A 57,336-nucleotide genomic window follows, 5' to 3' on the forward strand; every position below is an offset into this window, starting at 1 on the left:
GATTTCGCGTACCGCTGCGTTCATGCCGTCCGGCTGCGCGCACAGCGCCTGCCATTGGCCGGGATGCGACAGCAGCGTGAACAAGCCATTGCCGAGCAGGTTGCGAGTCGTTTCGTGGCCGGCGAACAGCAGCATCGCGCATTGCGCGAGCAGTTCGCCATCAGCCCGCACCAGGCCCTGCTGCTCGGCCTGCACCAGACGGCTGACGAGATCGATGCCGGGCTTGCGGCGGCGGGTTTCGATCAGGGCGTCGAAATAGCGCACCAGTTGCATCAGGCTGCGCTGGGCGTGCTGCAGTTGTTCCATGTCGGGCCGGACGGCGCCGATGAAGACCGCCAATTCTTCCGACCAGGCGATGAATTGCGCTTCGTCGGCACGGCTGATGCCGAGCATCAGGCCGATGACACGCGAAGGCAGCGGCCTGGCGACCATTTCGATGAAGTCGAAGCCCTGCTCGCCGTCCAGGCCATCGAGGATCTCGTCGGCCAGGCGCTCGATCTCGGGTGCAAGGTCGCGGATCGTCGCCGGATGAAATCCACCCAGCATGGCCCTGCGCAGCCGGGTGTGATCGGGGGCGTCGAGGAACACCATTGCCCGCGAGAACAGGCGCTGGAAGCGATCCAGGCCGCCTTTGCTCCGGGCCGCCGCATAGCCTCCGCCATGCGCCGCGTCCAGCCCTTCCGTGCGCTTCACCCAGCCGCCGGTGCGCTGCGACGAGAAACGCTGGTCGCGCAGCACGCGCTCGACGTCCTCGTGCCGCGTCACCAGCCACGCACCCTGGAAGAAATCCTCGCACCAGTGCAGCGGCCCGGCCTCACGCAGGGCGCGGTAAGCAGGATAGGGGTCGCGCAGGAAGCCGGCATCGAAGGCCGGCAGGCCGGCGTTGGCCGCCGTGTTCATGCGGCGCCCTGCCCCTCGATGCGCATGTCGAGCCGGTCGAGCAGGCTGCGGTCGCGGCCTGTGCCGGGGTTGGGCGTGGTCAGCAGGTGGTCACCGTAGAAGATGGAGTTGGCGCCCGCCATCAGGCACAGCGCCTGCAGGGCTTCGTCCATTTCCTGGCGCCCGGCCGACAGGCGGACGTAGCTGGCCGGCATCGTGATGCGCGCCACCGCGATGGTGCGCACGAACTCGAAGGGGTCGATCGGATCGACGTCGGCCAGCGGCGTGCCGGGGATCGGCACGAGGTTGTTGATCGGCACCGATTCGGGCGGCGGCTCGAGGTTGGCGAGCTGGGCGATCAGCCCGGCTCGGTGGGCGCGGGTCTCGCCCATGCCGACGATGCCGCCGCTGCAGACGTTGATGCCGGCGGCGCGCACGTTGCCGAGAGTGTCGAGACGGTCCTGGTAGGTACGGGTGCCGATGACCTTGCCGTAGTACTCCGGCGCGGTGTCGAGGTTGTGGTTGTAGTAGTCGAGGCCGGCATCCTTCAGCGAATGGGCCTGGCCTTCGTCCAGCATGCCGAGCGTCATGCAGGTCTCGAGGCCGAGCGCCTTCACTTCGCGCACCATCGTCGTCACCCGCTCCATATCGCGCGGCTTGGGCGAGCGCCAGGCCGCGCCCATGCAGAAGCGGCTGGCGCCCTGGGCCTTGGCGGCGCGGGCGGCTTCCAGCACCTCATCGACCGGCATCAGCTTCTCGGCCTTCAGGCCGGTGTCGAAGTGGGCGGACTGCGAGCAGTAGCCGCAGTCCTCGGCGCAGCCGCCGGTCTTGATCGACAGCAGCGTCGACAGCTGGATCTCGCTCGGGTCGAAATGCTGGCGATGGACCTGCTGGGCACGGAACACCAGTTCCATGAAAGGCAGTGCGAACAGGGCTTCGACCTCTTCGACGCGCCAGGCGCCTGTGGCCGCCGGGGCGGGCTGGGGTGCGGTACGGCGCAGGGCGTCGGGCGACACGGTGGCGACAGTGGTCATGGGTTCTCCTTGAGAGCGGAATCGGAATCGAACAATCGGTGCAGCGCAGGCACGTTCAGATAAGGGGCGATGGCTTCGGGCGTCGCTGCCGGCAGGCGCGGCACCAGGCCCAGGCAAGGCGCGCTGCCCAGGCCGACGGCCAGCGCATCGAGCGTCGCGGATACCTGGGCCATCGCCGGGTTGACGGTGTTGGCCACCCAGCCGCACAGCCGCAGCCCGCGCGCGCGAATGGCTTCGGCAGTGAGCAAAGCATGGTTGATGACACCCAGACGCAGGCCAACCACCATCAGCACCGGCAGATCGAGGTCACGCGCCAGGTCGGCGCTGTCCCAGCCGCCGACGGCATCAAAAGGCACGCGGAAACCGCCCACGCCTTCCACCACCACCCGGTCGCAGCGCGCAGCCGCAGCCTGGATGGCCGCCAGTATACGGCCGCGATCGATGTTGCGGTCTTCGAGTGCGGCAGCGACGTGCGGCGCGCAGGCGGCGTCGAACTGGTAGGGCGCGATCTCATCGGCGCTCAGCGCCACGCTGCTCACGGCACGCAGCGCATGGACGTCCTCGTTGATGGACTCGCCGTCGATCTGGCTGGTGCCGGCGGCGACCGGCTTCAGCCCGGCGACACGCAGCCCGGTTCTGCCGAGCAGGCCGACGATGGCGGCGGCGATGGTGGTCTTGCCGATCTCGGTGTCGGTGCCGGTGATGAAGATGCCTTGCACGGGCGGGTTCATGGGGTGGCTCCTTGGGCGACAGGGCACATTGCCAGCGCGCTTGCAAGGGCCTCGCACAGCCGCTCGACGTCGTCCGGCGTATGCGCCGCGCTCAGCGTGATGCGCAGCCGCGCGGTATTGGCCGGCACCGTGGGCGGGCGGATGGCCGGCACCCACAGCCCGGCGGCGTCGAGCGCCGAAGCCAGTGCCAGTGCGGCGGCGTTGTCACCGACGATCAGCGGCTGGATCGGCGTGGCGGAATCGGCCAGTAACCAGCCGCGACCGGGATGGCGGGCGATCAGGGCGGACAGGCGCTCGCGCAGCGTGGTCGTCAGCGTGGCGAGCCGTTGCCGCCGCGCGGCGCCCTCCTCACCCGCGATCAGCTTCAGGCTGGCGCTCAGCGCGTGGGCCAGCGCAGGCGGCATCGCGGTGGTGTAGATGTAGCTGCGGCCGCCCTGCACCAGCGCATCGACGACCGCCGGATGGGCGGCGACGAAAGCGCCCGCCACGCCGGCGGCCTTGCCGAGCGTGCCCATGTAGATCAGGCGCTCGCTGCGCAGGCCGAAATGCGCCAGCGCGCCCTCGCCGTTCGGACCGAGCACGCCGAAACCGTGGGCGTCGTCGATGATCAGCCAGGCGTCGTGGCATTCGGCCAATGCCAGCAGTTCGGGCAGCGGCGCGACGTCGCCGTCCATGCTGAACACCGCGTCGGTGACGATCAGCCGGATCGGCTGCTCGCAGTCGCACAGCATGGCATCGAGCAGATCGAGGCGGCCATGCGGATAACGCCGCATCCTTGCCGCCGCGAGCAGGCCGCCATCGACCAGCGATGCGTGATTGAGCTTGTCGGCGAAGATCGCCGCCTGCTCGGCGCCGAGCGTAGTCAACAGCGCCAGGTTGGCCATGAAGCCGCTGCAGAACAGCAGCGCCGCCGCATCCGGCACCCAGGGCGACAGCAGTTGCGCCAGTTCGCCTTCGAGCCGGGCGTGGGCCTGGCTGTGGCCGGTGACCAGGTGCGAAGCGCCGCTGCCCGCGCCCCAGCGTTGCGCGCCTTCGGCCAGCGCGGCGGAGATGTCCGGGTGGCTGGCGAGGCCGAGGTAGTCGTTGCTGCCGAAGTTCAGCAACCGGCGTACACCGCCCTCGCCGCTGTCGACGGTCTGCAAGGGCGCGCAGGGCGAGGCAGCGATTCGGCGGCGGCGCAGCAGCGCCGCGGCCTCGCGCTCAAGCCGTCGCCGGGTCAGATGCGCCAGCAGCATCGCTACTCCGGGTGGGGGTGCCGTCTGCCAGCACGTCGTCGAGCGTCGCCCGCACCCGTGCCGCCAGCCAGGCGGACAGATCGTCGTCGAGCACGTAGGGCGGCATCAGGTACACCGTGCGGCCGATCGGCCGGATCAGCAGTTCGTGGCGGCGCCCGGCGAGATGGAAACGTTCAGCGAAGCGCTCGCCGGCCCATTCTTCACCCACGTCGAAAGCCCAGATCATGCCGCGCCGGCGCAGGTGCTCGATGCGCGGATCCTCGGCCAGCGGCGCCAGCGCAGCCGTCAGCGCCTCGGCGCTGGCCCGGTTGCGGACCAGCACGTCTTCCTGCGCGAAGCGGTCGAGCACCGCCAGCGCCGCGCGGCAGGCGAGCGCGTTGCCGGTGTAGGAATGCGAGTGCAGGAAGCCGCGCGCGACCTCGTCGTCGAGGAAGGCTTCGTAGACCTCGTTCCGGCTCAGCACCAGCGACAGCGGCAGGTAGCCGCCGCTGATGCCTTTCGACAGGCAGATGAAGTCCGGCCACAACGGCGTCTGCCCCTCGCCCGCCGCCTGCTCGAAGGCGAAGAAGCTGCCGCTGCGGCCGCAGCCGACGGCGATCTCGTCGGCGATCAGATGGACGTCGTAGCGCTCGCACAGCGCACGCAGGCCGCGCAGGTAGGCCGGGTCGTACATCGCCATGCCGGCGGCGCACTGCACCAGCGGCTCGACGATGAAGGCGGCGATGTGTTCGTGGCGGGCTTCGAACAAGGCACGCACCTCGTCCAGCGCACGTTCGGCGACGTCGGCGGCGGTCTCGCCTGGGCCGGCCTGGCGGGCATCAGGCGAGGCAACGATGTGGGACCGCAGCAGCAGCGGCGCATAGGCGTCGCGGAACACCGTGACGTCGGTCACCGCCAGCGCGCCCAGGGTCTCGCCGTGGTAGCCGTGACGTACGCAGACGAATTCGCGCTTGCTGTCGCGGCCGCGGTTGCGCCAGCAGTGAAAGCTCATCTTCAGCGCGATCTCGACCGCCGAGGCGCCGTCGCTGGCAAAGAAGACGTGGCCGAGCACGCCGCCGGTCAGCGCCGACAGGCGCTCGGCCAGCTCCACCGCCGGCGCATGGGTGCAGCCGGCCAGCATCACGTGCGGCAAGGTTTCGAGCTGGTCGCGCAGCGCGGCGTTGATGCCCGCATCGGCGTGACCGAAGAGGTTCACCCACCACGAGCTGTTGGCGTCGAAATAGCGCCCGCCGGCGTAGTCGTACAGCCACGGCCCCTGACCGCGCGCGATCGGCAGCGGCGGCACCGCCTGCAGGCGCTGCATCTGGGTGCAGGGATGCCACACCTGGGCGATGCTGCGCCGCTGCCAGGCGGCCTGCTCGTCACGCACGGGGCCGCTACCGGAAGCAGTGCTGCCACGGGCCGGGAAATCGGGGTCGGGGGAACGGGACGCCATGCCCTCTTCGTCCATAATTATGAATCACAGGCCGTGATTGTTTCAGTTGCAGGCCAAAATGAAAAGCCTTCAGCCCTGTTCGCCCAGCTCGAAAAGCGCAATCGATTCGACATGCGAGGTCTGCGGGAACATGTTGGCGATGCCGGCACCGCGCAGCACATAGCCCTTTTCATGTACCAGCACCGCCGCGTCGCGCGCCAGCGTGGCCGGGCTGCATGACACGTACACGATGCGCGGCGGGCGCTGCAGCGGGCTGACCGCCTTGACCACCGCGATCGCGCCTTCGCGCGGCGGGTCGATCAGCAGTTTGTCGAGCGGCCCGAGCGCCGCGAGGCTGTCCTCGGTGGCCTCGAACAGGTTGGCGGCATGGAATTCGCAGCGTTCCGCCAGGCCGTTGGCCGCGGCATTGGCCCGGGCGCGCTCGACCAGCGCCTCGCTGCCCTCCACCCCCACCATCGTCGCGCCGCGGCGCGCGATCGGCAGGCTGAAGTTGCCCAGGCCGCAGAACAGATCGGCGATGCGCTCGCCCCGCTGCGGATCGAGCAGTTGCATCGCGCGCCGGATCAGCAGGCGGTTGATGTGTACATTGACCTGGGTGAAATCGGTGGGGCGGAAATCCATCCGCACGTCGAACTCGGGCAGGGTATAGGCCAAGCCGGCGCCGCCCTGCGGGTGCAGCGGCGCGGCGGTGTCCGGGCCGCCGGGCTGCGCCCAGGCCTGGATGCCGTGGGCATCGGCGAACGCGGCCAGCGCACGCCGGTCGCCCTCGCTGAAGGGCAGCAGGTGGCGGAACACGAAGGCAGTCGCGGTATCGCTGACGGCGATCTCGATCTGCGGCACACGGTCGGCGATCGACAGTCTGGCGATCAGGCGGTGTAGTTCCGGCACCAGCGCGGAAATCGCCGGTGGCAGCACCGGACAGGACTGCATGTCGGCGATGTGGCTCGAACGCTTCTGGTGGAAGCCGACCAGCACCCCGCCCTTGCTCGGCACCACGCGCACGGTCAGCCGCGCACGATAGCGGTAGCCCCAGGCCGGACCGTGGATGGCCGGGTAAATGACCTCGGGCTCGACCTTGCCGATGTGCCACAGCGCGTCTTCCAGGATGCGCTGCTTAGCCGCGGCCTGCGCCACCGGATCGAGATGCTGCATCGAACAGCCGCCGCAGGTGCCGAAATGTATACAGCGCGGCTCGACCCGCTGCGCGCTCGCCTTCAACACCCGCGCCGTTTCGGCCTGGGCATAGCGCGGCCGCTCGCGCAATACCGTGTATTCCACCTGCTCGCCGGGCAGCGCGCCTTCGATGAAGACGGCCTTGCCGTCGACATGCGCGATGCCACGGCCTTCGTGATCCAGCGATTCGATGACTGCTGCCGACATGGGGATTCCGCCAAGAAAAGTGGCGCGATTCTACCGCGTCCGGCCCCCCGCTTCCTGCGCCTCCTGCCACCTCTGTCGCGGCCACCTCCGCAGCAGCGCCAGTACCCGGCGGCGCCCGGGCCTATAATCCGCGCCATGAATCTGCCTACTCATTTGCCAACTCATTTGCCAACCCTCGAAACCCTGCTCGGCGGCCTGTCGGCGCGCGAGTTCCTTGCCGAATACTGGCAAAAGAAACCCCTGCTGATCCGCCAGGCCGTGCCCGGCTTCCAGGGCGTGCTGGAGCGCGACGAACTGTTCGAGCTTGCCTGCGACCCCGACGTCGAATCGCGCTACATCCGCCTGCCCGCCGACGGCCTCGAAGGTGAATGGACGCTGGAGCACGGCCCGCAGAGCCGCGGCCGCCTGCGCGGCAAGAAGCAGCCCTGGACGGTGCTGGTGCAAGGCCTGAACCTGTGGGTGCCCGAAGGCGACCGCCTGCTGCACTGCTTCGACTTCATCCCGCAGGCACGGCTGGACGACCTGATGGTGAGCTACGCCGTCGATGGCGGCGGCGTCGGCCCGCACTTCGACAACTATGACGTGTTCCTGCTGCAAGGCACGGGCAAGCGCCGCTGGCAGATCGCCGACCAGGCCGACCGCACGCTGATCGAAGGCGCGCCGCTGCGCATCCTGAAGAACTTCCAGCCAACCGAAGACTGGGTGCTGGAGCCCGGCGACATGCTCTACCTGCCGCCGCACTGGGCGCACAACGGCATCGCCATCGGCGAATGCACCACCTACTCCATCGGCTTCCGCTCGCCCACCGCGCAGGAACTCGGCACCGAATTCCTCGGCTGGCTGCAGGAGCGCATCCAGCTCGACGGCATCTATGCTGACCCGGGTCTGGAACTGCAGCAGAACTCGGCAGAGATCGGCAGCCGCATGGTCGACCAGATCGAACACATGCTGTCCGGCATCCGCTGGACGCGCGCGGACATCGAGGAATTCGTCGGAACCTATCTCACCGAGCCGAAAGCCCACGTCTTCTTCGATCCGCCCGAGGAAAGCCTGAGCCGCAAGGCCTTCGAGCGCGCAGTGCGCAAGCACGGCTTCGAACTGGATGCCCGCAGCCTGCTACTGTTCTCGGCCGCGGGTTTCTACCTGAACGGCGAGTTGGTTGAATTAGGGACGGAATTCGGGGGGGAATCCGCCCCCGCGCTTGGCGACATCATCGCCCGCCTCGCCCATCGCCGCGCACTGCCGGCGGATGATTTCGCCGGCAGCCCGACCAAGTTGCTGGACTTGCTGTACGAATGGTACGAAAACGGTTTCGGCAACCCTGGCGCCTGATCCAAAGCACCGTCGTGCCATCGGTTGCCAACGACATCCCAAGCGGCGCGATACCGCAGCCAAAACGCCAGTCTCGCGGCCACCGACACGGACAGATGAACCGCGTGCTTCGCCTTGCCAAGGCAATCTGCGACGCCATGCAGTCGGGCATCCGGAACCGATCGCGGCCATGCGTGACGGAAAAATACGCTCACATTTTGCGACGCAACATCCGACACGGATTTTCCTTGGCTGCGTGCTAGACTTGCCGCGCTTCAAGCCGTGACCGCTACACCCATGCCACTGGCTGCCCTGCAGCCGGCGGCACTCAACTCGAAAAAGGAAAAAAGCAATGAAACAATCCCTTCTCGTCGCCGCCCTCGTTGCCATCGCCGTTTCCGCTTGCGGCAAGCAGGAAGCGCCCGCCCCTGTTTCGACGCCCGCTCCGAGCGTGCAGGAACAAGCCAAGGAAGCTGCCGAGCACGCAGTGGAAGCGGCGAAGGAAGGCGCCGAAGCCGCGAAGGAAAGCGCTGGCGAAGCCGTCGATGCCGCAAAGGAAAGTGCCGCTGAAGCGGTCGATGCGGCCAAGGAGACCGCTGCTGACGCGGTTGACGCCACCAAGGAAGGTGCGGCCAATCTTGTTGACGCTGCCAAGGAACACACTGCCGCCGCCGTCGATGCAGCCAAGGAAGGTGCGGCTGCAACCAAGGAAGCCGCGGGCGAGGCTGTCGATGCGGCCAAGGCTGCCGCCGAAGCTGCCGTCGAAAAGGCCAAGGAAGCCACCAAGTGATTTTCACAGTGGCATGATGCAAAAAAGCCGGCTGATGCCGGCTTTTTTGTGCCCGATCGTGCCATGGCATGGCCACGGCACGATGGCCGGTCAGCGAAGCTCGTTGTGCAACAGGCCAAGAATGCGCTTGGCCGTCTCGGAGGTGTCGGCGCCGCCCTCGCGGGTGAGCACCGTGACCAGCGAGTCGCTGCCCTGGCCCTGCACGTGCAGGCGGTATTCGCTGCCGCCCTGCGCCGGCTTGTCGTCGCTGCGCCAGAAGGCCAGCTTGGACAGGAAGCCCTTGTCATCGGTCTTGTTGTCGGCCTCGGGATCGACATAGCGCACGAAGTACAGGCCCTGGGCGCGGTCGCGGTCTTCGACGGTGAAGCCGATGCGGTCCAGCGCCAGGCCGACACGGCGCCAGGCGCGATCGAAGGACTCTTCCATGACCAGACGGGCCTGGCCATCTGTACCGGAGGCAATGCGGGCGCGTTCTTCGCTCGGTGCGCTGGTCAGTGCAGCTTCGGCGCGCGCTTCTTCTGCGCCGAGGTGCACCATCAGGCGACGCAGCATTTCAGCCTCGAGCTCGGGGTCGGCCGGGCGCGGTTGCCAGATCGTCGAGTCCTTGGCTTCGTTCGGATAGATTTCCATCATGCCGCGGTGGCTGACGTAAATCTCGACCGTGCCGTCATCCTTGCCCTGCTCCAGGCGGGTGCGGAACTTGTCGCGCTCGGGCGTGGAGAACAGGCCGTCGAACACCTTGCCGATCGTCGAACGCAGGAAGTCCTGCGGGATCTTGGCGCGGTCTTCGGCCCAATCGGTTTCCATGACGCCGATGTCCGGGCTGTCGATGTTCAGGATGAAACCGAGTTCGAGCCAGAAATCCTTGATCTGCGGCCACAGCTCGTCCGCCTTGCCGGCAACGACCAGCCAGCGCTGGCTGCCGGCACGCTCGATGCGCATGGTGTCGGGCGCGGCAAGCACTTCCGGCCCGGTGGATGCGGCCGGCTGGTCGGCACGGTCCGCAGTGTAGGCGGAATAGGTCGCCACGCCTCGCGGCGTGACGTCGGGCACGGCGAAGCGGTCGTCGCGCGTGGGCGCGGTCAGGTCCGGCGGAATCTCGAGCGGCCGCTGCATCTGCTTCGCACCCTTGTAGTCGATGCGTTTGGATTCGAACAGCGTGGTCGAGCAACCGGCAAGCGCCACGGACAGCGCGATCAGGGAAACGGGAGTGCGCATGGAGCGATTCATGAAGTTCCTGCGGAAAAAGGTTCGGATCAGACCCGGATGCCAGCCTTGCGCATCGCCTTCAGCACGCGCTCGTGGCAGGGCTCGGTCAGTTGCGTCAGCGGCAGGCGGATGCCGTCACCGATCAGTCCCATGCGGGCGACCGCCCACTTGACCGGAATCGGATTGGCTTCGCAGAACAGGTCACGGTGCAGCCCCGTCAGCGCAGCATTGGTTTCGCGCAACTTGCGCATGTCGCCCGCGGCAGCGGCGGCGCACAGTTCGTGCATCGCCCGCGGCGCGACGTTGGCCGTCACCGAGATGACGCCGTGGCCGCCGAGCATCAGGAAGGCGGCCGAAGACATGTCGTCGCCGCTGTACAGGGCGAAGCCTTCGGGCGCGCGTTCGACCAGGTCGCAGGCACGGTCCAGATTGCCGGTGGCGTCCTTGATGCCGACGATGTTCGGCACTTCGGCCAGGCGCAGGGTGGTGTCGTTGGCGAGGTCGGCAACGGTGCGGCCCGGCACGTTGTACAGGATCAGCGGCAGGTTCAACCGATTCCGCGATGGTGCGGAAATGGCGATAGAGGCCTTCCTGGGTCGGGCGGTTGTAATAAGGCACGACCGACAGATGGGCAGCGGCGCCGGCCTGCTTGGCGAACTGCGCCAGTTCGACCGCCTCGACGGTTGAATTGGCGCCCGTGCCGGCAATGACAGGCACTCGTCCTGCCGCATGCTCGACCGTGACACGAATGAGTTCGCAGTGTTCTTCGACATCGACGGTGGGCGATTCACCGGTGGTGCCGACGATGACGATGCCGTCGGTGCCCTCGTTGATGTGCCAGTCGATGAGGTTGCGCAGACGGGGATAATCGAGGCTCCCGTCGTCGAGCATGGGCGTGACGATTGCGACAAGCGATCCGGTAATCATGGCGTTGGCCAGAGCGTTAAAAAGTTGATTCTAACCGATCGCCGGCCCGCGGCCAGTGCAGCGCGCATTTTTGCGCGCACGCACCGGGGACGGGAATGTTTGTGAATATTGCCGGCTCACAGATCGGCGAGCGCCTTGACGTGCGCCACGACCGAACGTGCCAGCGAGGACAGCGAATAGCCGCCTTCGAGCAGGGACACGATGCGCGTGTGGCCGCAGGCCTTGGCAACGTCCTTGATCTGCTGGGTGGCCCAGATGTAGTCCGCCTCGAGCAGCCCCATCGAACCCATGTCGTCCTCGTAGTGGGCATCGAAGCCGGCGGAGATGAAGATCATCTGCGGATTGTGGGCTTTCAGTGCGGGGACGACCTTCTCGCCGAAGGCCTCGCGGAAGGCATCGCCGCGGGTGCCGGCCGGCAGCGGCACGTTGCACATGTGGGCCGGCGGGTTGTCGGCGCCCGAATAGGGATAGAAGGGGTGCTGGAAGATGCCGCCCATCATCACGCGCGGGTCGTCGCGGAAGATGTCCTCGGTGCCGTTGCCGTGGTGTACGTCGAAATCGACGATGGCGACCCGCTCCAGTCCGTGCGCCTCGAGCGCATGGCGGGCGGCGATGGCAACGTTGTTCATGAAGCAGAAGCCCATCGCCTTGGCACGTTCGGCGTGGTGGCCGGGCGGGCGCACGGCACAGAAGGCGTTCTCGATCTCGCCGGCCATCACCATGTCGGTGGCCATCACCCCGGCGCCGGCCGAGCGCAGCGCAGCCTTCATGGTGCCCGGGCTCATCGCGGTGTCGGGATCGAGGTGGCGGATGCCATGCTCGGGAACACTGCCGAGCAGATCGTCCAGGTAGTTCTCGGGATGGACCCGGATGATCTGCTCACGCGTGGCGACGGGCGCATCGAAGAAGGAGACGTACATGTCCAGCCCCGACGCGATCAGGCGGTCGTTGATCGCACCGAGTCGATCAGGACATTCGGGGTGCATCGCCCCCATGTCGTGCAGCCAGCAGTCGCGATGCGTGATGAACGCCGTTGTCGTCATACTCTCCCCTTCTCCAGCATTGAACGTCGTGTCCGCCCCTCGATCGGAGGCGGCTCGGTTTGTCACCCGGCCTTGCGTCCGGCCCAACTCGGCGTGAACCGTGAAGCGGCTCCGCCGGTCAATGTGCTTTTGTCACCTATTATCACCGCTTCGCGGTCAATTTCACAGTGCTCCCGAAATGCCCAATCCCCATGTAGAACGCCTGCTGGAGGCGGCGAACCAGATCATTCTCGGCAAGGAGCACGAGCTTCGCCTCGCCTTCGCCTGCCTGATCGCACGCGGGCATCTGCTGATCGAGGATGTGCCCGGGGTGGGGAAAACCACGCTCGCCCACACGCTCGCCCAGTTGATGGGTTTGCAGCTTCAGCGCATCCAGTTCACCAGCGACCTGCTGCCGGCCGACATCATCGGCGCCTCGATCTTCGACCGCGACACCAGTTCGTTTCGCTTCCACCCTGGCCCGGTGTTCGCCCAGGTGGTGCTGGCCGACGAGATCAACCGCGCCACGCCCAAGACCCAGAGTGCGCTGCTCGAAGCGATGGAAGAACGCCAGATCACCGCCGACGGCCACACTTTCGAGCTGCCGGAACCCTTCTTCGTCATCGCCACGCAGAACCCGGCGCATCAGGTCGGCACCTTTCCGCTGCCGGAAAGCCAGCTCGACCGCTTCCTGCTTCGCATCCGCCTCGGCTACCCCGACCCGATGGCCGAACGCGCCCTGCTGACGGGTGAGGACCGGCGCAGCGTGCTCGAACGGCGCACCCCGGTCATCGGCCCGTCGGAGCTTGCAGGGCTGCAGCACACGGCCCAGACCCTCCACGTCGCCGACCGGCTGATCGATTATGTGCAGGCCCTGCTCGGTGCAACCCGGCACGATACGGAACTGGCGACGGGGCTCAGCCCGCGCGCCGGACTCGGCCTGCTGTCGGTCGCCCGCGCCTGGGCCTTGATCGACGGCCGCGACCATGTGCTGCCTGAGGACGTGCAGACGCTGTTCCCGCATGTGGCCGCCCACCGCCTGCATCTGACCGGCGATGCCCGCCCCATTCCTGCGGCCACCCTCACACGCCTGGTCCGGTCGGTGGCGCTGCCCTGAACCACATGTCGGCAGCCGGCACACCAACACCTTCTCCACCTGCACTGATCCGCCGCTGGCTGCCGCGCCGGCCCGGTGGGCCCGAAACCAGCCCGCTCGAACTGGACAGCCGCCGCATCTATGTCCTGCCCACCGCCGGCGGCCTGACCTTTGCAGTCGCCTTGCTGGCGATGCTGGTGGCATCGATCAACTACAGCCTGAGCCTCGGCTACGGCTTGGTCTTCGCACTGGCAGGCGCAGGACTGGCCAGCATCGTGCACGCCTGGCGCAACCTCGTCGGGCTGCGCATCCAGCCCGGACGCAGCGATCCGGTGTTCGCCGGGGAAACCGCCACGCTCCGTTTCATCATCGACAACCCGCGCAAGGCGCGCCGCCCCGCTTTGCGCCTGAAGCTGCATGACGCGGAAGCCGCTTTCGATCTCGGCCCGGCGCAGACACTGGTGGTCGGAGCCACCTGCGCAGCCGGGCACCGCGGCCGGCTGCAGGCCGGACGTACCGTCATCGAGACCCGCTGGCCGCTGGGGCTGATTCGTGCCTGGAGCGTTTTCGACGTCGGCGCCGGCTGCATCGTCCATCCGGCACCTGAGGCGGATGCACCACCCCTGCCCGCAAGCCCGATGGAACAGGGCGGCGGCAAGCCCTCACCCAGGGCCGGTGACGACGACTTCGCCGGCTTGCGCCCACACCAGCGTGCGGACTCTCCCCGGCACGTTGCCTGGAAAGTGCTCGCGCGCGGCGGCCCGCTGATGACCAAGCAGTTCGCCGCCGAGCAAGGCGAGGAACTGGCACTGGACTGGGCCGAACTACCGTCCGAACTCGGCGTCGAGCAACGCCTGTCGCGCCTCTGCGCCTGGCAGCTGGAAGCCGAACGCAGCGGCCGCCCCTGGTCGCTGAGCTTGCCGGCGACGAGCGTGCCGCGCGGCAGCGGCGGCGGCCATCTGTTCCGCTGCCTGGATGAGCTGGCTCTGTACGAAGGGCAGGACGGGGCGGACGCAACATGATTGCCGGCTGGCTGAAACAGCGTGCAGCTGCACGCCGATCGGCGAGTAGCGGCAGCGCGCTCGACCGCCGCCAGGGCACCTGGCTGCTCGGTGCCGCCGCATTGACGATGGCTCCGCACGCAAGCTGGCTGCCGCTCTGGATCACGGGACTGTGTGCCATGCTGCTGGCCTGGCGGGGCCTGTTGCTGTGGCATGGCCGCCAGGCGCCGTCGCAATGGCTTCTGTTGCCACTGACCGTGGCCGCGGCAGTCGGCGTGCGCGCCGAGTTCGGCCACTTCTTCGGCAAGGACCCGGGCGTGGCACTGCTGGCGCTGCTGCTTGGCCTCAAGCTGCTCGAGATCCGCGCTGCCCGCGATATCCGCTCGACGGCGATGCTGTGCTTCTTCCTGCAACTGGCGATCTTCTTCGAGGACCAGGGCTTTCCGGTCGCCGCGCTCGCGCTGTGCGCCAGCGTTCTTACCCTCGCAGCCCTGGTCGCGCAGACCGACCCGAACGGCCGTGGCGGCGAACACCTGCGGATGGCGGCAACCCTGATCGCCCAGGGGCTGCCTTTCATGCTGCTCCTGTTCCTGCTGTTCCCGCGTATCGAAGGCCCCCTGTGGGGCATGCCGGCCGATGCCTTCAACGCCCGTACCGGCTTGTCGGAATCGATGAGCCCCGGTTCGATCAGCGCCCTGAGCCAGTCGGCCGAGATCGTCTTCCGGGCCCGCTTTGCGGATGAAATCCCTGCCCGCCGACAACGCTACTGGCGCGGCCCGGTGCTGACACGCTTCGATGGCCGCAGCTGGCAGGCCGAGCATGCGCAGGAAGCGACGATGCCCTTTCACCCGGCGGACGGCAAACGCGTCGACTACTCCCTGACCCTGGAGCCCCATGGCAAGCGCTGGCTGCTGGCGCTCGACTTTCCCGCCGCCACGGGTCCGGCGCTGCGGCACACCAGCGACTTCCGGCTGCTTGCCACGCGGCCGCTCCAGTCACGGGTCCAGCATGAGCTGAACGCCTACCCGAGAGCCGTTGTCGGGCTCGCCGAAACGGAAGCGGTGCTGGCCACTGCACGGCAGCTGCCGCCCGGCTTCAATCCGCGCACGCAGGCGCTCGGGGCACGGCTCGCGAACGATGCTGAATCACACGAACAGATCCTGCAAAGAGCCATTTCGCACCTGCAGGACGCCAGCCTGCTCTACACCCTCCAGCCGCCACTGCTCGGTCGCGACAGCGTGGACGAGTTCCTGTTCGACAGCCGGCGCGGCTTCTGCGAACACTTCGCCTCCGCCTTCACCGTGCTGATGCGCGCCGCAGGCGTGCCGGCGCGCGTCGTCACCGGCTATCAGGGCGGCGAAATCAACCCGATGGATGGCCACCTCGTCGTCCGCCAGTTCGACGCCCATGCCTGGAGTGAAGTCTGGCTCGCCGGCCGCGGCTGGGTGCGCGTCGACCCGACCTATCTCGCTGCACCCCGCCGCATCGACGACGGCCTCGCCGCCGCGCTGCCCGCCGGCGAAGCCCTGCCCTTCAGCCTGCGCGCCCAGTACGACTGGCTGCGAAACATGCGCTTGCGCTGGGAAGCCCTGTCGAACGCGTGGAACCAGCGCGTTCTTGGCTACAATCCGGAACGCCAGCGCGAACTGCTGTCCCGTCTGGGCTTCGACCCCGACGATGCGTGGCGCCTGGCCGGCGTACTGGCCGCCGCCACCTGCATGCTGTTCCTGTGCCTGTTGCTATGGACCAATCGCGCACGACGCGGCAGTGAGCCGCTCGACCAGGCCTGGCAGGCATTGAGCACCAAGCTGGCCAGCCGCGGCCTCGCGCGCCACCCCTGGGAAGGGCCGCATGACTACGCACAGCGGGTTGCGTCGGCCATTCCCGAACTCGCCGCCGCGGTGCAGGCAATCGGCGTTGACTACGCCAGCCTGCGCTACGGCCCCCATTCCGACAGCACGCGCGTTGCCGCGCTCAGAAAAAAGATCGACGCTCTCCGATTGCCATGAAACAGCTCCTGCATTTCCGCGCTGGACCCGCCACGGACAAGACCAGAAACCGGATCGTGTCCGTCCTGATCAGTGCCAGCCTGTCGGCGCTGGCCGCGCTGCCAGCCACTTCAGCACTGGCTTCCTATGCCGAGCGCGACGATGTTCGCGCCTTCACCGATGAACTCGTGGCACGCCATGGCTTCGACCGGGACGCCGTCACGGCAACACTGGCGCTGGCCCGGCACGAGGCCAGCGTGATCCGGCTGATCACGCCGCCTGCACGCAAGGGAGTGCGCTCGTGGCAGAACTATCGCGCCCGTTTCCTCGACCGCAGCCGCATCGACGGTGGCGTCGCATTCTGGAATGAGCATGAGGTGGAGCTCGAGCGTGCGTCGAAGCAGTTCGGCGTGCCGCCGGAAATCATCGTCGCGATCATCGGCGTCGAGACTGTATACGGCCGCCACACCGGCAACTACGAAACCCTGTCCGCGCTATCCACCCTCGCCTTCGACTACCCGCCGCGCGCGGACCTGTTCCGGCGCGAACTCGAAGCCCTGTTCCTGCTCGCCCGCGAACAAGGCCGCGCGCCGACGGACTACTACGGCTCCTACGCCGGCGCCATCGGCTATCCCCAGTTCCTGCCCAGCAGCGTGCGTGCCTATGCGGTCGACTTCGACGGCAACGGCCACATCGACTTCGACTCCGACCCGGTCGATGCGATCGGCAGCGTCGCCAACTACCTGCACGTGCATGGCTGGCAGCCAGGAGCAGCGATCGCCGAGCGCGCCCAACTGGCAGCCGACACGGACGCCGCGGCCCTGGTCGCCGCAGGCATCGAGCCGGTGCTCGAGCCCGATGCACTGCTCCAGGCCGGCGTGAAGCCGCTGCACGGCGACAGCGCCGCTGGCACAGCCACCCTGGTCGATCTCGAAACGCCCGGCGCAGCGACGGAATACTGGCTCGGCTATCGCAACTTCTACGTGATCACGCGCTACAACCGCAGCAGCTTCTATGCGATGTCGGTGTTCGAACTGGCCGAGGCGCTGAGCCAGCGCCGCCTCGTCGAGCGCATCAGGGCCGAACGGCGAAACTGATTCAAATCAAGGAACGGCGCGGCGATTCCTCGTGAACTCAGGCGGCCCACAGCTTCCGCCTGCAGACACACGTGACCTCCTCGCCACTGAAGCCCGCCGCCGTCCGCCTGTCCGACGTCTCCGCGGCCATGTCCACCGGCTGGCGGCAGTTCTGCGCCATGCCGGCCCTCAGCATCGGCTATGCGGCGGTTTTCGTCGTGCTCGGTGCAATCCTGTTCTGGGCGCTCGAGTCGATGTCGATCGCACCGCTCAGCCTGTCCTTCGCCGGCGGCTTCATGCTGATCGGCCCTGCGCTGCTGGCAGGTTTCTTCTCGCTGTCGGACGGTCTGCGCGCCGGCCGCCGCCCGGCGGCTGCCGATATCTGGCGCGGCTTCGCCCGCATGCCGCGCGGCGGCTGGGTCGTCTCCTTCGTCTGCGCGCTGCTGTTCCTGATCTGGATCACCGACGCGGGCACGCTCTACGGCTTCATGGTCGGCCGCGAACCCACCCGGCTGGCTCACCTGCTGCAGGGCGACGAGGCCGTCTACCGCTTCGTGTTCTTCAGCTCGATCATGGGCGCAGTACTGGCCTTCATCCTGTTCGCAGTCTCAGCGTTCTCGATCCCGCTGATCTACGATCAGCGCGCCAATCTCGTCTCCGGTGTCGTCGCCAGCGTCAGGGCGGTGTTCGGGCGCTTCGGCGTCATCATGGCGTGGGCCTGCCTGCTGGCCGCAGTGACCATCGTCAGCGCCGTACTGCTGCCGCTGATGCTCGTAGCGCTGCCGGTGATGGCCTACGCCAGCCGCGAACTTTACTTCAGGGTTTATCCGGTGGACGGCAGGCCTGACTGATCAGGCGGGAATCGGCGCTCACAGCAGGGCGTCGCGAGAAATACCGTAGCGCTTGAGGATACGGCGCAACTGGTTGAGTGCTTCGAGCTGGATCTGGCGCACGCGCTCGCGGGTCAGATCGAGACGCAGCGCCAGTTCTTCCAGCGTCAGCAGTTCGCATTCGTCCATGCCGTAACGGTGGCGGATGACGAGCCTCTGCTTGTCCGACAGCATCTTGATCCATTCGCGCACCAGACGCTCGAGCTCGGCGAAATGAATCTGCTGATCCGGCGCCAGCACCTGCTCGTCGGCCAGCGATTCACCTATCGACAGGTTCGGGTCGATGTCGAGCGGCGCATCCAGCGAGGCCGTATGTTCGCTGAGCTGCAGAATTTCCCGCACCTCATCAACCGTCTTGCCAAGCCTGCAGGCGACCGCCTCCAGCGAAGGTTCGCCGATGGCGCCGTCGGTGCAGCGCTGGGCGCGCAGCACCTGGTTCAGTTCCTTCACCACATGCACGGGCAGGCGGATCGTGCGCGACTGGTTCATGATCGCGCGTTCGATGTTCTGGCGTATCCACCAGGTCGCGTAGGTGGAAAAACGGAAGCCCCGTTCCGGGTCGAACTTCTCGAGGGCATGCATCAGCCCGAGATTCCCCTCCTCGACCAGGTCGAGCAGAGGAATGCCACGATTCAGATAGTGTTTGGCGATGTTGACGACGAGCCTGAGATTGCGCTCGATCATCGTCTGACGGGCATCGAAGTTGCCCATGCGCACCAGGCGCGCCAGCCTGAGCTCTTCTTCGGCGGTCAGCAGCGGATTGGCACCGATCTCGTTGAGATAGAGCTGGGTGACATCACTGAAGAAATCGCTTTCCTTCGCCTGCGAAACCGCAGTGGCAAAGACCTCGACCTCGGGGGGAAGATCCGGTTCATGGCTTTCGAAATCATCGAGGCTTACCGGGTCTTCCATGTTTCCCCCTGTCGTCAGCGTGCGGGCAGGTATTTCGTCGGGTCGATTGCCTTGCCCTGCTTGCGGATCTCGAAATGCAGCTTGGGGCGATCGGTTTCGGAACTGCCCAGTTCGGCGATCTTCTGCCCCTGGGTAACCTGGTCGTCTTCCTTCACGAGCAGCTTGTCGTTGTGCGCATAGACCGAGTTGTACTCCTGGTTATGCTTGATGACAACAAGCTTGCCATAGCCGCGCAGCCCACTTCCGGCATAGACGACCTTGCCCGCCGCCGCCGCATAGACCGGGTCGCCGACATTGCCGCCGATATCGAGCCCCTTGTTGGTCGCTTCGTTGTATGCCGCAACCACACGCCCGGCCGACGGCCATTGCCATTCGCCGGTGGCAGCCGTTGGCGGCATCTCGGGTGCTGGCGCCGGCTGCTCGGGTACGGGCACCGTGGGAGGCGTGGCGGTACCAGAACCAGGAGCCTGCGAATACGGTATCGATCCACCCAGCGGCCCCTGCTTCAGCGGCGGCGCAGCCGGTTCGACGCTGCCTGGCATCGGAATCGGTTGCGCCACCGCACCTTCACCGATCGGAATGACCGTGGCACCGCCGTCCTGCGCCACATCGGACGGGCCGACACGCAAGGTCTGGCCAACCTGAATCTGGTTGGGATCGGTCAAATTGTTCCAGCGCACCAGATCCGGCAACGTCACGTTGTGCTGGCGTGCGATGCCGAGCAGGGTTTCACCCTGCCTGACCACATGCATGCCTGCCGGCACTGCTGGCACGGAACCAGTAACAGGCGGCGCACCGTTGCGATCGCGTACCGGTGCGTCATATGTCGAGGCGCACCCCGCCAATACCGCGCTTGCCAGCAGGGCTGGCATCAAACCAAAACGAGTCTGCATGTGAATAGCTAATTTCATTCCGTACCTGCGAGCAGCGGTACGAAGCGTACCGCTTCATACCAGCTTTCCCGGAAAACGTTACCTTGCCGCTCGACCAGCAGCAATCGCTGGTCGGCCCCTCCCACCGGTACGATCAGACGCCCACCCGGCGCGAGTTGCGACTTGAGGGCCGGCGGCAAACCGATGGCCGCGGCCGCGACGATGATGCTGTCGAACGGAGCCGCTTCAGGAAGACCCAGACTACCGTCCGCAAGTTTCAATCTGACATTGGGCAGGCGCAGCGGGCGCAGGTTGGCCCGCGCCCGATCGAGCAGCGGACGGATGCGCTCGACCGCATAGACTTCGGTCGCCAGCTGGCTCAGTACGGCCGCCTGATAGCCACAGCCCGCCCCGACCTCCAGAGTCCGCCCCAGCTCCCGTCCGGCTCGCAGCAACTCGATCATTCGTGCGACGACGAAAGGCTGCGAAATCGTCTGCTGGAAGCCGATCGGCAGCGGCGTGTCGTCGTAAGCGCTGTAGCCCAACCCTTCCTCGACGAACATGTGGCGCGGCACGTTCTGCATCGCCGCCAGCACCCGTTCGTCACGAATGCCCTGGGTACGAAGGCGCTCGACCATGCGCGCACGCGCGCGCATCGCCTGCCCAGCGTCGGCGCTGCGCACGCTCACCGCTTCAGCCAGTCGAAAACCGGCGCGATCTGGCCGGTGTGGGTAAGGTCGATCTGCAGCGGCGTGACCGACACGTAGCCATTGGCCACGGCGTGGAAATCCGTGCCCTCGCCCGCATCGGCCGCTCCGCCGGCTGCGCCGACCCAATACACGGTTTCGTTGCGCGGCGTCACGCTGCGCACCACCGGCTCGGCCTTGTGGCGCCGGCCCAGCCGCGTCACCTTGATCCCCTGCAGGCGCTCATAGGCGACGTCCGGCACATTGACGTTGAGCAGCATCGGCTGCGGAAAGGGATCGCGCATGAAACGCTCGGCGAGGTCACGGGCAACACGCGCGGCAGCGGTGAAATCGGCCGCCGACTTGCTGACCAGCGACACCGCGATCGACGGCACGCCGAGCAGGAAACCTTCGGTCGCCGCCGCGACGGTACCCGAATACACCGTATCGTCGCCCATGTTGGCGCCGTGGTTGACACCTGACACCACCATGTCGGGCAGATGATCAAGCATGCCGGTCACCGCGAGGTGCACGCAGTCGGTCGGCGTGCCATTGACATGATAGAAGCCGTTGGCGGTGCGGCGCAGCGACAGCGGACGGTCCAGCGTCAGCGAGTTGCTGGCACCGCTGCGGTCGCGCTCGGGCGCCACCACCGTGACCTCGCCGATGGTGCCGAGCGCCTCGGCGAGCGCCGCAATTCCGGGAGCGAAATAACCGTCGTCGTTACTGACCAGAATGCGCATCTGAAACCCATGGAAAGCGCCGCGAGCGCGGCCTGAAGACGCGAAATGTTAGCACAGCGGTCCATGCGCCCGAATCTGCTGGCATGAAAAACAAAAAACCGGCCTGAGCCGGTTTGTTTGATTGGTCGGGGCGGCGGGATTCGAACTCGCGACCCCTTGCACCCCATGCAAGTGCGCTACCAGGCTGCGCTACGCCCCGACACAAGCCGCCATTATAGCAGCGATTTCAGGATTTACCAGTTTTTTGAAACTGGCATCCTCAGGCGCGCAAATCCGCGAGCAAGGCCTTCACATCGGCACGGACTTCGGCCACCAGCGCGCGGTACTGGTCCGCCTCGATCCTGCTTTCCTGCTCCTGGATCGCGCTTTCGCCCAGGCGGTTGCGCGCGCCGGAAATGGTGAAGCCTTCCTGGTACAGCAGTTCGCGGATGCGCCGGACCAGCAGCACTTCGTGGTGCTGGTAGTAGCGCCGGTTGCCGCGGCGCTTGACCGGCTTGAGCTGGGTGAACTCCTGCTCCCAGTAGCGCAGCACATGCGGCTTGACGCCGCACAGTTCGCTCACTTCGCCGATGGTGAAATAACGCTTGGCCGGAATCGGCGGCAGCGGTTCCGCGCCGATTTCAGGGTTGCTTGCTTGCATCGCTGAGTTGCTCCACGGCTGCCTTGAGTTTCTGGCTGGCATGGAAAGTGACCACCCGCCGCGCGGTGATCGGAATTTCCTCGCCAGTCTTGGGATTGCGTCCGGGGCGCTGCGGCTTGTCGCGCAACTGGAAGTTGCCGAAGCCCGACAGCTTGACACTGTCGCCGCGCTCCAGTGCCGTCCGGATCTCCTCGAAGAAGCCCTCCACCATGTCCTTGGCTTCGCGCTTGTTGAGACCGACCTGCTCGAACAGCAACTCGGCCAGTTCCGCCTTGGTCAGCGTCGTCATGTCAGCCTCCTGCTCCACGCAGGCGGGCACCGAGCACGGTTTCGGCCTGCTTCACCAAACCTGCCATGACGGCATCCACTTCGGCGTCTTCGAGCGTGCGCTGAGTATCTTGCATCGACACCCTGAAGGCAAGGCTCTTCCGGTCGGGCTCGATGCCCCTGCCCTGATAGACGTCGAACAGGGTGATTTCCCGCACCACCGCCGGCGCCGCCTGGCGCAGCGTGTCGATGACGCGCTCGGCAGTGACGTCGGTGCCCAGCACCAGCGCCAGGTCGCGCACCACCGCCGGCATGCGCGAGATCTCGCTGTAGGACGGCATGCGCGCGCGCAGCACGGCATCGAGCTCGAGCTCGAACACCACCGGCGCGATGCTAAGGTCGTAGCGCTGCACCCACACCGGATGCAGTTCGCCGATGACGCCGATCACGCGGCCATCCAGCGACACGCTGGCGGCGCGGCCGGGGTGCAGGGCCGGATGCGACAGGCACACGAAGTTTGGATTGCGCGGCGCGAGCAGGGCCTCGACGTCAGCCTTGATGTCGTAGAAATCGACCACCCGGCTGCGCTCGCCCCACTGCTCCGGCAGCACCGAACCAGCAGCGAGGCCGGCGATGCGCATCGGCTGGTGGAAGCCGGTCACCGGCTCGCCGTCGGCCTTGCGCTCGAACACGCGCGCGACTTCGAACACCCGTACGCGCTCGGTCTGGCGCTTGCGGTTGGTGGCCATGGTATCGACCAGGCCCGCGATCAGGCTGGAGCGCATCACGCTGAGCTGGCTGGCGATCGGGTTGGCGAGACGGATCGGGTCTTCGTTGGCGCAGAAATCGCGCTCCCAGGCTTCCTCGACGAAAGCGAAGTTGACCACTTCCTGGTAGCCACGCGCGGCCAGCAGATGGCGCGCGGCCCATACCGGGCGGGCGTGCTCGGTACTCGGCAGCATCATCAGGCCGCCTTGCGGCGCCACTGCGGGAATGTTGTCGTAGCCGTGCAGGCGGGCGAGCTCCTCGACCAGGTCGACTTCGATCTCGATGTCGAAGCGCCATGACGGCGGCGTGACGACGAAGTCCTCGGCGTCGCGCCGGACGTCCAGATGCACGCGTTCGAGCAGCGACTGGATCGCGGCATCGTCGAGGTCGATGCCGAGCACGCGGCGCGCACGCGCGGTACGCAAGCGTACCGGCTGGCGTGCCGGCAGCTTGTCGGCAGCAAGTGCTTCCTCGACCGGGCCGGCTTCGCCGCCGCAGATGTCGATGATCAGTCGGGTGGCGCGCTCCAGTGCGCGGCGCGGCAGTTCGAAATCGACGCCGCGCTCGAAGCGGTGCGAAGCGTCCGAGCCGAAGCCGTGGGTGCGTGCGCGGCCGGCGATCGCATCCGGCGCGAAGAAGGCGCTTTCGAGGAAGACTTCGCTGGTTTCAAGGGTGATGCCGCTGTCTTCACCGCCCATGATGCCGGCCAGCGCCAGCGCGCGGGCTTCGTCGGCGATCAGCAGCGTGTCGGCAGCCGGCGACACCGTATGCTCGTTGAGCAGCAGCACCTGTTCGCCTTCGCGCGGGTAGCGCACGTGGATCGCACCCTGCAGCTTGGTGTTGTCGAAGGCGTGCAGCGGCTGGCCGAGTTCCAGCATGACGTAGTTGGTGACGTCCACCAGCGCGCTGATCGAGCGGATGCCGCTGCGCGCCAGGCGCGTGACCATCCAGTCCGGCGTCGGCGCCTTGGCATCGACGCCGCGCAGGATGCGGCCGCAGTAGCGCGGGCAGGCCTCCGGCGCGTCGAGCACGATGGCGCGGCGGGCGTCGTGGCTGGGTGCGACCGGCGCGACTTCGGTCTTGCCCAGCGCGCTGCCGGTGATCGCCGCGACTTCGCGCGCCACGCCTTCGAGGCTGAGGCAGTCGGCGCGGTTCGGCGTCAGCTTGATCGTGAACAAGGTGTCGTCGAGGCCGAGGTAGTCGCGGATGTCGCGGCCGACCGGCGCATCCTCGGGCAGCGCGTACAGGCCGCCGTGGTCTTCCGACAGACCCAGCTCGCGCGCCGAGCACAGCATGCCGAAGGATTCGACGCCGCGCAGCTTGGCCGCCTTGATGGCGAAGTCGCCCGGCAGCACGGCGCCGACCCTGGCGCACGGCACTTTCATGCCGGCGGCGGCGTTCGGCGCGCCGCAGACGATCTGCAGCAGTTCGCCGGTGCCGGTATCGACCTTGCACAGCTTGAGCTTGTCGGCGTTCGGATGCTTTTCCGCCTCGACGATCCGGGCCACGACCACGCCCGAGAAGGCGGGCGCGGCCGGCTCGGCCTCTTCCACTTCGAGGCCGGCCATCGTCAGCAGGTGGCCGAGTGCGTCACTGTCGAGTTGCGGATCGACGAAGGTCCGCAGCCACTGTTCGGAGAATTGCATGATTCGATTACCCGGAAGAATTCGATGAGGCAGGCGCCGCCGATGGGCGCGCTGCCGGCACTGGTCAGCGGAACTGGCTCAGGAAGCGCAGATCGCCTTCGAAGAACAGGCGCAGGTCGTTGACGCCGTAGCGCAGCATCGTCAGGCGATCCGGTCCCATGCCGAAGGCGAAGCCGGTGTAGCGCTCGGGGTCGATGCCGCCGAAGCGCAGCACGTTCGGGTGGACCATGCCGCAGCCGGCGATCTCGAGCCAGCGGCCTTCGAGCGCACCGCTCATGAAGGCGACGTCGATCTCGGCGCTGGGTTCGGTGAAGGGGAAGAAGGACGGCCGGAAGCGGACCTGCAGGTCGTCGATCTCGAAGAACTTGCGCAGGAAGTCGGCGATCACGCCCTTGAGGTCGGCGAAGCTGACGTTCTCGCCCACCCACAGGCCTTCGGCCTGGTGGAACATCGGCGAATGGGTCGCATCGGAGTCGACGCGGAACACCCGGCCCGGCGCGATCACGCGCAGCTCGGGCATGGTGTCGTGGTCCTTGTAGCGCTCGACGTGGGCCTGCATGGCGCGGATCTGCACCGGACTGGTGTGGGTGCGCAGCAGCACCTCGTCCTGGCCTTCGAGGTAGAAGGTGTCGTGCATCGAACGCGCGGGGTGGTTCTCCGGCGTGTTCAGCGCGGTGAAGTTGTGCCAGTCGGTTTCAATTTCAGGGCCGTCGGCGGCGATGAAGCCGATCGAGCCGAACAGCTGCTCGATGCGTTCGAGCGTGCGGCTCACCGGGTGCAGGCCGCCCGGCGTCACGCCGCGGCCGGGCAGCGTCACGTCCAGCGCTTCGGCGGCCAGCTGGGCCAGCAGCGCGGCTTCGCGCAAGGCGTTGCGGCGCGCTTCGAGTGCGGCCTCGATCGCGGTCTTGGCGGCATTGATGGCCGCGCCGGCTTCACGCCGCGCATCGGGGTCCAGCTTGCCGAGCGACTTCAGCCGTTCGGTCAGCGAACCGCTCTTGCCGAGATAGCGTGCCTTGGCCTGTTCGAGATGGGCGCTGTCGGCCGCCGCGGCGAAATCGGCGGCTGCCTGTTGAACCAGTTGATCCAGGTGTTCCATATCCGTGCCCTGCCGGGTTGCGATGTACTGCAAGTGCTGTGAGTGGCCGTGCAAGCCAGATTCAGAAGAAAAAAAAGGAGGCCAGGCCTCCTTTTTTCGGACTGCGTCGAATTACGCAGCGAGTTTGGCCCGGGCCTGTTCGGCAATTGCCGCAAAAGCGGGCTTGTCGAACACGGCCAGGTCGGCCAGCACCTTGCGGTCCACTTCGATCGCAGCCTTCTTCAGGCCGTTCATGAAAGTGCTGTAGGTCAGGCCCAACTCACGCGCGGCGGCGTTGATACGGGCGATCCACAGGGTACGGAACTGGCGCTTGCGCTGACGGCGGTCGCGGTAGGCGTACTGGCCGGCCTTCATCACCGCCTGCTTGGCGATGCGATAGACGTTTTTGCGGCGGCCGCGATAACCCTTGGCCTGGGAAAGGACTTTCTTGTGACGAGCGCGGGCGGTTACACCACGTTTAACGCGAGGCATTGCGGTCTCCTATCAAGCGTACGGAAGCATGGCGCGAATCAGCTTTTCATCGGCAGCATGAACTTCGGTCATGCCGCGCAGCTGACGCTTCGCCTTGGTCGTTTTCTTGGTCAGGATGTGGCGCTTGAACGCCTGGGACCGCTTGATCCCACCACTCGAGCGGACCTTGAAGCGCTTCTTGGCGCCGCTCTTCGTCTTCATCTTGGGCATTGCTGAGACTCCATGTTTTTGGATGACACCAGGTAGCGCCGATAAGCCCCGACGCATTTCCATACCCGGCACCACTTGTTTTCCGGCGGGCGGCTTTTGCTGCCCGCCGGTCTTGCCCCTTGCGGGGCAAATTCTTAGAAGCTTGGTGCTTCTCTCAGTGCTTCTTTTTGGGCGCGATGACCATGATCATCTGGCGCCCTTCCATCTTCGGCATCTGCTCGACCTGACCCAGTTCCTCCAGGTCGGCCTTGACGCGTTCGAGCTGACGCAGACCGAACTCCTGGTGGGCCATCTCTCGGCCGCGGAAGCGCAAGGTCACCTTGCACTTGTCGCCTTCTTCCAGGAAGCGCTTCAGGTTGCGAAGCTTGATCTGGTAATCGTTCTCGTCGGTGCCGGGGCGGAGCTTGACCTCCTTGACCTGCACCTGCTTCTGCTTGAGCCGGGCTTCGTGGGCCTTCTTCTGTTCCTGATACTTGAACTTGCCGAAATCCATCAGCTTGCAGACCGGCGGTGCGGCCATCGGCGCGATTTCGACCAGATCCAGCCCGGCCTCTTCGGCCATGTTCAGGGCTGTGTTCAGGGACACGATTCCGAGCTGTTCGCCTTCTTCACCGACCAGCCGGACCTCGGGCGCGTTGATCTCCCTATTAACGCGCTGCTTCTTCTCTTGAGCGATGGTTCAACTCTCCACGAAAACCAAAAATCAGACCGTGCCGGCCTTCGCTTCAACTTCGCGAAGCCAGCGTTCGATCAGCGAATCGAGGGACATTTGGCCAAGATCCTGGCCACCCCGGGCACGCACGGCCACCAGGCCAGCCGCCTTTTCCTTGTCGCCGATGACGATCTGATATGGCAGCTTCTGCACGCTATGTTCGCGGATTTTATAGTTAATCTTTTCGTTGCGCAAATCGGCTTCGACGCGGAAGCCCGCTTTCCTGAGCTTTGCCGCGGCTTCGGCGGCATAGTCCGCCTGCCCTTCCGAAATGTTCATGACCACCGCCTGCACCGGCGCCAGCCACAAGGGCATCGCCCCGGCGTGGTTCTCGATCAGGATGCCGATGAAGCGCTCCAGCGAACCCAGCACCGCGCGGTGCAGCATCACCGGCACCTTCTTGGTGTTGTCCTCGTCAACGTACTCCGCGCCGAGGCGCACCGGCAGGTTGAAGTCGAGCTGCAGCGTGCCGCACTGCCATACCCGGCCGAGGCTGTCCTTCAGCGAGAACTCGATCTTCGGCCCGTAGAAGGCCCCCTCGCCCGGCTGCAGCTCGTAGGGCAGGCCCTGCGCATCGAGTGCCGCCGCCAGCGCCGCTTCGGCCGCATCCCACTGCTCGTCGGTGCCGACGCGCTTGTCCGGCCGCGTCAACAGCTTGACCTGCACGTCGTTGAAGCCGAAATCGGCATAGACCTTCTGCAGCAGGCGGATGAACTCGGCCGATTCGGCCTGCACCTGGCTCTCGGCGCAGAAGATGTGCGCATCGTCCTGCACGAAGTTGCGCACGCGCATGATGCCGTGCAGCGAACCGGACGGCTCGTTGCGGTGGCAGGAGCCGAATTCGGCCATGCGCAGCGGCAGGTCGCGGTAGCTCTTCAAACCCTGGTTGAAGATCTGGATGTGGCACGGACAGTTCATCGGCTTGACCGCGTAGTCATGCTTCTCGGACTGCGTCGTGAACATCAGGTCGCCATACATGCCCCAGTGGCCAGATTTTTCCCACAGCGAGCGGTCAACGATCTGCGGCGTCTTCACTTCCTGGTAGCCGTGCTCGCCGAGCGTGCGGCGCATGTACTGCTCGATCTGCTGCCACAGCGTCCAGCCCTTGGCGTGCCAGAACACCATGCCCGGCGCCTCGTCCTGCAGGTGGAAGAGATCGAGCTGACGGCCAAGCTTGCGGTGGTCGCGCTTTTCGGCTTCCTCGATCATGTGCAGGTAGGCGTCGAGATCTTCCTTCTTCGTCCACGCCGTACCGTAGATGCGCTGCAGCATCTCGTTCTTCGAATCGCCGCGCCAGTAGGCGCCGGCCAGCTTCATCAGCTTGAAGACCTTGAGCTTGCCGGTCGAAGGCACGTGCGGGCCGCGGCACAGGTCGATGAAGTCGCCCTGGCGGTACAGCGAGACGTCCTCGTTTGCCGGGATGGAGGCGATGATCTCGGCCTTGTAGTGCTCGCCAATGCTCTTGAAGAACTCCACCGCCTTGTCGCGCGGCCACACTTCGCGCTCGACCGGGATGCTGCGCTTGGAAATCTCGGCCATGCGCGTTTCGATCGCGGTGAGGTCTTCCGGCGTGAAGGGGCGCTTGTATGAGAAGTCGTAATAGAAGCCGTTGTCGATCACCGGCCCGATCGTCACCTGGGCATCGGGGAACAGCTCCTTCACCGCATGCGCCAGCAGGTGGGCGGAGGAGTGGCGGATGATGTCCAGCCCATCCTCGTTCTTGTCGGTGACGATCGCCAGTTCCGCGTCGGTATCGAGCCGATGCGACAGGTCCACCAGCCTCCCGCCGACGCGCCCGGCCAGCGCGGCCTTGGCAAGCCCGGCGCCGATGGACGCCGCGACCTCGGCAACGGTCACCGGATGGTCGAAGCTGCGGACGGAACCATCGGGAAGCGTGATGTTGGGCATGGCTGTGATCTCTGGCAGTGTCTGCCCGGCGAAATCGCGGGTCAGGATACGAACGAAAATTGTGGACGAAAAAAAAGCGCGGTCTAGGCGCGCTTTTTTCTCTAGCAGACTAACAAGCGGAGCCGACCTGTTCAGTTTCCGGCCTGAGTGGTAGTTCGGAACATGTCATCGACTCCAGAATCTTGGTAGGCGCGATTGGATTCGAACCAACGACCCCCACCATGTCAAGGTGGTGCTCTAACCAACTGAGCTACGCGCCTGCTGAAGACCCGCATTATAGGCACTCATAAAAACTTGTCAAAGTTTTTTTGCAGTGCACACGAAAAAACTACTTCTTGAGTCGGCTGACGATGAACAGGATCACGATCGCGCCGACCACCGCGCCGATGAACCCTGCGCCTTCACCGGCATGATAGATACCGAGCGCCTGCCCGCCATAGGTCGCCACCAGCGAACCGGCGATACCGAGCAAGGCGGTCATGATCAGGCCCAGACCATCCTTGCCGGGATGCAGCAGGCGGGCGACGAGGCCGACGATCAGGCCGATGAAGATTGTAGCGATGATGCCCATGTGACTCTCCTGTTATGGGGTGAATACGTCGATGCGCGTGATCGGGCCAAACCGCGTTTCGCCGACCGCGTCTGGCCAACCACATCAGCCCTGCGGCCAGGCCTCCAGAAACTGCTTCCAGTGCGGCGCCTCGAGCCGTCCGAGCGATTCTCGCACGACTTCGACTTCGTCCGCCCAGGCCTTGGCGTCGAGATGTCCGCGCATGCGCTCGAAGCGTAGATAGACAAGATAGGTATTGACCACGTCGGTCTCGCAATAGTCGCGGATCTCGGTCGCGCGCCCTTCCTGCCAGGCCTGCCACACCGCCGAGCCGTCCATGCCGAGCTTGCCCGGGTAGCCCATCAGCTTGGCGAGGTCGTCCAGCGGTGCGCTGGCGCGCGGCTGGTACATCGCCAGCAGGTCCATCAGGTCGAGATGGCGGTTGTGGTAGCGGCCGATGTAGTTGTTCCACTTGAAGTCGCGCGAATCGTGGTAATCGCCCTCGCCCTGGTCCCAGTAGCGCGGCGCCGTGACGCCGTGCAGCATGCCGCGGTAATGCAGCACCGGCAGGTCGAAGCCGCCGCCGTTCCACGAAATGATCTGCGGCGTGTAGCGCTCGACGCCGTCGAAGAAGCGCTGGATGATCTCGCCTTCGCCCGCGTCCGGTTCGGACAGCGAAAACACGCGGAAATGCTGGGCGTCGCGCAGCACGCAGGAGATCGTCACCACCCGCTGCAGGTGGTGCGGCAGGAAATCGTTGCCGTGGCTGGCACGCCGCTGCTGGAAAGCCCATTCCGCCGCTTCGGTGTCGGACAGTTCGGGCGGCAGTTCGTACAGGTTCCGGATGCCGGCGACGTCCGGAATGGTTTCGATGTCGAAGACGAGAACGGGCATTACTTCTTCACCCAGCCCCCGCTTCGCTGCACCCACCAGCCGGCGGGGGCACGGTCGATCCAGCGCTGGGCGAAGGTGCTGCGGATGTCGGCTTCCCACTCCGGGTGCTGGTTGGCACGCGCGACTTCGCGGTACAGCGCGCTGCGGTCGGCGTTCTCCGCCGCCACCAGCGCATTGACGCTGCCGCGCTGCGCCAGCGGCACCGCCGATGCGTCCCGCAGGGCGACGCTGCCGTCGGCTGCGAGGCCGATCGCACCCGAGGCATATAGCGGCGCAAGCTGCCCATGGCGCTTCTGCATGGACAATTTCAGCGCGGCGATCGCCGGCGTGTCGATTTCGAGATTGCCCTGGGCCTGTACGGCAAAAGCCATCATGCAGCCCAGCAGGCCGGCCATCAGCCAGCGCATCCATCCCGGAACCCCGTGACCTGCGTTCATTGCCCTGCCCCCTGCTCTGCCGGCGCCGCCTGCGGCGGCTGGTTTTCACGTGTCTGCCAGACCTCGTCGATGATGCGGTCGGCGGCCTTTTCCGCGGCGGCGGCCGGGAAATAGATGTTGATCGTCACGCAAGCCGACGCAGCAAATGACAGGCTGCCCGCAAACAGCAACGATCGGATACGAAAGAATGACATTCAGTCCTCCTGCAGGACCCGGCGCCTGCCGGCCTGAATCAGTGCAACTCGGGCGAGACGTTGTTCTCGATCACACGCCGGATCCGGTCAACCAGCTCCTGCCAATCGACGCGGCGATTGTAGCCGATGACATCCAGCGCCGGGATGCCGCCGCCACGCACGATGGGAAAGCCGCCGTCCGGCCGCTCGCGGCCAGCGATTCCGCTCATCTCGCAGACACCGTTGACCAGCGTGCAATGGAAACCCAGCTCACTGTAGCCGAAAGTGTCGAACACGCTCAGCACGCCGCGCTGCAGCGCGGCGATCGCGCCGCCACCGCCCAGCGCGCCGATGTTCTGCACTGCCCGCTGGCTGATGCGCCGGCGATAACTCCCTGGGCTGCTGGCAAGCCGCAGATCGAACGCAACGGGTCGCCAGCCGGCCAGTTCCAGTTCCCGTACGTCGGCATCGACATAGCCGCTGATGCTGCCGAAGCTGAAGGTATCGGTGAGCTGTGACAGATCCAGATGGCGGGCCTCGACGTCTGCGCGCAGATGAGACGCGACGCCGAAAGGCTCGTTGACGCGTAAACCGGTCGCCTGCAGGTAGCCATCGAACACCGAAACCACCAACGCGCCATCCAGCGCGATCTCGCCCGTGCTGACGCGCATCCCCGGTAGCGAGGCGGACAGGGTGCCCGACATCGTCGGCCAGCCGAGCGCCCCGGTCAGCAAGGCCACCGACAACGGCTCGACGACCACGCCACCCTGCCCCCGCCAACCCTCCTCGCCGTATTCGAGCGTCAGGCCATCCAGGACCAGGGCGCCGTCGAGCAGCGGAATGCGTATCTGCTCGAACGCAAGCTGTCTACCATCAAGCAAGGCGTCAACACCGAAGGCGCCAAGTGACAGGGCCTCCCAATGCCCGCCCTGAACCTGGAAGCTGGCACGCGTCGGCGCCAACGCCGACCAGGGCAGATGGCCCGACAGCGGGCCGAAAGCCAGCACACGCCCACGGGTTTCGCCGACTTCATCCGCACCGGCGAGGCTGACGCCGGCTTCGTCGAAAACCAGATCCAACGAGAGCAGCCTCCCGTCCTTGATCTCGGCTCCCGCACCGACATGGCCGGCAAAGCGCAGTCGATCCGCCAATGCCGGCGCCAGCATCGGCGTGATCCAGTGTGGGCCTAGAATCGCGAGGTCGCCGCGGGCCAGCGACAGCGTGAGGTCCCGCAGCGCCCACGGGGCAAGCGCAAGGCGGGCGGTCAGGATGAGCCGATCGACACCCTCGAGTTCCAGCATCGCCATGTTCAGCACGAGCTCTTCGTCGTTCAGCCGGCCTTCCGCGTGCAATACCGGCCCTGCCTGCAGGTAAAGCGGATGCAGGTAGGCTTCGCCCCCCTCCCAGGCCAGCCGCCCCTGCCAGTCCCACCCCCCCGCCAGGGTTTTCGCCATCAACTCGAGTGACAGCGCCACGTTTTCGGCCGCCTGCAGTCCATCCGGGCTGGCAAAGCCGGCGTCATGCAGTTGCGCCTTCAGGCGCAGCGTGTCATGCGACCCTGCATCGCCGGCCTGCTGCCACGCCAGCGTGGCATCGATGCGTCCCTTGGCTGAATAACGCTTCAATTCGGCCACGAGCGCTGGCGAAACCATCTCCGCGAGGATGGCCAAGTCCTCGCCCAGTTCTTCGATATCGAAGCGTTTCAAGGCAGCTTCGAGCTGGCCTCCACCGTCATGGTGAATCTCCACAACCGCAGCCGACGACAGCCGAAGTTCGGCATCGAAAGCATAGGTCAATGGATCGAGGCGGAAATCGATGCTCAGGGGCAGGCGCTGCTCACCGACGCGGACTTCACCGCTCTTGCAGCGTATCTCCGGGTATGGGGCATTGGCCTCGGGGCAGCGCAGATGCAATCCACGCCAGTGCCGCCCGCCCAGTACCAGGTGAGCAATGCGCAGTTCCGGCGCAGCCCTGCCGGCCGTGAACTGCAGCTCAATGCCGTGCACCGACAGCCCGGGGGCGCGTATGTCGCCGATCGACAGCAGGATGCGTTCGATACCCTGTACCGGCAGTGCTGCCGCCAGCATCAGCAGGATCAGGCAGCAGCGGGCGACGACTCCTGCCGCCGTGGCCCGCAGTGCCCTCTCAGGCCGGAAACACGCCCGTCGAACAGATAGCGGTCGCCACGGTCGCAGACAATGGACACGATCACCGCATTCTCGAGCTCGGCGGCCAGCCGCAGCGCGACGTGCATCGAGCCACCGGAAGAGATGCCGGCAAAGATGCCTTCCTCGCGCGCCAGCCGGCGGGTCATTTCCTCCGCCTCGGCCTGGCTGACGCGTTCGACGCGATCGACCCGCGGACGCTCGAAGATCTTCGGCAGATAGGCTTCCGGCCACTTGCGGATGCCCGGAATCTGCGAACCCTCTTCCGGCTCGCAGCCGACGATCTGGATCTCGGGGTTCTTTTCCTTGAGGAAGTGCGAAGTTCCCATGATGGTGCCGGTGGTGCCCATCGAGCTGACGAAATGGGTCACGCGGCCGCCCGTCTGCTCCCAGATCTCGGGGCCGGTGCCTTCGTAATGGGCGAGCGGATTGTCCGGATTGGCGAACTGGTCGAGGATGATGCCCTTGCCTTCGTCGCGCATCCTGTCGGCGATGTCGCGCGCCATCTCCATGCCGCCGGACGTCGGCGTCAGCACCAGTTCGGCGCCGAAGGCGCGCATCGTCTGGCGCCGCTCCACGCTCTGGTTCTCCGGCATCACCAGGATCATGCGGTAGCCGCGCATCGCCGCCGCCATCGCCAACGCGATGCCGGTATTGCCGCTGGTCGCTTCGATCAGCGTGTCGCCGGGCTTGATCTCGCCGCGCGCCTCGGCACGCATCACCATCGACAATGCCGGCCGGTCCTTGACCGAACCAGCCGGGTTGTTGCCTTCGAGCTTGGCCAGGATGACGTTGTTGCGGCCGGCGTTGATGCGTTTCAGCCTCACCAGCGGGGTGTGGCCGACATAATCTTCCAGCGTCTTGAATTCCATGTGTCGGGGTCTCGGAATGAGGCAGGTGGCTGCTTCAGGTCGCTCAGGGCGTCAGATCGAATTCTTCGGTTCGCCGCGGCGGGTAGGTTTCCCAGCCGCCGCAGGCCGGGCAGCGCCAATGGAACTGCCGGGCCTTGAAGCCGCAGGCGTCGCAGCGATAGCGCGCGACCTTGCGGGTATGGCCATGGATCAGTTGCTTGATCAGTTCGACGTCGCCGCGCTGCTCGCTCGGCACCGTCAGCAGCGCGGCTTCGAGCAGCTTGTCCAGGCCCAGCAGCGTGGGGTTGCGGCGCAGTTCCTCACGCACCAGGTCGTAGGCCGCCTGCGGGCCCTGCTTGTCCATTTCCCAATGGAAAAGCTCGTCGAGCAGATCGAGCGAAGCATGGCTGTCGAGCCAGGCGCGCAGCAACTGGTGCCCCTCTTCCAGCCTCCCCAGGCGGCCATAGGCATCCATGATGCGCTCGGCGGCCAGAGCGAGATAGACCGGGTCCTGATTCTCGATCCGCTTCCAGGCCGTCAAGGCGTCCTGCTCCCGGCCCTGTGCAGCGCAGATGTCGCCACGGATCAGGCTCGCGCGCACGCAGCGCGGATTGACCGAGAGCGCCGCCTCGACGTGGCGCTCGGCCTCATCCTGCTTCGAGTTCGCCAGCGCAGCCGACGCCAGTTCACAATGGAAGTTCGCCACTTCGGTCCGCCACATCAGGCTTTCGTGGCCCGGCAGCGCATCAGCCACTTCGATAGCCTTCGCCCAGTCCTTCTCCTGCTGATAGATCTCCAGCAAGTAGCGCAAGGCCAGCGCATCGGCGCGCGTGCCGCGCAGGCGGACGAACACCTCTTCTGCACGGTCGAGCAGGCCGGCCTTGAGGAAATCCTGGCCGAGTTCGCCGAGCGCCTGCAGGCGCTGCTCCTCGCTGATGTCCTCGCGGTCGACCAGCAGTTGGTGGATGCGGATCGCCCGGTCGGTCTCGCCGCGGCGCCGGAACAGGCTGCCGAGGGCGAAATGCAGTTCGATCGTCTGCGGATCGATGCGCACGGCTTCGACGAAGGAGTCGATCGCCTTGTCAGGCTGCTCGTTGAGCAGGAAATTCAGCCCGGACAGATAGGAGCGCGGCAGCGCCCGCGACTCCTGAACCACCTGGCGGATGTCGATACGGGCGGCGAGCCAGCCCAGCGCAAAGAACAACGGAAGGGCCAGCAGCCACCAGAGTTCGATTTCCATGGGACGGCAGAACGCTCAGGAAAGGCCGGGCATCTGGATGTTCAACTGCCGGTTCGGCCGCATTGGCCGTCCGCTCGCGTTCAGCGCGTTCCCGCTCCAGTTGACGACGAAGCTGGGATATCTCGCGGCGCTGGCGCAGCAGTGAAGCGAAAGTCGCGGTGACCCCCAGCAAGGCGCCCGCAGCAAAGCTGACGAGGATGACGAATACCAGGGGAAGCTGCCACTGCCCGCCAAAGAAGAAGTTCAGGGTCGCCAGATGATCGTTCTTGATCGCGAACCCGAACAGCAGGATGAACAGCAGGAGGCGGATGAACCACATGATTGCGCGCATGGCGCCATTATCACCGAGCACGCGGCAAAAAAGAAGAAAGGCGGCCATCGGGCCGCCTTCCACTACTGCATCTGTTGCCACTCGCAAGCCTGGCTTGCATCCGATCGCCGCGCGGTCGATCGCCCGTTGGTGGCTGAACTCACCAGCCGAATCCGGCCCAGCTGCTCAGCCAGCGAGGTCCACGCGCTCGCGCAATTCCTTGCCGGCCTTGAAGTGCGGCACGTACTTTTCCGGCACGTGCACCTTCTCGCCCGACTTGGGATTGCGTCCGACGCGGGGCGGACGATAGTTCAGCGCGAAACTGCCAAACCCGCGGATCTCGATGCGATCCCCGCGCGCAAGCGCGTCGGTCATCGCATCGAGGATCATCTTGACCGCGTAATCGGCATCCTTTGCGACCAGTTGCGGAAAACGCTCCGCAAGCTGGGCGATCAGCTCCGATTTGGTCATGATCTGCTTGCTTACTGCTTCTGCTCGTTCAGCTTGGCCTTCAGCAGCGCACCCAGGTTGGTCGTGCCGGACGCGGCGGAGCTGTCGGAAGCCAGCTTGTTCATGGCTTCGTTCTGCTCGGCCTGATCCTTGGCGCGGATCGACAGGTTGATCGAACGGGTCTTGCGATCGACGTTGATCACCATCGCCTCGACTTCGTCGCCTTCCTTCAGCATCGTCGTCAGGTCATCGACGCGGTGGGCAGCGGCCTCGGAGGCGCGCAGGTAGGCTTCGACGTCGTCACCCAGCGAGATCACGGCGCCACGCGCATCGACCGACTTCACGGTGCCGCGCACGAGGGTGTTCTTCTCGTGGGTGGCGATGAAGTTGGTGTAGGGGTCGCCTTCCAGCTGCTTGATGCCCAGCGAGATGCGCTCGCGCTCGACGTCGATCGCCAGCACCACGGCTTCGACTTCGTCGCCCTTCTTGAAGCGGCGCACGGCTTCGTCGCCCTGCTCGCTCCACGACAGGTCGGACAGGTGCACCAGGCCGTCGATGCCGCCTTCCAGGCCGATGAAAACGCCGAAGTCGGTGATCGACTTGATCTGGCCGCGGACCTTGTCGCCCTTCTTGTGGTTGATGGCGAAATCGTCCCACGGGTTGGACATGCACTGCTTCATGCCCAGCGAGATGCGGCGGCGGTCTTCGTCGATCTCGAGGATCATCACTTCGACTTCGTCGCCCAGCTGGACGACCTTGGTCGGATGGATGTTCTTGTTGGTCCAGTCCATTTCGGACACGTGCACCAGGCCTTCGATGCCCTGCTCGACTTCGACGAAGGCGCCGTAGTCGGTGATGTTGGTGACCTTGCCGAACAGGCGGGTGCCTTGCGGGTAGCGGCGCGAGATGCCGACCCACGGATCTTCGCCCAGCTGCTTCAGGCCCAGCGAGACGCGGTTCTTCTCCTGGTCGAACTTGAGCACCTTGGCTTCGATCTCGTCACCGACGTTGAGCACTTCGCTCGGGTGACGGACGCGGCGCCAGGCCAGGTCGGTGATGTGCAGCAGGCCATCGATGCCGCCCAGGTCGACGAACGCACCGTAGTCGGTGATGTTCTTGACGATACCCTTGATGACGGTGCCTTCCTTGAGGTTGGCGAGCAGCTTCTCGCGCTCTTCGCCCATCGACTCTTCCAGCACGGCACGGCGCGAGACGACGACGTTGTTGCGCTTGCGGTCGAGCTTGATGACCTTGAATTCGTATTCCTTGCCTTCGTACGGCGTGGTGTCCTTGACCGGACGCATGTTGACCAGCGAGCCCGGCAGGAAGGCGCGGATGCTGTTGGTCATGACGGTCAGGCCACCCTTGACGCGGCCGGTGATGACGCCCTTGACCAGCGAGCCTTCGTTGAGGGCCTTCTCGAGGTCGTTCCAGGCGGCGATGCGCTTGGCCTTCTCGCGCGACAGGCGGGTTTCGCCGAAGCCGTCTTCCAGCGCGTCGATGGCAACGTGGATGAAATCGCCGACGTTGACTTCGAGTTCGCCGCGGTCGTTGCGGAACTCGTTGACGGGAACATAGCTTTCGGACTTCAGGCCGGCATTGACGACGACGAAGTTCTGATCGATGCGCACGACCTCGGCGGTGATGACTTCACCGGTGCGCATTTCCTGCAGGGCAAGGCTTTCCTCGAAAAGAGCGGCAAAGCTTTCTTCAAAGGCGGGGGTGGCGTTGGACATGAGGGATAAATCCGGGACCGCCGTGCGACGGCAAAAAAGTGAGATTAAGAAAAAACGCGCCTGGGTTCGCACCCCTGCGCGCGGCACTTCAACCGGCGGCCAGCCCCCGATCCCGCACGAGATCGAGCACGAAAGCCACGGCACCCTCGACGTCCAGTTCGGTCGTATCGAGCAGCACCGCATCCGGCAACTTCACGAGCGGCGCAACGGGCCGTGCCGCATCGCGCGCGTCACGTTCCCGAAGGTCGTCCAGAAGACTTTGCATGTTAGCAGGCAAACCCTTTTCGATCAACTGCTTATAACGGCGCCCGGCACGCGCCTCGGCCGTCGCGGTCAGGAAGACCTTGAGCTGCGCATCCGGGAATATCACCGAGCCCATGTCGCGGCCGTCGCCGACCAGCCCGGGCGCCACACGATAGTCGCGCTGACGGCCGAGCAGCGCTTCGCGCACCGCCGGCAGCACCGCGACCTTCGAGGCACCCGCCGAGCAGGCTTCGCTGCGGATGTCGGTGGTGATGTCATCACCGCCGAGCAGCACCCTGCCATCCTCGAAGCGCGCCGGCAGGCGGGCGGCGATCGCGGCGACGCCCGCTTCGTCGTCGAGCGCGACGCCAGCGCGCGTCGCCGCCAGCGCGACGATGCGGTACAGCGAACCGCTGTCGAGCACCTTCCAGCCGAGCGCGGCGGCGACACGCTCGGCCACCGTGCCCTTGCCCGATGCCGATGGGCCGTCGATCGCGATCACCGGCACCAGCCGCGTCACCGTGGCGAAAGCATCGAAATAGCCGGGGAAGGTCTTGTTCACGCACTTCGGATCGTTGATCCGCACGCGGCAGCCGCCCAGGCTCACGAGCGAGAAGCACATCGCCATGCGGTGGTCGTCGTAGGTATCGATCGCCGCCGGCAGCAGGCGCGCGGGCGGCGTCACACACAGGTAGTCCGCGCCCTCCTCGATTTCAGCGCCGACCTTGCGCAGTTCGATCGCCATCGCCGCGATGCGGTCGGTTTCCTTGACCCGCCAGCTGGCGATGTTGCGCAGCCGGCACGGACCGTCGGCGAACAGCGCGGCGACCGCCAGCGTCATCGCCGCATCCGGGATGTGGTTCAGATCGAGATCGAAAGCCTTCAGCACGCCCGATTCGGGCGCCGAGGCCTCGATCCAGTTGTCGCCCATGGTGATCCGCGCGCCGAGCTGCTCCAGCGCCTCGGCAAAACGGACGTCGCCCTGGATGCTGCTGCGGCCGACGCCTTCGACCCGCAGCGGCCCGCCGCCGATCGCACCGGCAGCGAGGAAGTACGAGGCGGAAGAGGCATCGCCTTCGACGAACACCGTGCCCGGGCTGTGATAACGCGCACCGCCCGGCACGACGAAGCGCTCCCAGCCCTGCTGCTCGACCTCGACGCCGAAGCGTGCCATCAACTCCAGCGTGATCGCGATGTAGGGCTTGGAGATCAGTTCACCGACGACTTCGACCGTGGTCTGCACCCCGGTCAGCGGCAGGGCCATCAGCAGCGCGGTGAGGAACTGGCTGGAAACGTCGCCCCGCACCCTGACCACGCCGCCCGGACTGATCGACGCCGGCTTGATGTGCAGCGGCGGATAACCTTCGTTCGCGGTGCAGGCGATGTCGGCGCCGAGCTGACGCAGCGCCTCGACCAGATCGCCGATCGGACGCTCGTGCATGCGCGGCACGCCCGACAGCCGGTATTCGCCGCCGGACAGCGCCAGCGCCGCGGTCAGCGGCCGGAAGGCGGTGCCGGCATTGCCGAGGAACAGCTCCGCGGCCTTGACCGGAAACGGCCCACCGACGCCATCGACCGCGTAATCCAGCGTATCGCCCTTGCGCTGCCAGCGCACCCCGAGCGCCTGCAGCGCTTCCAGCATGCGCTCGACGTCGTCGGAGGACAGCAGGTCGCGGATCTCGGTGCGGCCTTCGGCCAGCGCGGCGAGCAGCAACACGCGGTTGGAGATGCTCTTGGAGCCGGGCAGACGCACGCTGCCGCTCGCGCCCAGCATCGGAGACAGGTCGAGGAATTCCATGTTTCGTCTCTACAAGCAGGCCCCGCGTACGGGACGAATCCCGGGCCGGCTGACAGTCCGGCCCGGTCGATGAGTCATTCCGCCGTCTGCACCGGCAGGCCTTCGGCCCAGGCGTTGCGGGCGCGCCGGGCGCGGTCGAAGACGGTTTCGAGTGCATTGCCATCGCCCGCCGCGAGCATCTGCCGCAGGCTGGCCAGTTCGCCGAGATAGGCATCCAGTTCGGTCAGCAGCGCCACCCGATTGGCGACGCAGATGTCGCGCCACATTTCCGGATGGCTGCCGGCGATGCGGGTGAAGTCGCGGAAGCCGCTGGCCGCGTGCGAAAACAGCAATTGCGCATTGTCGCGCCGAGCCAGGTCGTCCACCAGGCCGAAAGCAAGCAAGTGCGGCAGGTGGCTGACGGCGGCGAACACGCGGTCGTGGTCCTGCGGCGTCATGTCGACCACACTGGCGCCGCAGGCCAGCCAGGCCGCCCGCACCAGTTCGACCGCATCGGCCCGGCTCTCGGGCAGCGGCGTCAGCACCACCTTGCGCTTGACGTAGAGATCGGCAAAGGCGGCATCCACGCCGCTCTTCTCGGCACCCGCGATCGGATGGGCCGGGACGATCTGCGGCAGCTGCGCACCGAAGTGGCGATGGATGGCTTCGATCACGTCGCGCTTGGTGCTGCCGGCATCGGTGACCACCGTCCCGGCGCCCAGGTGCGGCGCCATCGTCGCCATGATCATATCCATCTGCCCCACCGGCGCGGCGAGCAGCACCAGGTCGGCACCGGTCAGCGCCGAGGCCCAATCATCGGCGATCTCGTCGATGACACCCAATTCCAGTGCGCGCTCCAGCGGCTCGCGCCGCCGGCCGATGCCGACGATGCGGCCGACCGCCCCGGCACGCCGCAGGCCGAGCGCGAACGAGCCGCCGATCAGGCCGACACCGCAGATGACGAGCCTGCCGATCAGCGGCGCAGTCCTGCGGCCTTCCATCAGGCCAGCGCCCGCTTCAGCGCAGCAATGAAGCGCGCGTTCTCTTCCGGCAACCCGATCGACACCCGCAGCCAGTGCGGCATGCCATAGCCGGCGATCGGCCGCACGATCACGCCCTGCTGCAGCAAGGCGCGGTTGACTCCGGCAGCATCACCGACCTTGAAGGTGACGAAGTTGCCTGCCGACGGAATCCACTCCAGCCCCATCGCCACGAAGGCATCGGTGAGCTGCTGCATGCCGCGCCGGTTCAGTTCCGCCGACTGCGCCAGGAACTCCTCGTCAGCCAGCGCCGCTTCGGCCGCCGCCAGCGCGACGCTGGAGACGTTGAAGGGCTGGCGCACCCGGTTCATCAGGTCCGCCACCTCGGCATTCGCGACGCCGTAGCCTACCCGCAGTCCGGCCAGGCCGTAGGCCTTGGAGAAAGTGCGCGACACCAGCAGGTTGGGAAAACGCTCGATCCAGGCAATGGCATCGTAGCGCTGCGCCGGCGCCAGGTATTCGGTATAGGCCTCGTCGAGCACCACCAGCACGTCTCGCGGCACCTTGTCCAGGAAAGCCTCGATGTCCTTGCCGGGCAGGAAAGTTCCGGTCGGATTGTTGGGGTTGGCGATGAAGACGATGCGGGTATCGGGCGAGATCGCTGCCGCCATTGCATCCAGGTCGTGGCCGAAGTTCCGCGCCGGCACTTCGACGCCGCGCGCGCCGCGCGCCTGCGTCGCCAGCGGATAGACGGCGAAAGCATGCTGGGCATACACCGCCGAACACCCGGGGCGAAGGAAAGCCTGCGAGGCGATCTCGAGGATGTCATTGGAGCCGTTGCCGATCACCAGTTGTTCGGGCTGCACCTCGAGCTTGCGGCACAGCGCCGCCTTCAAGGCGAAGGCGCCGCCATCCGGGTAGCGCGCCAGATCGGTCAATGCAGCGCGCGCCGCATCGCGGGCGCGCGTGCTCATGCCCAGCGGATTCTCGTTCGATGCGAGCTTGACGATGCTGGACTCGGCAAGCCCCATCTCCCGCGCCAGCTCGGAGATCGGCTTGCCCGGCTGGTAGGGCATGATGGCGCGGATATGGTCCGGGGCACGGCTTGCTACGCTCATGGCTGTCTCCTTGATGGCACGTGGCCTCGTTCGTTGAATGCCTGGATTCAGAGTGTCAGATCGCGGCGATCGGATAGGAGCCGAGCACCTTCAGGAAAGCAGCACGATTGGCCAGTTCCGCAAGCGCGGCGGCGACTTCGGCATCATCGCGATGGCCGTTGATGTCGGCGTAGAACACGTACTCCCACAGGCCCGACTGCGCAGGGCGCGACTGCAGCTTGGTCATGTCCACACCGTGGCGCGCCAGCGGCTCCAGCAAGGCATGGATCGCTCCCGGCCGGTTCGGCGCCGAAAACACCAGTGACGTGCGGTCGCTGCCCGAAGGCCCGGCGTCATGGTTCGCGATGACGAGGAAGCGCGTGGTGTTGTTGGGGTTGTCCTCGATGTTCGGGGCCAGGATGTTCAGGCCATACAGCTGGGCTGCCGCCTCACCCGCGATCGCGCAGGACTCGGCGTCCTCGCTCGCCAGCCGCGCCGCCTCGGCATTGCTTGCCACCGGGATGCGCGGCAGGTGCGGCAGATTTCGATTGAGCCACTCGTGGCACTGCGCCAGCGACTGCGCATGCGAATACAGGCGCTTGGCGGCGCCGATGCCATCGGCACGCGACATCAGTTGCTGATGGATGCGCAGCCTGACTTCGCCGCACACCTTGACCGGACTCGCCAGCAGCAGGTCGAGCGTGATATTGACCGCGCCTTCGGTCGAATTCTCGACCGGCACGACGCCGTAATCGACGTTGCCGGCTTCGACCGCGCGGAACACGTCCTCGATCGTCGCCATCGGCATGAAGCCGGGCGCGGAGCCGAACTGCTTGCGGCTGGCGCTCTCGGAAAAAGTCCCGGCCGGACCGAGATAGGCAACGCGCTGCGGATGCTCCAGCCCCAGGCAGGCCGACATGATCTCGCGGAAGATGGTCTTGACCGAATCGGCCGGCAACGGCCCCTGGTTGAGTTCAGCCAGACGGCGCAGCACCTGGGCTTCGCGCTCGGGACGGTAGAACGGGGGCTTGCCCTGCTTCACCTCGCCCACACGCTGTGCACAGCGCGCACGCTCGGACAGGCGGACGAGGATTTCCTCGTCGAGGCGGTCGATTTCGTTGCGCAGCTTCAGCAGTTCGTCGCTCATGCTCGGTCCTTCGATTCAAGCCTTGCGCGCGGCAAAGTCGCGCATGAAGTCCACCAGCGCCTGCACCCCGGCCAGCGGCATTGCGTTGTAGATCGACGCTCGCATGCCTCCGACCGACTTGTGGCCCTTCAACTGCATCAGGCCGGCAGTCTTCGTCTCGGCCAGGAAAGCGTCGTTGAGGCTCTCGTCCTTCAGGAAGAAAGGCACGTTCATGCGCGAACGGCAGGCCGGATCGACGCGATTTTCATAAAAATCGCTGCCGTCGAGGAAGCCGTACAGCAGTTCCGCCTTGGCGATGTTCTGCGCTTCCATCGCCGCCACGCCGCCCTGGCGCTTGATCCACTGGAACACCAGGCCGGCGATGTAGATGCCGTAGGTCGGCGGCGTGTTGTACATCGACGCGTTTTCGGCCACGGTCCTGAAATCGAAGGCCGCCGGACAATGCGGCATCGCGCGGCCGAGCAGGTCTTCGCGCACGATGACGATGGTCAGGCCGGCCGGGCCGATGTTCTTCTGCGCGCCGCCGAAGATCAAGCCGTATTTCGACACGTCGATCACGCGCGACAGGATGTGCGAGGACATGTCGGCCACCACCGGCACTTCGCCGCGGCCGATCCGTGCCAGATCGGGCTCGAAGGGATATTCGACGCCGCCGATGGTCTCGTTGGTGCAGGTGAAGACATAGGCCGGATCGGCCGACAATTTCCACTCCGCCATCGGCGGCACCGTGGTGAAGCCGCTCGCCGCCGAGGTGGCGGCGATATTCACCTGGGCGTACTTGCGCGCTTCCTTTTCAGATTTCTGCGACCACGAGCCGGTGACGACGTAGTCGGCCACCTGCTTGTCGCCGATCAGGTTCATCGGGATGATCGCGTTCGCCGCGATCGCCCCGCCCTGCATGAACAGGATGCGGTAGTTGGCCGGCACGGCCAGCAGCTCGCGCAGGTCGGCTTCGGCCTGGGTGGCGATCGAGGTGAACTCCTTGCCGCGGTGGCTCATCTCCATCACACCCATGCCCGAACCCTGCCAGTCGAGCATCTCGTCGGCGGCCTGGCGCAGCACTTCCTCGGGCAGCACAGCCGGGCCGGCGCTGAAGTTCCATACGCGGCTCATCAGGCCTCTCCCTGTCCGTCGGCAGCAGGCGCATCGCCCTCGCCGCCGTTGCCATCCTGCGCATCGCCGTCGGCCGCGGCACCCGGCTCGCTCTCGGCGCCCTCGGCTTCATCGGGCTCACGCATGCTTTCGTCGGACTCCGACTCCGCCACCTTCTCGATGCTGGCGAGGAAAGTGCCGTCATCGAGATTGATCAGGGTCACGCCCTGGGTCGAGCGGCCCATCTCGCGGATGCTCTCGACGCTGGTGCGGATCAGCACGCCGCCGGTCGAGATCAGCATCACCTCGTCGGCCGGCTCGACCAGCACCGCGCCGACCAGCTTGCCGTTGCGGTCGGAGGTCTGGATCGCGATCATGCCCTTGGTGCCGCGGCCGTGGCGGGTGTATTCGGCCACCGGCGTGCGCTTGCCGTAGCCGTTCTCGGTCGCGGTCAGCACCGACTGCGACTCGTCCTTGGCCACCAGCATCGCGATCACGGCCTGGCCGTCTTCCAGCATCATGCCGCGCACGCCGCGCGCTTCGCGGCCCATCGGGCGCACGTCGGTCTCGGCGAAGCGCACTGCCTTGCCGGCGTCGGAGAACAGCATCACGTCGCATTGGCCGTCGGTGATGGCGACGCCGATCAGGTGGTCGCCGTCATCCAGATTGACCGCGATGATGCCGGCCTTGCGCGGGTTGGAGAAGGCCGACAGCGCGGTCTTCTTGACCGTGCCTTCCGAGGTCGCCATGAAGACGAAGTGTTCCTCGTCGAATTCCTTGATCGGCAGCACGGCGGTGATCTTCTCGCCTTCGACCAGCGGGAACAGATTGACGATCGGCTTGCCGCGCGAGTTGCGCGTGCCTTCGGGCACTTCGTACACCTTCAGCCAGTAGCAGCGGCCGCGGCTGGAGAAGCACAGCACGGTGTCGTGGGTGTTGGCGACGAAGAGATGGTCGATGAAGTCCTCGTCCTTCATCGAGGTCGCCTGCTTGCCGCGGCCGCCGCGGCGCTGGGCGCGGTAGTCGGCCAGCGGCTGGCGCTTGAAGTAGCCGGTGTGCGACAGGGTCACGACCATGTCTTCCGGCGTGATCAGGTCCTCGATGTTGATCTCGGCGGTGTTCATCACCAGTTCCGAGCGGCGCGGATCGCCGAACTGGTTGCGGATCGCGCTCAGCTCCTCGACGATGATCGCGGTGATGCGCTCGGGGCGGGCAAGGATGTCGAGCAGGTCGGTGATGATGTCCATCACTTCGCGGTACTCGCCGACGATCTTGTCCTGCTCCAGCCCGGTCAGGCGCTGCAGGCGCAGTTCCAGGATGGCCTGGGCCTGGGCCTCGGACAGGCGATAACCCTGCGCCGACAGGCCAAACTGCGCATCCAGCCCTTCCGGCCGGTAGCTGTCGGCCATCGCCCGCGACAGCATCTCCTCGACCAGCGGCGAGCGCCAGGTGCGCTCCATCAGGCCGCGCTTGGCATCGGCCGGCGTCGGCGCGGCCTTGATCAGGGCGATGATCTCGTCGACGTTCGACAGCGCCACCGCCAGGCCTTCGAGGATGTGGCCGCGGTCGCGCGCCTTGCGCAGTTCGAAGATGGTGCGGCGGGTGACGACCTCGCGCCGGTGCTCGAGGAAGCACACCAGCATCTGCTTCAGGTTCAGCAGGCGCGGCTTGCCATCGACCAGCGCCACCATGTTCATGCCGAAGCTGTCCTGCAGCTGGGTGTGCTTGAACAGCTTGTTCAGCACCACCTCGGGCATCTCGCCGCGCTTGAGCTCGACCACCAGGCGCATGCCGGACTTGTCGGACTCGTCGCGGATCTCGCTGATGCCTTCGATCTTCTTTTCGTTGACCAGCTCGGCCATGCGCTCCTGCAGGGTGCGCTTGTTGACCTGGTAAGGCAGCTCATCGACGACGATGGCCTGGCGGTCGGTCTTGCCGATCGGCTCGAAGTGGGTGCGCGCGCGCATCACCACCCTGCCACGGCCGGTGCGGTAGCCTTCATGCACGCCGTGCAGGCCGTAGATCAGGCCGGCAGTCGGGAAATCGGGCGCCTTGACGATGTCGATCAGCGCCTCGATGTCGGTGTCCGGCTCTGCCAGCAGCTTCAGGCAGGCGTCGACGATCTCGCCCAGGTTGTGCGGCGGGATGTTGGTCGCCATGCCGACCGCGATGCCGCTCGAACCGTTGATCAGCAGGTTTGGAATGCGCGCCGGCATGACCAGCGGCTCCTTCTCCGAGCCGTCGTAGTTCGGCCCGAAGTCGACCGTCTCCTTGTCGATGTCGGCCAGCAGTTCGTGGCCGATGCGCGCCATGCGGATTTCGGTGTAGCGCATCGCCGCGGCGTTGTCGCCGTCGACCGAACCGAAGTTGCCCTGGCCGTCGACCAGCATGTAGCGCAACGAGAAATCCTGCGCCATGCGCACGATGGTGTCATACACCGCGGTGTCGCCGTGCGGATGGTATTTACCGATGACGTCGCCGACGATACGCGCGGATTTCTTGTAGGCACGGTTCCAGTCGTTGGACAGCTCGTGCATCGCGAACAGCACACGGCGGTGCACCGGCTTGAGGCCGTCGCGCGCATCGGGGAGCGCGCGGCCCACGATCACGCTCATGGCGTAATCGAGATAGGAGTGCCGCATCTCCTCTTCGAGGCTGATCGGCAGTGTTTCCTTGGCGAACTGGGTCATGCTCGAAGGCGGCATAAGCCGCTTGAATCAAAAACGGTCAATGCTACCACGAGCCCCCTCTCTCGACCGAACTGCAGTCGCAGAGCCGTCAAAGGAGCGGTACACGGGGACGACGGGCAAAGGGGCGCGCAACATGCGCCGGAAAATCACGCGCCAAAAACAATCCAGGGGCTCGCAAGCATGTCGGCAGGGCATCAGACGCCCCCTCTCATGCAAAAAGGGGGAGCACGGCACGCGCTCCCCCTTCATCCTGCCATGCCGTCCGGAGCCGCATCGGGCCCGAACGGCAAACGGCCGATCAGAACTTCAGTTCGCCCTTCATCACTGCCCAGTGGCCGGGGAAAGAGCAGAAGTAGGTGTACTTCTGGCCGGCAGCAAGCTTGGAAACATCGAACGTGACCGAATCGGACTCGCCGCCACCGATCAGCTTGGTATGAGCGACGATGCGCGCATCGCCGTCATTCAGGTAATCCTTGGCAGGGCCTGCCTTGGCACCCTCGGCAGCCAGATCCTTGACGTCGGCATCCTTCGCCAGCACCCAGTTGTGGCCCATCGCAGCCTTGGCCAGCTTGCCGGTGTGCTTCAGGGTGACGGTGAACTGCTTGCAGCTCTTGTTGACCACGATTTCCTTGGCGTTGAACTGCATCATGTCGTTGCCTTCGATGGTGGCCTCGCAGGCAGCCCAGGCCGGGGCGACAGCGGCAGACAGCAGGACGCAGGCAGCAACTTTCTTCAATTTCATCGATATCTCCTATGGCTTCCTGACTATCAGGAACACATTCAACAACATTGACACAGGCAAACGCCAAGCATCACTTGACGTCCGGAAGGACGCGGACTGGGCGGGCCACTCCTCCTCCAATTCCGGCGGGGGCTATTGTGCGCCAGCACGCAGCCTGCCGCAATGGCTGCCTCCCGAGCAAAAATTTCCTCTTGAAATCGAACCGCTCGCCCCAACATGACGGCGAGGAACAGTCATCAACAGGGAGCAAGAACCCATGCAGGACCCGAGCCAGAATCCGAACGCCATGCCGGAAATCGAACAGCAGACCGCTCCCGCCGGAGATGCTCCGGCCGCAGAAGACAGCAAGGCGAGCGCGCTGGACGCCCTGGAAGAAAGTCTGCGCCAGGCCGAGTTGAAAGCCGCCGAACACCACGACGCCTGGCTGCGCGCCAAGGCCGAGACCGAGAACATCCGCCGCCGCGCGCAGGAAGACATCGCCAAGGCAGGCAAGTTCGCTGCCGAGAAGTTCGCCGGCGCGATGCTGCCGGTCAAGGACAGCCTGGAAGCCGCGCTCGCGGTGGAAAACCAGACCCTCGAGAACCTGCGCGAAGGCGTGGAGCTGACGCTCAAGCAGCTCGTCGCCGCCTTCGAAGGCGCCAGCCTGGCGGAAGAAAATCCGCTCGGCCAGAAGTTCGATCCGAACAAGCACCAGGCGATCAGCGCCATCGAGGCGGATGCCGAACCCAACACCGTCGTCACCGTGCTGCAGAAGGGCTATCTGCTCAACGAGCGCGTCATCCGCCCGGCACTGGTGATGGTCGCCAAAGCCAAGGCACAGTAAGGAATCTGCGCGCGGCGGCTTGAAACCGCGCCGCGCCGCCCCATATTCGAACCAGACCGGACGGCCACGCCGCTCCCTCACCTCATTCAGACACAAAGGAACTTTCATGGGCAAGATCATCGGCATCGACCTCGGCACCACCAACAGCTGCGTTTCCGTGATGGAAGGCGGCAAGCCGAAGGTCATCGAGAACTCCGAAGGCGCGCGCACCACCCCGTCGGTGGTCGCCTATGCCGAAGACGGTGAAATCCTGTGCGGCGCGCCGGCCAAGCGCCAGGCCGTCACCAACGCCAGGAACACCCTGTTCGCGATCAAGCGCCTGATCGGCCGCCGCTTCGAAGAGAAGGAAGTGCAGAAGGACATCGACCTGATGCCCTTCACCATCGCCAAGGCCGACAACGGCGACGCCTGGGTCGAAGTGCGCGGCAAGAAGATCGCGCCGCCGCAGGTATCGGCCGAAGTGCTGCGCAAGATGAAGAAGACCGCCGAAGACTACCTCGGCGAGGAAGTGACCGAAGCCGTCATCACCGTGCCGGCCTACTTCAACGACAGCCAGCGCCAGGCCACCAAGGACGCCGGCCGCATCGCCGGCCTGGAAGTCAAGCGCATCATCAACGAGCCGACCGCCGCCGCGCTCGCCTTCGGCATGGACAAGAAGCCGGGCGACTCCAAGATCGCGGTGTATGACCTCGGCGGCGGTACCTTCGACATCTCGATCATCGAGATCGCCGACCTCGACGGCGAGCACCAGTTCGAAGTGCTGGCGACCAACGGCGACACCTTCCTCGGCGGCGAGGACTTCGACCAGCGCCTGATCGACTACATCGTCACCGAGTTCAAGAAGGAACAGGGCGTCGACCTCAAGAACGACGTGCTCGCGCTGCAGCGCCTGAAGGAAGCAGCCGAAAAGGCCAAGATCGAGCTGTCGTCCGGCCAGCAGACCGAGGTCAACCTGCCCTACATCACCGCCGACGCCTCGGGACCGAAGCACCTGGCGGTCAAGATCACCCGTGCCAAGTTCGAGGCGCTGGTCGAGGATCTGGTCGAGCGTTCGATCGAGCCCTGCCGCGTCGCACTGAAGGATGCCGGCCTGAAGGTGTCCGACATCGACGACGTGATCCTGGTCGGCGGCCAGACCCGCATGCCGATGGTGCAGGAGAAGGTCAAGGCATTCTTCGGCAAGGAGCCGCGCAAGGACGTGAACCCCGACGAAGCCGTGGCCGTCGGCGCCTCGATCCAGGGCGGCGTGCTGCAGGGCGAAGTCAAGGACGTGCTGCTGCTCGACGTCACCCCGCTGTCGCTCGGCATCGAGACCCTGGGCGGCGTGATGACCAAGCTGATCCAGAAGAACACCACGATCCCGACTAAGGCCTCGCAGGTGTTCTCCACCGCCGACGACAACCAGAGCGCAGTGACCATCCACGTGCTGCAGGGCGAGCGCGAGATGGCTTCCGGCAACAAGAGCCTGGGCCAGTTCAACCTGTCCGACATCCCGCCGGCACCGCGCGGCATGCCGCAGATCGAGGTCACCTTCGACATCGATGCCAACGGCATCCTGCACGTATCGGCCAAGGACAAGGCCACCGGCAAGGAGAACAAGATCAAGATCCAGGCCAACTCCGGCCTGTCGGACGACGAAGTCGAGCGCATGGTGCGCGACGCCGAGGCGCACGCCGAGGAAGACAAGAAGGCGCACGAGCTGGTCGACGCGCGCAACCAGTGCGACGCGTTGGTGCATTCGACGCGCAAGGCGCTGGGCGAGTACGGCGACAAGCTGAGCGACGACGACAAGGCCAGGATCGAAGCCGCGATCAAGGATGCCGAAGAGGCGATCAAGGGCTCCGACAAGGACGGCATCGAAGCCAAGAGCCAGGCCCTGGCGACGGCCGCGCAGAAGCTGGGCGAGCAGATGTATGCCCAGGCCCAGGCCGAAGGCGGTGATCAGGCTGGCGCCGGCGCCCAGTCGTCCGGCGGCAAGGCCGACGACGCCGACGTGGTGGATGCCGAATTCACCGAAGTGAAGGACAAGAAGTAATCGTCGTTCTGGCGAATCCTTCGTGGCCGAGCCCCGCCGGAGCCTGCTCCGGCGCCGGCTCGGCCTTTGCTTGAGACCAGACTGAGCGAAGCACCATGTCCAAAAGGGATTACTACGACGTACTCGGCGTCAACCGCGACGCCGGCGACGACGAGATCAAGAAGGCCTACCGCAAGCTGGCCATGAAGCACCACCCGGACCGCAATCCGGACAACAAGGAAGCCGAGGAGAAGTTCAAGGAGGCCAAGGAGGCCTACGAGATGCTCTCCGACGCGCAGAAGCGGGCCGCCTACGATCGTTACGGCCACGCCGGCGTTGACCAGTCGATGGGTGGCGGCCAGGGCTTCGAAGGCGGCTTCGCCGATGCCTTCGGCGACATCTTCGGCGACCTGTTCGGCGGCGGCCGCGGCGGGCGCTCGAACGTCTATCGCGGCGCCGATCTGCGCTACAACCTCGAGATCACGCTCGAGGAAGCCGCCCGCGGTGCCGAAAAGACCATCCGCATCCCCACCGTCGAGGAATGCGGCACCTGCCACGGCAGCGGCGCCAAGCCCGGCACTCAGCCGAAGACCTGCCCCACCTGCAACGGCCACGGCCAGGTGCGGGTGCAGCAAGGTTTCTTCTCGATCCAGCAGACCTGCCCGAAGTGCCACGGCAGCGGCAAGATCATCCCCGACCCCTGCCGCGACTGCAGCGGCGCCGGTCGGGTCAAGAAGCACAAGACACTGGAAGTGAAGATCCCCGCCGGCATCGACGAAGGCATGCGCCTGCGCCACGGCGGCCACGGCGAACCGGGCGTCAATGGCGGCCCGCCGGGCGATCTCTACGTCGAGATCCACATCCGCAAGCACGCCGTGTTCGAGCGCGACCATGACGATCTGCACTGCGAGATGCCGCTGAGCTTCACCACCGCGGCGCTCGGCGGCGAGATCGAGATCCCGACGCTGGAAGGCATGGCGCGGCTGAAGATCCCGGCCGAGACGCAGAGCGGCAAGGTCTTCCGCTTGCGCGGCAAGGGGATCAAGAACGTGCGCAGCCAGGTGCATGGCGATCTGCTCTGCCATGTCGTGGTCGAGACGCCGGTCAATCTCACCGAGCGCCAGAAGGAACTGCTGCGCGAATTCGAGGAGATATCCAGCGGCAACGCCGACCGCCACAACCCGAAGGCCAAGTCCTGGATGGACAAGGTGAAGGATTTCTTCGGCACCTGAGCGGCCGCGACGATGGGCCTCGCCGGCCCATCCGCTCGCACGGCTCTTCCGGCGCGCCTGTCCAGGCATGAAAATGGCCTGCCATCCGGGAGATGGCAGGCCATTTTTTCGTCATCGGGGCTGCTCCGCCCCGACAGGACACCGCTCAGGCGCGGCGCCAGGTCGTGCCGCCCGCACCATCCTCCAGCACGACGCCGGCTTCGGCCAGTTCGGCGCGGATACGGTCGGCTTCGGCGTAGTCCTTGTTCTTCTTGGCTGCCGCACGTGCGGCGATGCGTGCTTCGATCGCCGTCGCATCCAGCCCGTCGGCATCCGGTGTTCCCGCCTGCAGGAAAGCCACCGGATCGCGCTGCAGCAGGCCGAGCACCGCGCCCAGCGCCTTCAGCTGCCGCGCCAGTCCCGGCGACACGCTGCGATTGACCTCGTTGGCCAGCTCGAACAGCACCGCCATCGCTTCGGCGGTGTTGAAATCGTCATCCATCGCCGCGCAGAAACGCTTCGCATGGGCTTCGTCCCAATCGACCTCGCCCTCGCCTTCGGCCGGCACGTTCTTCAAGGCCGTGTAGAGCCGCGTCAGCGCGCTGCGCGCATCCTCGAGATGCGCATCCGAGTAGTTCAGCGCGCTGCGGTAATGGGCGCGCAAGATGAAGAAGCGCACCACTTCGGCGTCGTACTTCTGCAGCACTTCGCGAATGGTGAAGAAGTTGCCGAGCGACTTCGACATCTTCTCGTCATCGACACGCACGAAGCCGTTGTGCATCCAGTAATTGACGAAGGCGTGGCCGTGCGCGCCTTCGGACTGGGCGATCTCGTTCTCGTGGTGCGGAAACTGCAGGTCCATGCCGCCGCCGTGGATGTCGAAGTGGTCACCCAGCAGTTCGGAACTCATCGCCGAGCATTCGATGTGCCAGCCCGGACGGCCAGCGCCCCAGGGCGAATCCCACTTCACTTCGCCCGGCTCTTCGACCTTGGCGTGCTTCCACAGCACGAAGTCGAGCGGATCGTTCTTGTCCTGCGCGACATCCACCCGCTCGCCGGCCCGCAGCTCGTCGAGCGACTTGCCCGACAGCTTGCCGTAGCCGTCGAACTTGCGCACCGCATAGCAGACGTCGCGGTTGGCGGCGACGTAGGCCAGGCCTTTCTGTTCGAGGCGCGAGATCAGGCTCTGCATCTGGACGACGTAGTCGGTGGCGCGCGGCTCGTGGTCGGGGCGCAGCACGCCGAGCGCATCGGCGTCCTCGTGCATCGCGGCGATGAAGCGGTCGGTCAGCTGGCGGATCGACTCGCCGTTCTCCTGCGCGCGGCGGATGATCTTGTCATCGATGTCGGTGATGTTGCGCACGTAGTTCATATCCAGCCCGCTGGCGCGCAGCCAGCGCGCCACCATGTCGAACACCACCATCACGCGCGCGTGGCCGAGGTGGCAGAAGTCATACACCGTCATGCCGCACACATACATGCGGACCTTGCCGGGTTCGATCGGGGTGAAGGCTTCCTTGCTGCGCGTCAGGGTGTTGTAGATGGAAAGCATCGGCGGATGGAAAAAACGGAGGGGAAGATCGGTTGAAGGCCGGATCGGCGGCAGCGCAATTGTGAGGGGGGGGGGCTTGTTGCTAGAATCCCGCGTCACCCAGGCGCCGGGCCGGCAGTCGAAGGCCGCAAATATACCACGGCCGCAATGCCTGCCATTTTCCCGGCCGCCACCCATCCGGCCCCACGGCCGCGCACCGGAGATTCCATGAAAAAGCACCTGATAGCCTTTGCCGCGCTGGCATCGACCGCCCTGACCAGCCTCGGCGCCCTCGCCGCCAACCCGATGGTCGAACTCAAGACCAGCCAGGGCGAGATCGTCGTCGAAGTCTTTGCCGACAAGGCGCCCAAATCCGCCGAGAACTTCGTCCAGTACGTCAAGGACGGCTTCTACAACGGCACCGTGTTCCACCGCGTCATCGACGGCTTCATGGTCCAGGGCGGCGGCTTCGACGCCGACATGAAGCAGAAGAGCACCCGCGCCCCGGTCGAGAACGAAGCGAAGAACGGCCTCAAGAACGAGCGCGGCACGCTGGCGATGGCCCGCACCGCCGATCCTCATTCGGCCAGCTCGCAATTCTTCATCAACCTGGTCCCCAACACCTTCCTCGACTATCCCTCGCGCGACGGCTGGGGCTATGCGGTGTTCGGCAAGGTCGTCAAGGGCATGGACGTGGTCGACAAGATCGCCAAGGTGCAGACCGGCAATCGCGGCTTCCACCAGAACGTGCCGGTCGAGGCGGTGATCATCGAGAACGCCAGCGTGCTCGAGAAAGCCCCGGCAAAGAAAGCGGGCAAGTAAGCAAGCCTCGCATCCCCAACAATTTTCCCCAGGAGCAAGCACATGGCAGTCAAGCTGCACACCAACCACGGCGTCATCACCCTCGAACTCGACGCCGACAAGGCGCCGCAGACCGTGGCCAATTTCATCGCCTACGTCGAAGCCGGCCACTACGACAACACCATCTTCCACCGCGTCATCGACGGCTTCATGATCCAGGGCGGCGGCTTCACCCCGGGCATGGACCAGAAGCCGACCGGCGAGCAGATCAAGAACGAAGCCGACAACGGCCTCAAGAACGAACGCGGCACCATCGCCATGGCCCGCACCCAGGCGCCGCATTCGGCCACCGCGCAGTTCTTCATCAACGTCGCCGACAACGACTTCCTGAACTTCCGCTCGCCCGACCTGCAGGGCTGGGGCTACTGCGTGTTCGGCAAGGTCAGCGACGGCATGGACGTGGTTGACGCGATCCGCAAGGTCAAGACCGGCTCCAGCGGCTTCCACCAGGACGTGCCGAAGGAAGACGTGGTCATCGAGCGCGCCGAAGTTGTCTGACAGCCAGGCCGATCAGCGGGTCCCCGGGGACTCGCTGGCCCGCATGCCGGCAGCCTTCCATGCGAGGCTGCCGGCATTGTTCATTTCGGACCTGCACCTGGCCGAGGACGCGCCCGACACCGCCGAAGCCTTCATCGAGTTCCTTCAGGGGCCGGCTCTCGAGGCCGCCAGCCTGTTCATCCTCGGCGACCTGTTCGAATACTGGGCGGGCGACGACGATCTCGACGACGCTTTCAATCAACGGATGTGCGCCGCCATCCGGGCCGTCTCGGACGCGGGTGTCGCGGTATTCTTCATTCGCGGCAATCGCGACCTGCTGGCTGGCGACGGTTTCGCCCTGGCCGCCGGCCTCACGCTGCTGCCCGACCCCTGCCTGGTCCGCTTCGGCCAGGCTGCGGATACGCCCGCCCTGCTGCTGAGCCACGGCGACGTGCTATGCACCGACGATCTCGCCTATCAGGCCTATCGCCGCCAGGTCCACGACCCCGCGTGGCAGCGTGGCTTCCTCGCCCAGCCGCTGGCCGCGCGCAAGGCCTTCATCGAAAGCCTGCGCCGGAAGAGCGAAGCCGCCAAGCAGACGAAAGCCATGGAGATCATGGACGTCAATGCCGACGCGGTCGCCGCGCTGTTCCATACGGCTGACGCCGCGGTGCTGGTGCATGGCCATACCCATCGCCCGGCACGCCATGTCCATGCCGTCGATGGTCGGCAGCGCATCCGCTGGGTGCTTGCCGACTGGCACGGCGAACCGCGCTGGCTCACCTTCGACGGCCGGCAGTTCACCACCGAAGCCGGCACGCCGGACTGAGTAGATACTGCTACGGTAGTTCCGCTTCGTCGGTCCGAGTTCCGGAACTGAAAACGGCGAACGGGGCATTCGCCCCGTTCCTATTGGTTGCCGATCACTTCCCGGCCGTCAGATGCCTTCTGCATGAGGCGCCCGCTGATCGGGCCACTCTCCTCAGGCTTGAAGGCCTCGCGCCAGATCCGCCTTCAAATCCTCCACGGCTTCCAACCCCACCGCAACGCGCAGCAGGCCGTCGCCGATACCTGCCGCAGCGCGCGCCTCCGCCGTGATGCGGCCGTGCGTGGTCGTCGCCGGATGGGTGATCGTGGTCTTGGTATCGCCAAGGTTGGCGGTGATCGACATCAGGCGCGTCGAATCGACCACTCTCCATGCCGCCTCGCGCCCGCCCTTGACGTCGAAGCTGACGATAGCGCCGCCGGATTTCTGCTGGCGCATCGCCAGTTCGTGCTGCGGGTGCGACGGCAGGCCGGGGTAATACACGCGGGCCACGCCCGGCTGGGTCTCGAGCCAGCGGGCCAGTTCCAGCGCCGCGGCCGACTGCGCTTCCATGCGGATGCGCAGGGTTTCCATGCCCTTCAGGATCACCCAGGCGTTGAACGGCGACAGCGTCGGCCCGGCCGTGCGCAGGAAACGGAAGACTTCTTCGGTGATCACCTTTTTGCCCGCCACTGCGCCGCCCAGCACGCGACCCTGGCCGTCCAGGTACTTGGTCGCCGAATGCACGACGACATCCGCGCCGAGTTCCAGCGGACGCTGCAGCGCCGGTGTGCAGAAGCAGTTATCCACCGCGAGGATCGCACCGGCATCATGCGCGATTGCCGCCACCGCAGAGATGTTGACCACTTCGGTCAGCGGGTTGGACGGCGTCTCGACGAAGAACAGCCGAGTACGCGGCTTCACCGCCTTGCGGTAGGCCTCGAGATCGGTCGCCGGCACGAAGCTGGTCTCGATGCCGAACTTCGACAGGATGTTGCCGAACAGCTGCTGAGTGGCGCCGAACAGGCCGTTGGAGGCAACGATATGGTCGCCGGCCTGCATGGTCGCCATGACCAGCGACAGGATCGCCGACATGCCGGATGCCGTCGCCACGCAGGCTTCGGCGCCTTCGAGCGCGGCGAGCCGCGTCTGCATCGCGGTCACGGTCGGGTTCGAGAAGCGGGCGTAGACGTTGCCTTCTTCCTCGCCCGAGAAACGCGCCGCAGCCTGTGCCGCATTCTCGAACACGAAGCTCGAGGTCAGGTACATCGCTTCGCCGTGTTCGCCGAACTGGCTGCGTTCGATGCCGGAGCGGATTGCCAGCGTGTCCGGATGGAGCTTGAGGTCTTCAGGGAGCGTCATTGCAGTTTGAGATATCGGTTCAGTTGTCAGAGCCGGAGGCAAGATTGAGGTCGAGCTGCCCCCCCTCGTCGTCATGGAGGTCGCCCTTGGCGGGCTTGTCCTCGCCGCGCTGATTCTCGACGCCATTCAGGTATTCGGCAGTGATGTCACCGGTCACGTAGCAGCCGTCGAAGCAGGACGTCTCGAAGAAACTGAGCGAAGGATTCAGCGCCCGAACCGACGCCTTCAGGTCGTCCAGATCTTGGTAGATCAGGCCGTCGGCACCGATCTCGCGGCAGATTTCCTCCTCGCTGCGGTCCGATGCGATCAGTTCGCCGCGCGTCGGCATGTCGATGCCGTAGACGTTGGCATGGCGCACCGGCGGCGCCGCCGAGGCGAGATAAACCTTCCGCGCGCCGGCTTCCCGCGCCATGTTGACGATCTCCTTGCTGGTCGTGCCGCGCACGATGGAATCGTCGACCAGCAGCACGCTCTTGCCCCTGAACTCCTGGTGGATGGTGTTCAGCTTCTGGCGCACCGATTTCTTTCGCGTCGCCTGCCCCGGCATGATGAAGGTCCGGCCGATGTAGCGGTTCTTGACGAAGCCTTCGCGGAACGGCAGCCCCAGGCGCTCGGCCATCTGCAGGGCCGACGGCCGGCTGGAGTCCGGGATCGGGATCACGACGTCGATCTCGACGTGCGGCATCGTGCGCTTCATCTTGTCGGCGAGGTATTCGCCCATCTTCATGCGCGACTCGTACACC

At 65.8% G+C, this 57,336-nt stretch carries 52 protein-coding genes, 2 tRNA genes and 2 pseudogenes (2 of these 56 running past the window's edge); 13 read left to right on the plus strand and 43 right to left on the minus strand.

What is annotated here, in order from left to right; genetic code table 11:
* The 6 genes from QM748_RS07960 to rlmD all read right to left on the minus strand — a co-directional run.
* Positions 1-900, minus strand: the 5' portion of a protein-coding gene (locus tag QM748_RS07960; protein ID WP_415246464.1) for a cytochrome P450. It extends 432 nt beyond the left edge of the window; 900 of the gene's 1,332 nt are visible here — the first part of the coding sequence; its start codon is at positions 898-900; the stop codon falls past the left edge of the window.
* Positions 897-1,913, minus strand: a complete 1,017-nt coding sequence (bioB, locus tag QM748_RS07965) for a biotin synthase BioB (protein ID WP_415246465.1) — start codon at positions 1,911-1,913, stop codon at positions 897-899. Before bioB ends, QM748_RS07960 begins: the two co-directional genes overlap by 4 nt.
* Positions 1,910-2,644 carry a dethiobiotin synthase gene (gene bioD / locus QM748_RS07970; RefSeq protein WP_415246466.1) on the minus strand — a complete coding sequence of 245 codons (735 nt, stop codon included), beginning with the start codon at positions 2,642-2,644 and terminating at the stop codon, positions 1,910-1,912. Before bioD ends, bioB begins: the two co-directional genes overlap by 4 nt.
* The gene (gene bioF / locus QM748_RS07975) at positions 2,641-3,879 is read right to left on the minus strand and encodes an 8-amino-7-oxononanoate synthase (protein WP_415246467.1); all 1,239 of its coding nucleotides are present in this window, start codon (positions 3,877-3,879) and stop codon (positions 2,641-2,643) included. Before bioF ends, bioD begins: the two co-directional genes overlap by 4 nt.
* Positions 3,845-5,314: an adenosylmethionine--8-amino-7-oxononanoate transaminase gene (bioA, locus tag QM748_RS07980; RefSeq protein ID WP_415246468.1), complete on the minus strand. Its 1,470-nt coding sequence runs from the start codon at positions 5,312-5,314 to the stop codon at positions 3,845-3,847. Before bioA ends, bioF begins: the two co-directional genes overlap by 35 nt.
* Before the next feature lie 69 nt (positions 5,315-5,383).
* A complete protein-coding gene (rlmD, locus tag QM748_RS07985) occupies positions 5,384-6,694 on the minus strand; it encodes a 23S rRNA (uracil(1939)-C(5))-methyltransferase RlmD (RefSeq protein WP_415246469.1) in 1,311 nt (436 codons plus the stop codon).
* A 165-nt stretch (positions 6,695-6,859) separates the two neighbouring features.
* Between rlmD and QM748_RS07990 the strand changes: the two genes are divergently transcribed.
* Together QM748_RS07990 and QM748_RS07995 are read left to right on the plus strand one after the other, a co-directional pair.
* Complete coding sequence (locus tag QM748_RS07990) at positions 6,860-8,026, plus strand: JmjC domain-containing protein (protein WP_415246470.1); 1,167 nt, start codon at positions 6,860-6,862, stop codon at positions 8,024-8,026.
* Positions 8,027-8,357: 331 nt separating this feature from the next.
* On the plus strand, positions 8,358-8,795 hold the full coding sequence (locus QM748_RS07995; RefSeq protein WP_415246471.1) for a hypothetical protein: 438 nt from the start codon (positions 8,358-8,360) through the stop codon (positions 8,793-8,795).
* 90 nt (positions 8,796-8,885) lie between these two features.
* Here the strand turns inward: QM748_RS07995 and bamC are convergent, their stop codons facing one another.
* The 3 genes and pseudogenes from bamC to QM748_RS08010 form a co-directional block, all read right to left on the minus strand.
* Positions 8,886-10,025: an outer membrane protein assembly factor BamC gene (bamC, locus tag QM748_RS08000; protein WP_415246472.1), complete on the minus strand. Its 1,140-nt coding sequence runs from the start codon at positions 10,023-10,025 to the stop codon at positions 8,886-8,888.
* Between the two features lie 26 nt (positions 10,026-10,051).
* A pseudogene (gene dapA / locus QM748_RS08005) lies at positions 10,052-10,931 on the minus strand (4-hydroxy-tetrahydrodipicolinate synthase).
* A gap of 116 nt (positions 10,932-11,047) precedes the next feature.
* Positions 11,048-11,974, minus strand: a complete 927-nt coding sequence (locus QM748_RS08010) for a histone deacetylase family protein (protein WP_415246473.1) — start codon at positions 11,972-11,974, stop codon at positions 11,048-11,050.
* A gap of 178 nt (positions 11,975-12,152) precedes the next feature.
* Between QM748_RS08010 and QM748_RS08015 the strand changes: the two genes are divergently transcribed.
* The 5 genes from QM748_RS08015 to QM748_RS08035 all read left to right on the plus strand — a co-directional run bounded on the left by QM748_RS08015 (position 12,153) and on the right by QM748_RS08035 (position 17,965).
* The gene (locus QM748_RS08015; protein WP_415246474.1) at positions 12,153-13,070 is read left to right on the plus strand and encodes an AAA family ATPase; all 918 of its coding nucleotides are present in this window, start codon (positions 12,153-12,155) and stop codon (positions 13,068-13,070) included.
* 5 nt (positions 13,071-13,075) lie between these two features.
* The gene (locus tag QM748_RS08020) at positions 13,076-14,071 is read left to right on the plus strand and encodes a DUF58 domain-containing protein (protein WP_415246475.1); all 996 of its coding nucleotides are present in this window, start codon (positions 13,076-13,078) and stop codon (positions 14,069-14,071) included.
* Complete coding sequence (locus QM748_RS08025) at positions 14,068-16,059, plus strand: transglutaminase TgpA family protein (RefSeq protein WP_415246476.1); 1,992 nt, start codon at positions 14,068-14,070, stop codon at positions 16,057-16,059. The genes QM748_RS08020 and QM748_RS08025 overlap by 4 nt, the downstream gene beginning before the upstream one ends.
* A 56-nt stretch (positions 16,060-16,115) precedes the next feature.
* Entirely contained in the window at positions 16,116-17,135 is a 1,020-nt protein-coding gene (gene mltB, locus QM748_RS08030) for a lytic murein transglycosylase B (protein WP_415246477.1), read from the plus strand.
* Positions 17,136-17,206: 71 nt separating this feature from the next.
* Positions 17,207-17,965, plus strand: a complete 759-nt coding sequence (locus tag QM748_RS08035) for a DUF2189 domain-containing protein (RefSeq protein ID WP_415246478.1) — start codon at positions 17,207-17,209, stop codon at positions 17,963-17,965.
* Positions 17,966-17,983: 18 nt separating this feature from the next.
* Here QM748_RS08035 and rpoS read toward each other — a convergent pair whose 3' ends face one another.
* The 31 genes and pseudogenes from rpoS to azu form a co-directional block, all read right to left on the minus strand.
* Positions 17,984-18,916: an RNA polymerase sigma factor RpoS gene (gene rpoS, locus QM748_RS08040; protein WP_415246479.1), complete on the minus strand. Its 933-nt coding sequence runs from the start codon at positions 18,914-18,916 to the stop codon at positions 17,984-17,986.
* 14 nt (positions 18,917-18,930) lie between these two features.
* Complete coding sequence (locus QM748_RS08045; protein WP_415246480.1) at positions 18,931-19,827, minus strand: peptidoglycan DD-metalloendopeptidase family protein; 897 nt, start codon at positions 19,825-19,827, stop codon at positions 18,931-18,933.
* Complete coding sequence (locus QM748_RS08050) at positions 19,824-20,477, minus strand: protein-L-isoaspartate(D-aspartate) O-methyltransferase (protein WP_415246481.1); 654 nt, start codon at positions 20,475-20,477, stop codon at positions 19,824-19,826. The genes QM748_RS08045 and QM748_RS08050 overlap by 4 nt, the downstream gene beginning before the upstream one ends.
* On the minus strand, positions 20,474-21,217 hold the full coding sequence (gene surE, locus QM748_RS08055) for a 5'/3'-nucleotidase SurE (protein ID WP_415246482.1): 744 nt from the start codon (positions 21,215-21,217) through the stop codon (positions 20,474-20,476). Before surE ends, QM748_RS08050 begins: the two co-directional genes overlap by 4 nt.
* A gap of 122 nt (positions 21,218-21,339) precedes the next feature.
* A tRNA-Pro gene (locus QM748_RS08060) sits at positions 21,340-21,416 on the minus strand.
* Between the two features lie 60 nt (positions 21,417-21,476).
* Complete coding sequence (locus QM748_RS08065) at positions 21,477-21,857, minus strand: MerR family transcriptional regulator (RefSeq protein ID WP_415246483.1); 381 nt, start codon at positions 21,855-21,857, stop codon at positions 21,477-21,479.
* Positions 21,838-22,146, minus strand: a complete 309-nt coding sequence (locus tag QM748_RS08070) for an integration host factor subunit alpha (RefSeq protein ID WP_004333406.1) — start codon at positions 22,144-22,146, stop codon at positions 21,838-21,840. Before QM748_RS08070 ends, QM748_RS08065 begins: the two co-directional genes overlap by 20 nt.
* A gap of 1 nt (position 22,147) precedes the next feature.
* On the minus strand, positions 22,148-24,538 hold the full coding sequence (pheT, locus tag QM748_RS08075; protein WP_415246484.1) for a phenylalanine--tRNA ligase subunit beta: 2,391 nt from the start codon (positions 24,536-24,538) through the stop codon (positions 22,148-22,150).
* Positions 24,539-24,602: 64 nt separating this feature from the next.
* Positions 24,603-25,634, minus strand: coding sequence for a phenylalanine--tRNA ligase subunit alpha (pheS, locus tag QM748_RS08080; RefSeq protein ID WP_415246485.1), 1,032 nt, complete (start codon positions 25,632-25,634; stop codon positions 24,603-24,605).
* A gap of 111 nt (positions 25,635-25,745) precedes the next feature.
* Positions 25,746-26,105 carry a 50S ribosomal protein L20 gene (gene rplT / locus QM748_RS08085; protein ID WP_004333413.1) on the minus strand — a complete coding sequence of 120 codons (360 nt, stop codon included), beginning with the start codon at positions 26,103-26,105 and terminating at the stop codon, positions 25,746-25,748.
* A gap of 12 nt (positions 26,106-26,117) precedes the next feature.
* Positions 26,118-26,315, minus strand: coding sequence for a 50S ribosomal protein L35 (gene rpmI / locus QM748_RS08090; RefSeq protein ID WP_002923845.1), 198 nt, complete (start codon positions 26,313-26,315; stop codon positions 26,118-26,120).
* Positions 26,316-26,469: 154 nt separating this feature from the next.
* Complete coding sequence (infC, locus tag QM748_RS08095) at positions 26,470-26,991, minus strand: translation initiation factor IF-3 (RefSeq protein WP_415248038.1); 522 nt, start codon at positions 26,989-26,991, stop codon at positions 26,470-26,472.
* A gap of 27 nt (positions 26,992-27,018) precedes the next feature.
* Complete coding sequence (thrS, locus tag QM748_RS08100) at positions 27,019-28,935, minus strand: threonine--tRNA ligase (RefSeq protein ID WP_415246486.1); 1,917 nt, start codon at positions 28,933-28,935, stop codon at positions 27,019-27,021.
* 183 nt (positions 28,936-29,118) lie between these two features.
* Positions 29,119-29,195 (minus strand) — tRNA-Val (locus tag QM748_RS08105).
* 68 nt (positions 29,196-29,263) lie between these two features.
* A complete protein-coding gene (locus QM748_RS08110) occupies positions 29,264-29,506 on the minus strand; it encodes a GlsB/YeaQ/YmgE family stress response membrane protein (protein ID WP_415246487.1) in 243 nt (80 codons plus the stop codon).
* A gap of 84 nt (positions 29,507-29,590) precedes the next feature.
* Entirely contained in the window at positions 29,591-30,379 is a 789-nt protein-coding gene (locus tag QM748_RS08115) for a 3'-5' exonuclease (protein ID WP_415246488.1), read from the minus strand.
* A complete protein-coding gene (locus QM748_RS08120) occupies positions 30,379-30,816 on the minus strand; it encodes a YdbL family protein (RefSeq protein ID WP_415246489.1) in 438 nt (145 codons plus the stop codon). The genes QM748_RS08115 and QM748_RS08120 overlap by 1 nt, the downstream gene beginning before the upstream one ends.
* A complete protein-coding gene (locus QM748_RS08125; RefSeq protein ID WP_415246490.1) occupies positions 30,813-30,944 on the minus strand; it encodes a hypothetical protein in 132 nt (43 codons plus the stop codon). Before QM748_RS08125 ends, QM748_RS08120 begins: the two co-directional genes overlap by 4 nt.
* 104 nt (positions 30,945-31,048) lie before the next feature.
* A complete protein-coding gene (locus tag QM748_RS08130; protein ID WP_415246491.1) occupies positions 31,049-33,076 on the minus strand; it encodes a hypothetical protein in 2,028 nt (675 codons plus the stop codon).
* Between the two features lie 8 nt (positions 33,077-33,084).
* Positions 33,085-34,026, minus strand: coding sequence for a cysteine synthase CysM (gene cysM / locus QM748_RS08135; RefSeq protein WP_415246492.1), 942 nt, complete (start codon positions 34,024-34,026; stop codon positions 33,085-33,087).
* A 43-nt stretch (positions 34,027-34,069) separates the two neighbouring features.
* Positions 34,070-35,245 carry a lipopolysaccharide assembly protein LapB gene (gene lapB / locus QM748_RS08140; RefSeq protein ID WP_415246493.1) on the minus strand — a complete coding sequence of 392 codons (1,176 nt, stop codon included), beginning with the start codon at positions 35,243-35,245 and terminating at the stop codon, positions 34,070-34,072.
* Between the two features lie 34 nt (positions 35,246-35,279).
* A pseudogene (locus QM748_RS08145) lies at positions 35,280-35,576 on the minus strand (LapA family protein); the annotation flags it as partial.
* Between the two features lie 165 nt (positions 35,577-35,741).
* Complete coding sequence (locus tag QM748_RS08150; protein ID WP_068637056.1) at positions 35,742-36,026, minus strand: integration host factor subunit beta; 285 nt, start codon at positions 36,024-36,026, stop codon at positions 35,742-35,744.
* 11 nt (positions 36,027-36,037) lie between these two features.
* Complete coding sequence (rpsA, locus tag QM748_RS08155) at positions 36,038-37,741, minus strand: 30S ribosomal protein S1 (RefSeq protein ID WP_415246494.1); 1,704 nt, start codon at positions 37,739-37,741, stop codon at positions 36,038-36,040.
* A gap of 88 nt (positions 37,742-37,829) precedes the next feature.
* A complete protein-coding gene (locus QM748_RS08160) occupies positions 37,830-39,782 on the minus strand; it encodes a bifunctional 3-phosphoshikimate 1-carboxyvinyltransferase/cytidylate kinase (RefSeq protein ID WP_415246495.1) in 1,953 nt (650 codons plus the stop codon).
* Positions 39,783-39,856: 74 nt separating this feature from the next.
* Positions 39,857-40,762 (minus strand): prephenate dehydrogenase, encoded by a 906-nt coding sequence (locus QM748_RS08165; protein ID WP_415246496.1) that lies wholly within the window; start codon positions 40,760-40,762, stop codon positions 39,857-39,859.
* Entirely contained in the window at positions 40,762-41,859 is a 1,098-nt protein-coding gene (gene hisC, locus QM748_RS08170; protein WP_415246497.1) for a histidinol-phosphate transaminase, read from the minus strand. Before hisC ends, QM748_RS08165 begins: the two co-directional genes overlap by 1 nt.
* Before the next feature lie 55 nt (positions 41,860-41,914).
* On the minus strand, positions 41,915-42,985 hold the full coding sequence (gene pheA / locus QM748_RS08175; protein WP_415246498.1) for a prephenate dehydratase: 1,071 nt from the start codon (positions 42,983-42,985) through the stop codon (positions 41,915-41,917).
* Positions 42,986-43,000: 15 nt separating this feature from the next.
* A complete protein-coding gene (gene serC, locus QM748_RS08180; RefSeq protein ID WP_415246499.1) occupies positions 43,001-44,098 on the minus strand; it encodes a 3-phosphoserine/phosphohydroxythreonine transaminase in 1,098 nt (365 codons plus the stop codon).
* Entirely contained in the window at positions 44,098-46,767 is a 2,670-nt protein-coding gene (gyrA, locus tag QM748_RS08185; RefSeq protein WP_415246500.1) for a DNA gyrase subunit A, read from the minus strand. The genes serC and gyrA overlap by 1 nt, the downstream gene beginning before the upstream one ends.
* 298 nt (positions 46,768-47,065) lie before the next feature.
* Positions 47,066-47,509, minus strand: coding sequence for an azurin (gene azu, locus QM748_RS08190; protein ID WP_415246501.1), 444 nt, complete (start codon positions 47,507-47,509; stop codon positions 47,066-47,068).
* 256 nt (positions 47,510-47,765) lie between these two features.
* Here azu and grpE point away from each other — a divergent pair, with 256 nt between their 5' ends.
* The 3 genes from grpE to dnaJ all read left to right on the plus strand — a co-directional run bounded on the left by grpE (position 47,766) and on the right by dnaJ (position 51,578).
* Positions 47,766-48,332 carry a nucleotide exchange factor GrpE gene (grpE, locus tag QM748_RS08195; protein WP_415246502.1) on the plus strand — a complete coding sequence of 189 codons (567 nt, stop codon included), beginning with the start codon at positions 47,766-47,768 and terminating at the stop codon, positions 48,330-48,332.
* A gap of 106 nt (positions 48,333-48,438) precedes the next feature.
* A complete protein-coding gene (gene dnaK, locus QM748_RS08200) occupies positions 48,439-50,367 on the plus strand; it encodes a molecular chaperone DnaK (protein WP_415246503.1) in 1,929 nt (642 codons plus the stop codon).
* A gap of 95 nt (positions 50,368-50,462) precedes the next feature.
* On the plus strand, positions 50,463-51,578 hold the full coding sequence (gene dnaJ, locus QM748_RS08205; protein WP_415246504.1) for a molecular chaperone DnaJ: 1,116 nt from the start codon (positions 50,463-50,465) through the stop codon (positions 51,576-51,578).
* Positions 51,579-51,723: 145 nt separating this feature from the next.
* On the opposite strand, the gene cysS is transcribed toward dnaJ, so the two are convergent.
* Positions 51,724-53,109 (minus strand): cysteine--tRNA ligase, encoded by a 1,386-nt coding sequence (gene cysS, locus QM748_RS08210; RefSeq protein ID WP_415246505.1) that lies wholly within the window; start codon positions 53,107-53,109, stop codon positions 51,724-51,726.
* A 207-nt stretch (positions 53,110-53,316) separates the two neighbouring features.
* Here cysS and QM748_RS08215 point away from each other — a divergent pair, with 207 nt between their 5' ends.
* The 3 genes from QM748_RS08215 to QM748_RS08225 are packed head-to-tail and all read left to right on the plus strand — an operon-like array spanning position 53,317 to position 55,255.
* Complete coding sequence (locus tag QM748_RS08215) at positions 53,317-53,910, plus strand: peptidylprolyl isomerase (RefSeq protein ID WP_415246506.1); 594 nt, start codon at positions 53,317-53,319, stop codon at positions 53,908-53,910.
* Positions 53,911-53,952: 42 nt separating this feature from the next.
* Positions 53,953-54,447, plus strand: coding sequence for a peptidylprolyl isomerase (locus tag QM748_RS08220; protein ID WP_415246507.1), 495 nt, complete (start codon positions 53,953-53,955; stop codon positions 54,445-54,447).
* A 43-nt stretch (positions 54,448-54,490) separates the two neighbouring features.
* On the plus strand, positions 54,491-55,255 hold the full coding sequence (locus QM748_RS08225; RefSeq protein WP_415248039.1) for a UDP-2,3-diacylglucosamine diphosphatase: 765 nt from the start codon (positions 54,491-54,493) through the stop codon (positions 55,253-55,255).
* Positions 55,256-55,408: 153 nt separating this feature from the next.
* Here QM748_RS08225 and QM748_RS08230 read toward each other — a convergent pair whose 3' ends face one another.
* Complete coding sequence (locus QM748_RS08230; RefSeq protein WP_415246508.1) at positions 55,409-56,593, minus strand: O-succinylhomoserine sulfhydrylase; 1,185 nt, start codon at positions 56,591-56,593, stop codon at positions 55,409-55,411.
* Positions 56,594-56,612: 19 nt separating this feature from the next.
* Positions 56,613-57,336 carry the 3' end of an amidophosphoribosyltransferase gene (purF, locus tag QM748_RS08235; RefSeq protein ID WP_415246509.1) on the minus strand. 812 nt of this gene lie beyond the right edge of the window, so 724 of the gene's 1,536 nt are visible here — the last part of the coding sequence; the start codon falls outside the window, past its right edge; the stop codon is at positions 56,613-56,615.

It is taken from the genome of Thauera sp. (genome assembly GCF_047601425.1).
In the GTDB taxonomy this organism is placed as follows: Bacteria; Pseudomonadota; Gammaproteobacteria; order Burkholderiales; family Rhodocyclaceae; genus Thauera.

Coding starts and splice junctions, on each gene's coding strand:
- bioB (WP_415246465.1), bottom strand. CDS start 1,913: ATGACCACTGTCGCCACCGTGTCGCCCGACGCCCTGCGCCGTACCGCA.
- bioD (WP_415246466.1), bottom strand. CDS start 2,644: ATGAACCCGCCCGTGCAAGGCATCTTCATCACCGGCACCGACACCGAG.
- bioF (WP_415246467.1), bottom strand. CDS start 3,879: ATGCTGCTGGCGCATCTGACCCGGCGACGGCTTGAGCGCGAGGCCGCG.
- bioA (WP_415246468.1), bottom strand. CDS start 5,314: ATGGCGTCCCGTTCCCCCGACCCCGATTTCCCGGCCCGTGGCAGCACT.
- rlmD (WP_415246469.1), bottom strand. CDS start 6,694: ATGTCGGCAGCAGTCATCGAATCGCTGGATCACGAAGGCCGTGGCATC.
- QM748_RS07995 (WP_415246471.1), top strand. CDS start 8,358: ATGAAACAATCCCTTCTCGTCGCCGCCCTCGTTGCCATCGCCGTTTCC.
- bamC (WP_415246472.1), bottom strand. CDS start 10,025: ATGAATCGCTCCATGCGCACTCCCGTTTCCCTGATCGCGCTGTCCGTG.
- QM748_RS08010 (WP_415246473.1), bottom strand. CDS start 11,974: ATGACGACAACGGCGTTCATCACGCATCGCGACTGCTGGCTGCACGAC.
- QM748_RS08015 (WP_415246474.1), top strand. CDS start 12,153: ATGCCCAATCCCCATGTAGAACGCCTGCTGGAGGCGGCGAACCAGATC.
- QM748_RS08020 (WP_415246475.1), top strand. CDS start 13,076: ATGTCGGCAGCCGGCACACCAACACCTTCTCCACCTGCACTGATCCGC.
- QM748_RS08025 (WP_415246476.1), top strand. CDS start 14,068: ATGATTGCCGGCTGGCTGAAACAGCGTGCAGCTGCACGCCGATCGGCG.
- rpoS (WP_415246479.1), bottom strand. CDS start 18,916: ATGGAAGACCCGGTAAGCCTCGATGATTTCGAAAGCCATGAACCGGAT.
- QM748_RS08045 (WP_415246480.1), bottom strand. CDS start 19,827: ATGAAATTAGCTATTCACATGCAGACTCGTTTTGGTTTGATGCCAGCC.
- surE (WP_415246482.1), bottom strand. CDS start 21,217: ATGCGCATTCTGGTCAGTAACGACGACGGTTATTTCGCTCCCGGAATT.
- QM748_RS08065 (WP_415246483.1), bottom strand. CDS start 21,857: ATGCAAGCAAGCAACCCTGAAATCGGCGCGGAACCGCTGCCGCCGATT.
- QM748_RS08070 (WP_004333406.1), bottom strand. CDS start 22,146: ATGACGACGCTGACCAAGGCGGAACTGGCCGAGTTGCTGTTCGAGCAG.
- pheT (WP_415246484.1), bottom strand. CDS start 24,538: ATGCAATTCTCCGAACAGTGGCTGCGGACCTTCGTCGATCCGCAACTC.
- pheS (WP_415246485.1), bottom strand. CDS start 25,634: ATGGAACACCTGGATCAACTGGTTCAACAGGCAGCCGCCGATTTCGCC.
- rplT (WP_004333413.1), bottom strand. CDS start 26,105: ATGCCTCGCGTTAAACGTGGTGTAACCGCCCGCGCTCGTCACAAGAAA.
- rpmI (WP_002923845.1), bottom strand. CDS start 26,315: ATGCCCAAGATGAAGACGAAGAGCGGCGCCAAGAAGCGCTTCAAGGTC.
- thrS (WP_415246486.1), bottom strand. CDS start 28,935: ATGCCCAACATCACGCTTCCCGATGGTTCCGTCCGCAGCTTCGACCAT.
- QM748_RS08110 (WP_415246487.1), bottom strand. CDS start 29,506: ATGGGCATCATCGCTACAATCTTCATCGGCCTGATCGTCGGCCTCGTC.
- QM748_RS08115 (WP_415246488.1), bottom strand. CDS start 30,379: ATGCCCGTTCTCGTCTTCGACATCGAAACCATTCCGGACGTCGCCGGC.
- QM748_RS08120 (WP_415246489.1), bottom strand. CDS start 30,816: ATGAACGCAGGTCACGGGGTTCCGGGATGGATGCGCTGGCTGATGGCC.
- QM748_RS08130 (WP_415246491.1), bottom strand. CDS start 33,076: ATGCTGGCGGCAGCACTGCCGGTACAGGGTATCGAACGCATCCTGCTG.
- cysM (WP_415246492.1), bottom strand. CDS start 34,026: ATGGAATTCAAGACGCTGGAAGATTATGTCGGCCACACCCCGCTGGTG.
- lapB (WP_415246493.1), bottom strand. CDS start 35,245: ATGGAAATCGAACTCTGGTGGCTGCTGGCCCTTCCGTTGTTCTTTGCG.
- QM748_RS08150 (WP_068637056.1), bottom strand. CDS start 36,026: ATGACCAAATCGGAGCTGATCGCCCAGCTTGCGGAGCGTTTTCCGCAA.
- rpsA (WP_415246494.1), bottom strand. CDS start 37,741: ATGTCCAACGCCACCCCCGCCTTTGAAGAAAGCTTTGCCGCTCTTTTC.
- QM748_RS08160 (WP_415246495.1), bottom strand. CDS start 39,782: ATGGAATTCCTCGACCTGTCTCCGATGCTGGGCGCGAGCGGCAGCGTG.
- QM748_RS08165 (WP_415246496.1), bottom strand. CDS start 40,762: ATGGAAGGCCGCAGGACTGCGCCGCTGATCGGCAGGCTCGTCATCTGC.
- hisC (WP_415246497.1), bottom strand. CDS start 41,859: ATGAGCGTAGCAAGCCGTGCCCCGGACCATATCCGCGCCATCATGCCC.
- pheA (WP_415246498.1), bottom strand. CDS start 42,985: ATGAGCGACGAACTGCTGAAGCTGCGCAACGAAATCGACCGCCTCGAC.
- serC (WP_415246499.1), bottom strand. CDS start 44,098: ATGAGCCGCGTATGGAACTTCAGCGCCGGCCCGGCTGTGCTGCCCGAG.
- gyrA (WP_415246500.1), bottom strand. CDS start 46,767: ATGACCCAGTTCGCCAAGGAAACACTGCCGATCAGCCTCGAAGAGGAG.
- azu (WP_415246501.1), bottom strand. CDS start 47,509: ATGAAATTGAAGAAAGTTGCTGCCTGCGTCCTGCTGTCTGCCGCTGTC.
- grpE (WP_415246502.1), top strand. CDS start 47,766: ATGCAGGACCCGAGCCAGAATCCGAACGCCATGCCGGAAATCGAACAG.
- dnaK (WP_415246503.1), top strand. CDS start 48,439: ATGGGCAAGATCATCGGCATCGACCTCGGCACCACCAACAGCTGCGTT.
- dnaJ (WP_415246504.1), top strand. CDS start 50,463: ATGTCCAAAAGGGATTACTACGACGTACTCGGCGTCAACCGCGACGCC.
- cysS (WP_415246505.1), bottom strand. CDS start 53,109: ATGCTTTCCATCTACAACACCCTGACGCGCAGCAAGGAAGCCTTCACC.
- QM748_RS08215 (WP_415246506.1), top strand. CDS start 53,317: ATGAAAAAGCACCTGATAGCCTTTGCCGCGCTGGCATCGACCGCCCTG.
- QM748_RS08220 (WP_415246507.1), top strand. CDS start 53,953: ATGGCAGTCAAGCTGCACACCAACCACGGCGTCATCACCCTCGAACTC.
- QM748_RS08225 (WP_415248039.1), top strand. CDS start 54,491: ATGCCGGCAGCCTTCCATGCGAGGCTGCCGGCATTGTTCATTTCGGAC.
- QM748_RS08230 (WP_415246508.1), bottom strand. CDS start 56,593: ATGACGCTCCCTGAAGACCTCAAGCTCCATCCGGACACGCTGGCAATC.